The organism is Acinetobacter sp. UBA801 (genome assembly GCA_002296655.1).
Classification (GTDB): Bacteria; Pseudomonadota; Gammaproteobacteria; order Pseudomonadales; family Moraxellaceae; genus Acinetobacter.
Genome location: DBIN01000053.1, coordinates 1 through 50,564, shown reverse-complemented (window position 1 = coordinate 50,564; position 50,564 = coordinate 1). Strand labels below are relative to the sequence as shown.

General features: G+C 40.9%; 49 protein-coding genes. 28 read left to right on the top strand and 21 right to left on the bottom strand.

Features of this window, described 5'->3' with window-relative positions; all coding sequences use genetic code 11:
- Positions 1-242: 242 nt before the first annotated feature.
- From B2W49_RS10920 to acnD, 3 genes are all read right to left on the bottom strand, one after another.
- Positions 243-668: a C39 family peptidase gene (locus tag B2W49_RS10920; protein ID WP_291341233.1), complete on the bottom strand. Its 426-nt coding sequence runs from the start codon at positions 666-668 to the stop codon at positions 243-245.
- Positions 669-1,111: 443 nt separating this feature from the next.
- The gene (locus tag B2W49_RS10915; RefSeq protein ID WP_291341231.1) at positions 1,112-1,546 is read right to left on the bottom strand and encodes a hypothetical protein; all 435 of its coding nucleotides are present in this window, start codon (positions 1,544-1,546) and stop codon (positions 1,112-1,114) included.
- Positions 1,547-1,678: 132 nt separating this feature from the next.
- Positions 1,679-4,285 carry a Fe/S-dependent 2-methylisocitrate dehydratase AcnD gene (gene acnD / locus B2W49_RS10910; protein ID WP_291341229.1) on the bottom strand — a complete coding sequence of 869 codons (2,607 nt, stop codon included), beginning with the start codon at positions 4,283-4,285 and terminating at the stop codon, positions 1,679-1,681.
- Between the two features lie 256 nt (positions 4,286-4,541).
- On the opposite strand from acnD, the gene B2W49_RS10905 reads away from it, so the two are divergent.
- Positions 4,542-5,264: a YgfZ/GcvT domain-containing protein gene (locus B2W49_RS10905; protein ID WP_291341227.1), complete on the top strand. Its 723-nt coding sequence runs from the start codon at positions 4,542-4,544 to the stop codon at positions 5,262-5,264.
- 184 nt (positions 5,265-5,448) lie between these two features.
- Positions 5,449-6,255, top strand: a complete 807-nt coding sequence (locus tag B2W49_RS10900) for a tetratricopeptide repeat protein (RefSeq protein WP_291341225.1) — start codon at positions 5,449-5,451, stop codon at positions 6,253-6,255.
- A 99-nt stretch (positions 6,256-6,354) separates the two neighbouring features.
- On the opposite strand, the gene B2W49_RS10895 is transcribed toward B2W49_RS10900, so the two are convergent.
- Positions 6,355-7,287 (bottom strand): AEC family transporter, encoded by a 933-nt coding sequence (locus B2W49_RS10895; RefSeq protein ID WP_291341223.1) that lies wholly within the window; start codon positions 7,285-7,287, stop codon positions 6,355-6,357.
- Between the two features lie 121 nt (positions 7,288-7,408).
- Complete coding sequence (locus B2W49_RS10890; protein ID WP_291341221.1) at positions 7,409-8,545, bottom strand: NADH:flavin oxidoreductase/NADH oxidase; 1,137 nt, start codon at positions 8,543-8,545, stop codon at positions 7,409-7,411.
- A gap of 303 nt (positions 8,546-8,848) precedes the next feature.
- Between B2W49_RS10890 and mutM the strand changes: the two genes are divergently transcribed.
- The 3 genes from mutM to B2W49_RS10875 all read left to right on the top strand — a co-directional run bounded on the left by mutM (position 8,849) and on the right by B2W49_RS10875 (position 10,518).
- A complete protein-coding gene (mutM, locus tag B2W49_RS10885) occupies positions 8,849-9,709 on the top strand; it encodes a bifunctional DNA-formamidopyrimidine glycosylase/DNA-(apurinic or apyrimidinic site) lyase (RefSeq protein WP_291341219.1) in 861 nt (286 codons plus the stop codon).
- Positions 9,706-9,984: a peptidylprolyl isomerase gene (locus tag B2W49_RS10880; RefSeq protein WP_004972420.1), complete on the top strand. Its 279-nt coding sequence runs from the start codon at positions 9,706-9,708 to the stop codon at positions 9,982-9,984. The genes mutM and B2W49_RS10880 overlap by 4 nt, the downstream gene beginning before the upstream one ends.
- Before the next feature lie 276 nt (positions 9,985-10,260).
- Complete coding sequence (locus tag B2W49_RS10875; RefSeq protein ID WP_291341217.1) at positions 10,261-10,518, top strand: hypothetical protein; 258 nt, start codon at positions 10,261-10,263, stop codon at positions 10,516-10,518.
- A 74-nt stretch (positions 10,519-10,592) separates the two neighbouring features.
- On the opposite strand, the gene mscL is transcribed toward B2W49_RS10875, so the two are convergent.
- Complete coding sequence (mscL, locus tag B2W49_RS10870) at positions 10,593-11,027, bottom strand: large conductance mechanosensitive channel protein MscL (protein WP_178867335.1); 435 nt, start codon at positions 11,025-11,027, stop codon at positions 10,593-10,595.
- Between the two features lie 200 nt (positions 11,028-11,227).
- Positions 11,228-13,066, bottom strand: a complete 1,839-nt coding sequence (typA, locus tag B2W49_RS10865; protein WP_291341215.1) for a translational GTPase TypA — start codon at positions 13,064-13,066, stop codon at positions 11,228-11,230.
- A 173-nt stretch (positions 13,067-13,239) separates the two neighbouring features.
- Here typA and B2W49_RS10860 point away from each other — a divergent pair, with 173 nt between their 5' ends.
- From B2W49_RS10860 to B2W49_RS10850, 3 genes are all read left to right on the top strand, one after another.
- Positions 13,240-14,610 (top strand): uracil-xanthine permease family protein, encoded by a 1,371-nt coding sequence (locus B2W49_RS10860; protein ID WP_291341214.1) that lies wholly within the window; start codon positions 13,240-13,242, stop codon positions 14,608-14,610.
- A 63-nt stretch (positions 14,611-14,673) separates the two neighbouring features.
- Positions 14,674-15,708, top strand: coding sequence for a methyltransferase (locus tag B2W49_RS10855; protein ID WP_291341212.1), 1,035 nt, complete (start codon positions 14,674-14,676; stop codon positions 15,706-15,708).
- Positions 15,708-17,171 (top strand): amino acid permease, encoded by a 1,464-nt coding sequence (locus tag B2W49_RS10850; RefSeq protein ID WP_291341210.1) that lies wholly within the window; start codon positions 15,708-15,710, stop codon positions 17,169-17,171. Before B2W49_RS10855 ends, B2W49_RS10850 begins: the two co-directional genes overlap by 1 nt.
- A 498-nt stretch (positions 17,172-17,669) precedes the next feature.
- Here the strand turns inward: B2W49_RS10850 and omp38 are convergent, their stop codons facing one another.
- Positions 17,670-18,695, bottom strand: a complete 1,026-nt coding sequence (gene omp38, locus B2W49_RS10845; protein ID WP_291341208.1) for an outer membrane protein Omp38 — start codon at positions 18,693-18,695, stop codon at positions 17,670-17,672.
- A 376-nt stretch (positions 18,696-19,071) separates the two neighbouring features.
- Between omp38 and B2W49_RS10840 the strand changes: the two genes are divergently transcribed.
- Both B2W49_RS10840 and B2W49_RS10835 read left to right on the top strand, forming a co-directional pair.
- Positions 19,072-19,590, top strand: a complete 519-nt coding sequence (locus B2W49_RS10840; protein WP_151836340.1) for a GspH/FimT family pseudopilin — start codon at positions 19,072-19,074, stop codon at positions 19,588-19,590.
- Positions 19,591-19,717: 127 nt separating this feature from the next.
- Positions 19,718-20,893 (top strand): thiolase family protein, encoded by a 1,176-nt coding sequence (locus tag B2W49_RS10835; protein ID WP_291341205.1) that lies wholly within the window; start codon positions 19,718-19,720, stop codon positions 20,891-20,893.
- A 130-nt stretch (positions 20,894-21,023) separates the two neighbouring features.
- On the opposite strand, the gene B2W49_RS10830 is transcribed toward B2W49_RS10835, so the two are convergent.
- The 4 genes from B2W49_RS10830 to B2W49_RS10815 form a co-directional block, all read right to left on the bottom strand.
- Positions 21,024-22,010 carry a diaminopimelate dehydrogenase gene (locus B2W49_RS10830; protein ID WP_291341203.1) on the bottom strand — a complete coding sequence of 329 codons (987 nt, stop codon included), beginning with the start codon at positions 22,008-22,010 and terminating at the stop codon, positions 21,024-21,026.
- Positions 22,011-22,317: 307 nt separating this feature from the next.
- Complete coding sequence (locus tag B2W49_RS10825) at positions 22,318-22,803, bottom strand: DUF934 domain-containing protein (RefSeq protein ID WP_291341201.1); 486 nt, start codon at positions 22,801-22,803, stop codon at positions 22,318-22,320.
- The gene (locus B2W49_RS10820) at positions 22,796-24,439 is read right to left on the bottom strand and encodes a nitrite/sulfite reductase (protein WP_291341199.1); all 1,644 of its coding nucleotides are present in this window, start codon (positions 24,437-24,439) and stop codon (positions 22,796-22,798) included. The genes B2W49_RS10825 and B2W49_RS10820 overlap by 8 nt, the downstream gene beginning before the upstream one ends.
- Positions 24,440-24,682: 243 nt before the next feature.
- Positions 24,683-25,837 (bottom strand): CaiB/BaiF CoA transferase family protein, encoded by a 1,155-nt coding sequence (locus B2W49_RS10815; RefSeq protein ID WP_291341197.1) that lies wholly within the window; start codon positions 25,835-25,837, stop codon positions 24,683-24,685.
- 210 nt (positions 25,838-26,047) lie between these two features.
- Here B2W49_RS10815 and B2W49_RS10810 point away from each other — a divergent pair, with 210 nt between their 5' ends.
- The 4 genes from B2W49_RS10810 to B2W49_RS10795 all read left to right on the top strand — a co-directional run bounded on the left by B2W49_RS10810 (position 26,048) and on the right by B2W49_RS10795 (position 31,128).
- A complete protein-coding gene (locus B2W49_RS10810) occupies positions 26,048-27,058 on the top strand; it encodes an AraC family transcriptional regulator (RefSeq protein WP_291341195.1) in 1,011 nt (336 codons plus the stop codon).
- A gap of 221 nt (positions 27,059-27,279) precedes the next feature.
- Positions 27,280-28,485, top strand: coding sequence for an acetyl-CoA C-acetyltransferase (locus tag B2W49_RS10805; RefSeq protein ID WP_291341193.1), 1,206 nt, complete (start codon positions 27,280-27,282; stop codon positions 28,483-28,485).
- A 10-nt stretch (positions 28,486-28,495) separates the two neighbouring features.
- Positions 28,496-30,631, top strand: coding sequence for a 3-hydroxyacyl-CoA dehydrogenase NAD-binding domain-containing protein (locus tag B2W49_RS10800; RefSeq protein WP_291341191.1), 2,136 nt, complete (start codon positions 28,496-28,498; stop codon positions 30,629-30,631).
- Between the two features lie 161 nt (positions 30,632-30,792).
- Positions 30,793-31,128, top strand: a complete 336-nt coding sequence (locus tag B2W49_RS10795) for a hypothetical protein (protein ID WP_291341189.1) — start codon at positions 30,793-30,795, stop codon at positions 31,126-31,128.
- A 37-nt stretch (positions 31,129-31,165) separates the two neighbouring features.
- Here the strand turns inward: B2W49_RS10795 and B2W49_RS10790 are convergent, their stop codons facing one another.
- The 4 genes from B2W49_RS10790 to B2W49_RS10775 form a co-directional block, all read right to left on the bottom strand.
- Positions 31,166-31,513, bottom strand: coding sequence for a hypothetical protein (locus B2W49_RS10790; RefSeq protein ID WP_242911919.1), 348 nt, complete (start codon positions 31,511-31,513; stop codon positions 31,166-31,168).
- 174 nt (positions 31,514-31,687) lie between these two features.
- On the bottom strand, positions 31,688-31,882 hold the full coding sequence (locus B2W49_RS10785) for a hypothetical protein (RefSeq protein ID WP_291341184.1): 195 nt from the start codon (positions 31,880-31,882) through the stop codon (positions 31,688-31,690).
- A gap of 5 nt (positions 31,883-31,887) precedes the next feature.
- Positions 31,888-32,316, bottom strand: coding sequence for a GNAT family N-acetyltransferase (locus B2W49_RS10780; RefSeq protein ID WP_291341182.1), 429 nt, complete (start codon positions 32,314-32,316; stop codon positions 31,888-31,890).
- A 23-nt stretch (positions 32,317-32,339) separates the two neighbouring features.
- Positions 32,340-33,560, bottom strand: a complete 1,221-nt coding sequence (locus B2W49_RS10775) for a class I SAM-dependent methyltransferase (RefSeq protein ID WP_291341180.1) — start codon at positions 33,558-33,560, stop codon at positions 32,340-32,342.
- A gap of 107 nt (positions 33,561-33,667) precedes the next feature.
- On the opposite strand from B2W49_RS10775, the gene trhA reads away from it, so the two are divergent.
- Positions 33,668-34,315, top strand: a complete 648-nt coding sequence (trhA, locus tag B2W49_RS10770) for a PAQR family membrane homeostasis protein TrhA (RefSeq protein WP_291341178.1) — start codon at positions 33,668-33,670, stop codon at positions 34,313-34,315.
- A gap of 188 nt (positions 34,316-34,503) precedes the next feature.
- The gene (locus B2W49_RS10765) at positions 34,504-35,817 is read left to right on the top strand and encodes an MFS transporter (RefSeq protein WP_291341176.1); all 1,314 of its coding nucleotides are present in this window, start codon (positions 34,504-34,506) and stop codon (positions 35,815-35,817) included.
- Positions 35,818-35,883: 66 nt separating this feature from the next.
- Here B2W49_RS10765 and B2W49_RS10760 read toward each other — a convergent pair whose 3' ends face one another.
- Entirely contained in the window at positions 35,884-36,894 is a 1,011-nt protein-coding gene (locus tag B2W49_RS10760) for a metallophosphoesterase (RefSeq protein WP_291341174.1), read from the bottom strand.
- 176 nt (positions 36,895-37,070) lie between these two features.
- Here B2W49_RS10760 and B2W49_RS10755 point away from each other — a divergent pair, with 176 nt between their 5' ends.
- A complete protein-coding gene (locus tag B2W49_RS10755) occupies positions 37,071-38,681 on the top strand; it encodes a phospholipase D family protein (RefSeq protein ID WP_291341173.1) in 1,611 nt (536 codons plus the stop codon).
- A 97-nt stretch (positions 38,682-38,778) separates the two neighbouring features.
- Here B2W49_RS10755 and B2W49_RS10750 read toward each other — a convergent pair whose 3' ends face one another.
- Positions 38,779-39,597 carry a lysophospholipid acyltransferase family protein gene (locus B2W49_RS10750; protein ID WP_070153822.1) on the bottom strand — a complete coding sequence of 273 codons (819 nt, stop codon included), beginning with the start codon at positions 39,595-39,597 and terminating at the stop codon, positions 38,779-38,781.
- A gap of 442 nt (positions 39,598-40,039) precedes the next feature.
- Between B2W49_RS10750 and hflX the strand changes: the two genes are divergently transcribed.
- From hflX to B2W49_RS10720, 6 genes are all read left to right on the top strand, one after another.
- Positions 40,040-41,380 carry a ribosome rescue GTPase HflX gene (hflX, locus tag B2W49_RS10745; protein WP_291341169.1) on the top strand — a complete coding sequence of 447 codons (1,341 nt, stop codon included), beginning with the start codon at positions 40,040-40,042 and terminating at the stop codon, positions 41,378-41,380.
- A 34-nt stretch (positions 41,381-41,414) separates the two neighbouring features.
- The gene (locus tag B2W49_RS10740) at positions 41,415-41,786 is read left to right on the top strand and encodes a hypothetical protein (protein WP_291341166.1); all 372 of its coding nucleotides are present in this window, start codon (positions 41,415-41,417) and stop codon (positions 41,784-41,786) included.
- A gap of 10 nt (positions 41,787-41,796) precedes the next feature.
- On the top strand, positions 41,797-42,471 hold the full coding sequence (locus B2W49_RS10735) for an LrgB family protein (RefSeq protein ID WP_291341165.1): 675 nt from the start codon (positions 41,797-41,799) through the stop codon (positions 42,469-42,471).
- Positions 42,472-42,557: 86 nt separating this feature from the next.
- Complete coding sequence (locus B2W49_RS10730; RefSeq protein WP_291341164.1) at positions 42,558-43,004, top strand: DUF2147 domain-containing protein; 447 nt, start codon at positions 42,558-42,560, stop codon at positions 43,002-43,004.
- A gap of 178 nt (positions 43,005-43,182) precedes the next feature.
- Complete coding sequence (locus B2W49_RS10725) at positions 43,183-43,626, top strand: DUF2147 domain-containing protein (RefSeq protein ID WP_291341162.1); 444 nt, start codon at positions 43,183-43,185, stop codon at positions 43,624-43,626.
- 108 nt (positions 43,627-43,734) lie between these two features.
- Positions 43,735-44,187 (top strand): DUF2147 domain-containing protein, encoded by a 453-nt coding sequence (locus tag B2W49_RS10720; protein WP_104988247.1) that lies wholly within the window; start codon positions 43,735-43,737, stop codon positions 44,185-44,187.
- An 83-nt stretch (positions 44,188-44,270) separates the two neighbouring features.
- On the opposite strand, the gene B2W49_RS10715 is transcribed toward B2W49_RS10720, so the two are convergent.
- The 3 genes from B2W49_RS10715 to pdxA are packed head-to-tail and all read right to left on the bottom strand — an operon-like array spanning position 44,271 to position 46,919.
- Positions 44,271-45,119 (bottom strand): symmetrical bis(5'-nucleosyl)-tetraphosphatase, encoded by an 849-nt coding sequence (locus B2W49_RS10715; protein WP_291341159.1) that lies wholly within the window; start codon positions 45,117-45,119, stop codon positions 44,271-44,273.
- On the bottom strand, positions 45,119-45,931 hold the full coding sequence (gene rsmA, locus B2W49_RS10710) for a 16S rRNA (adenine(1518)-N(6)/adenine(1519)-N(6))-dimethyltransferase RsmA (protein WP_291341157.1): 813 nt from the start codon (positions 45,929-45,931) through the stop codon (positions 45,119-45,121). The genes B2W49_RS10715 and rsmA overlap by 1 nt, the downstream gene beginning before the upstream one ends.
- Before the next feature lie 19 nt (positions 45,932-45,950).
- Positions 45,951-46,919, bottom strand: coding sequence for a 4-hydroxythreonine-4-phosphate dehydrogenase PdxA (gene pdxA / locus B2W49_RS10705; protein WP_291341155.1), 969 nt, complete (start codon positions 46,917-46,919; stop codon positions 45,951-45,953).
- Positions 46,920-47,633: 714 nt separating this feature from the next.
- On the opposite strand from pdxA, the gene rplM reads away from it, so the two are divergent.
- From rplM to B2W49_RS10680, 5 genes are all read left to right on the top strand, one after another.
- A complete protein-coding gene (rplM, locus tag B2W49_RS10700; RefSeq protein ID WP_004909012.1) occupies positions 47,634-48,062 on the top strand; it encodes a 50S ribosomal protein L13 in 429 nt (142 codons plus the stop codon).
- 12 nt (positions 48,063-48,074) lie between these two features.
- Positions 48,075-48,461: a 30S ribosomal protein S9 gene (gene rpsI, locus B2W49_RS10695; RefSeq protein ID WP_004972483.1), complete on the top strand. Its 387-nt coding sequence runs from the start codon at positions 48,075-48,077 to the stop codon at positions 48,459-48,461.
- A gap of 246 nt (positions 48,462-48,707) precedes the next feature.
- Entirely contained in the window at positions 48,708-49,361 is a 654-nt protein-coding gene (locus B2W49_RS10690; RefSeq protein ID WP_291341146.1) for a glutathione S-transferase N-terminal domain-containing protein, read from the top strand.
- 10 nt (positions 49,362-49,371) lie between these two features.
- Positions 49,372-49,800 carry a ClpXP protease specificity-enhancing factor gene (locus B2W49_RS10685; protein ID WP_291341144.1) on the top strand — a complete coding sequence of 143 codons (429 nt, stop codon included), beginning with the start codon at positions 49,372-49,374 and terminating at the stop codon, positions 49,798-49,800.
- Between the two features lie 16 nt (positions 49,801-49,816).
- A complete protein-coding gene (locus B2W49_RS10680) occupies positions 49,817-50,467 on the top strand; it encodes a hypothetical protein (protein WP_291341142.1) in 651 nt (216 codons plus the stop codon).
- Positions 50,468-50,564: the final 97 nt, after the last annotated feature.

The window sequence follows — 50,564 nt, the reverse complement described above, 5'->3', positions numbered from 1 at the left end:
TGTTTACTTTTTAATGACAACTTATTTAAAGGATTTATTATCACCAATAATGCACTCAGCAATCTCTCTTAAGTTTCTGCTTTTAAATTTCATATTCTTATTTTTCGTAAAGGCTATTTGCGTTTAATTTAATATATGCATTGAGACCGTTTCCAAATTTAGCTAGCTGCTTCATATGTTCAACCTTATCTATACCTGCACTTCGATAACTATAAGTATAAATTTTAGCTGTACCACTAAATTTAACCCTTATTATTGTTATTAATGCCTGAAATAACGGTAAAATGATCATTTTTTCTATGTTTGATATAAGCAATGACTGGGATTTTCAACTTCTCTAATGTGTCTAGTGATACAGCATAACCTTTTGCTTGAAAACCTAATTTATTTAATGCTTTCTGCATATCGTCAAAGGATGCCATAAGGTCACCCTTATCCATGATTTTTAAAACTTCTTCTTCAGTTACTTTTTGGTTGTAATAACCATTAAGAAGGGTTGCAATCGATGCAGCACCGCAAGAAAAATCAAGATCTTGTTTTACGATATTATGATCACGGATTTGTTTCCATGATTTTACTTTAATCTCGTTGTGGTAGTGATTGAAGTAAATGGGATTTGCATGAGTGAATTGTGTCATTAATATTAGGCTAATGAAAAGCTTATTCATAAATAATTCTTAGTAAGTATGTTGTATTTCATATATATTCCTATTTTTTATGATCAAAAACATATAGAATTAGTATCATAAATGAAAAAAATATACATACTATTAAAGAAAGAGCCATACTATCTATGAATACAAATGAAATTTTTTTAATAAAAGCATTTAACTCAAGTGGAATCCTATTATTCTTATAGTCTATGAACGTGAGAGCTAAAAAGCTTATAATAGTAAATAATATAAAAGAATATATGGCAGCAAAAGTTTTATTCTTATTTTTAATTTTCTCCAGTATTTTACCAATAATAAAAAATCCAATAATTGTACAGATAACAGCATTCAGTGTTAATGATAGTAAACCATTTACTTCCATAGAATTCCTTAGTTTTCATATCCAGAATTAATTAAAATTTAATTAATTCTGGATGCTAGATTGGAATATAATAGGTTTATCTAAATCTATTATATGTTTGATTAGCTGTAAAGCTGACACCAGTTCCTGTTACTTTGATACCAATTCCTACGGGGTTTGTCCATGTTCGTTGCATATTTTTTACTGTGTTTGCAACGAATCCTCTATTTGCAAAAGTCATTTGTCCCCAATTTTGTGTAATTCCTGTACTGCGTAATGCAGCTCCACCTACCCCACTAGTTAGAGCTCCAACTCCTGTAGAAAAAGCAGCATTTGACCAAGACCAAGAATTTGAATAATTATTAACAAAGTTAGTGCATACAAAACAACCTGAAGCAGTATAGGCATTATATCCATTTGAAAGACTATAACTACCAAAACCTATTCCAGCTCCTATAGCAAAGTTTGCAACAGCCCCTTGAGTATCTTTCATTTCTTGATTAGAAAGTTCAGTCGCTTGAAAGTATCCCAAATTTCATATCCAACTACACCTGAATCACCATCTAAATCCAAATATCTTTCCATATCCATACAAAAAAAATAAAGCCATATATGAAATATGGCTTTATAAAATTATTTCAAGTGTTAAAAAGAATTATTTTAACTACGCCACATTCCCTTCCAAGAAGTCCTGCGCAAAGCGTTGCAATACACCGCCCGCTTCATACACAGACACTTCCTCTTCAGTATCTAAACGACAGGTTACAGGCACTTCAATCGTTTGGTTTTTACCATCATCCGTTGAACGCTCAATCACCAAAGTCAAAGTTGAACGTGGTGCAATGTTACCAATCACGCTATAAAGTTCCGTACCATCCAAACCTAAAGTTTTACGGTTTACACCCGCTTTAAACTCAAGAGGCAATACGCCCATACCCACCAAGTTGGTACGGTGAATACGCTCAAAACCTTCAGCCACAATTGCTTCCACACCCGCAAGACGCACACCTTTTGCAGCCCAGTCACGGCTTGAACCCTGACCATAATCCGCACCCGCAATAATAATTAACGGCTGCTTGCGGTTCATATAAGTTTCAATCGCTTCCCACATACGCATTACTTCGCCTTCTGGCTCAACACGCGCTTTAGAACCTTGCTTAATTGTGCCGTCTGAACGTACCACCATTTCATTAAACAATTTCGGATTCGCCAAAGTTGCACGTTGTGCAGTGAGATGATCACCTCGGTGCGTTGCATAAGAGTTGAAATCTTCTTCTGGCAAGCCCATTTTTGCCAAATATTCCCCTGCTGCCGAATCTAAAATAATCGCATTCGATGGAGATAAATGGTCTGTGGTGATGTTATCGCCCAAAATTGCCAACGGACGCATATTGGCCAATGTACGTGGAGCCGCCAATGCACCTTCCCAGTATGGCGGACGGCGGATATAAGTACTTTGTGGACGCCAGTCGTAGAGTGGACTTTCAGATTTTTCTGACTCACCCAAGTCAAACATTGGAATATACACTTGGCGGAATTGTTCAGGTTTAACCGATGCTTTCACCAAAGCATCAATTTCTGCATCAGATGGCCAAATATCTTTTAAGTAAATTGGGTTACCATTTTGATCTGTACCCAAAGCATCCTTTTCGATGTCAAACCGAATAGTGCCCGCAATCGCATAAGCCACAACCAATGGTGGAGATGCCAAGAAAGCTTGTTTTGCATACGGATGGATACGACCATCAAAGTTACGGTTACCCGAAAGTACCGCAGTCGCATATAAGTCACGATCAATAATTTCTTGCTGAATGGCTGGATCTAATGCACCAGACATACCGTTACAGGTGGTACATGCATAAGCCACAATACCAAAACCAAGTTTTTCTAAGTCTTTCAGTACGCCTGCTTCTTCCAAATACAATGCAGCCGCTTTAGAACCTGGTGCAAATGATGATTTCACCCAAGGTTTACGCAGCAAACCCAATTCATTGGCTTTACGTGCCAACAAACCTGCTGCTACAGTATTACGCGGGTTTGAGGTATTGGTACAAGAAGTAATTGCCGCGATGATGATGGCGCCATCTGGCATTAAACCATCGCTACGTTGTTCTACCACACCCGCAATGCCTTTTTCTTTCAGGTCAGATGTTGAAACACGTGCATGCGGATTCGATGGGCCTGCAATGTTACGCGTTACTGTTGAAAGGTCAAAACGTAACACACGTGGATACTCTGCCTGAGTCATTTCAGATGCCCAAAGACCAATTTCTTTAGCATAAGTTTCAACCAGTTTTACCTGATCTGCTTCACGACCTGTTAAGGTTAAATAGTCGATGGTGTTTTGATCGATATAGAACATGGCAGCGGTTGCACCATATTCAGGTGTCATGTTGGAAATCGTGGCACGATCACCCACCGACATGCTATCTGCGCCTTCACCAAAGAATTCTAAATAAGCACCGACGACACGCTCTTTACGCAAAAACTCGGTTAAAGCCAACACGATGTCTGTTGCAGTAATCCCTGCTTGACGCTGACCAACCAACTCAACACCAATAATATCGGGCAGACGCATCCAAGAAGCACGACCCAACATCACATTTTCAGCTTCAAGACCGCCTACCCCCACAGAAATGACACCCAAAGCATCGGTATGTGGTGTATGTGAGTCTGTACCAACACAAGTATCTGGGAATGCAATGCCTTCACGGTTTTGAATCACTGGGGACATTTTTTCTAGATTGATCTGGTGCATGATGCCGTTGCCCGCAGGAATCACATCAACATTTTCAAACGCAGTTTTAGTCCATTCAATAAAGTGGAAACGGTCTTCATTACGACGATCTTCCACTTCACGGTTTTTACGGAAAGCATCTGGGTCAAAACCGCCATATTCCACCGCTAAAGAGTGATCGACAATTAACTGGGTAGGTACGACAGGATTCACTTTAGAAGGGTCGCCACCCTGTTCGGCAATCGCATCACGCAAGCCTGCCAAATCCACCAATGCAGTTTGACCTAAAATGTCGTGACACACTACACGCGCTGGATACCACGGAAAATCATGCTCTTGTTTACGCTCAATCAATTGTTTTAAAGATTGTTCTAAAATTGCAGGATCACAACGGCGCACTAACTGTTCTGCAAGTACTTTTGAGGTATAAGGAAGTTTGGCATAAGCGCCTGGCTGGATCTCTTCAACGGCTTGTCGGACGTCATAAAAATCGAGCTGAGTGCCTTGCAGTGGTTTGCGGTAGTTGTTATTCATCTGGTATTCGCCCTTACTCTATTGTTCTCAACATCTTATGGGATGATTATTTTCCCTGGTCGAAAGCATTGTACGCCGCCAAAAACCTATTTCCCAAATCTTATATATTTCATATACTTAAATACAAAAACAGGGGTTTTGGAAACATTTAATTACATTTTGAGTAAAATTCTTGCCCTAAAAATGCTTTTTTGTGAAAAATAGCGCAAAATTGACCTCATTCTTTAGTCTTAGATTTTATTGTGAAAGGTTATTCATGCGCGATTTAGCTTTCTGTGCTTTAAGTTTAAACGGTGTTGATGCACAAAAATTTCTGCAAGGTCAGGTGACCGTCAATGTCGAAACCTTAGCTGAAAATACAACGTGTTATACTGCAATTTGCAGTTTAAAAGGACGCGTTCAGTTTGGTTTATGGCTTAAAAAAAACTCGTCTGAAAGTTTTGAAATAATCAGCACTGCCGACCAAGCCGAAGATTTAGCCAAACACATTAAAAAGTTTGGCGCATTTTCAAAAATGCAGCTTGAAACCATCGGTACGGTTTACCCAACCATTCAGGGCAATCACACTGAATTTTCAACTGAAGTCACCGATTTAAACGCATGGCAGCTACAAGCGATTGACACAGGTCAAGCGTGGATTCAAGCCTCAACAGCAGAAGTGTTTCAGCCACAGGAATTGCGTTTGCATCAACGAGATGGCGTGCATTACGACAAAGGCTGTTATTTGGGTCAGGAAGTGGTGGCACGTTTATGGTTTAAAGCCAAACCGAAACGCTGGTTGCATTTAATTCAAGGTTCAGGCGAAGTCCCTGCACCTGCCGCCAAACTGAATAATGATGTAGAAGTGGTAAATAGCATAGCAACTGCAGATGGTTTTAAAGCGTTAGTGGTTGCTAAACCAAGTGCTTTGCAAGAATTATCTGTACAAGTGTTAGATTTACCTGAACATTTAAATGGCGATGTCGCCCGCCCGCAATAGACTTAAAAAAATTGGTTATATCACGAGGGAATCACAAGATTCCCTCGTTCTTTTCTGTGATTTGAATAATTCACAGTTTTTATATTTACATTCACACTTTTCAACTTATGATGAATGCACCACTGCAAAACAAAAGTACATCAATGGAGTGATGTGCAAAAGAGAACAAGGTAAAACTCAAATGATGAAAAAACTACTCATTGCGGGCGCAATCGTCCTATCTAGCAGCATCAGCATGGCAAATAGCAACATTCCAACCGATCCTGCTTTTGCCAAGATTGAACAATTAATGCAAGCCAACAAGATTAAAGATGCCTTTCTGGAATTAGAAAAACTTGCCAAAGCAGACAATGCACAAGCCATGTATAACTTAGGCTATTTGACGCAAACAGGACAAGGCACAGCAAAAAATGAAAAGAAAGCCATTCAGTTGTATGAGCAATCTGCCCAAAAAGGCTACCCTGTTGCAAGTTATGTTTTAGGTAAAAACTATCTTACTGGCGCACTGGGTTTAAAACAGGATGCTGCCAAAGCCAAACAATATTTACAAACTGCATCCAATCAGGGTTTTAATGATGCTACAGTAGATTTAGCAGTTTTATATTTCTCAGAAAATACGGCGGCATCTGACCAAAAAGGTTTAAAGCTATTACAACCCTTAATTGCCAAAGATTATTATCAAGCCATACATGCAAAAGCCTTGTATGATATTAGCACAGGCTTTAAAAATAAAGATGAAGCACCCATTAAGCAAGGGTTGCAAAGCATTCAAAACTTGGCCCAAAAGGGCTATATTCCTGCACTAATGGCAGTAGGCAATATGTTTGTGAATGGTAATATCGTGCCGCAAAACTTGCCTGAAGCGAAAAAGATTTTTGCCTCACTGGCACAGGAAAATGTACCCCAAGCCCAAGAATCATTAGCTGTGGTTGAAAAAATGATGGCAGATCAAGCCAAAGCTTCCAACAAGGCAACCGCTAAGAAAAGTTAAGATAGTTTCTTTATAAAAGCTATTAATCAGAGAAATTTTAAAAAAAGTCTGTATCAGCGTAATACAGACTTTTTGTGATTTGAGCACTTCAAACCAAAATTATAAATATTTACCCGATTGTGTCAATAAAATCGCCACCATCACAAAACCCAATATTGTACTCAACACTAAGGGGACTAATGCTTTTTCATCCAAACCGTAGTGCTGCCCGAAAATACCAAAAGCAATTGGCATGGGTAAAGCTGCCAGTAAAGTCCCGACAAACAACATTTCTCGGTTCACATCTAATGCCCATAAAATCCCAAAGATCGTGAGTGGCATCAGCAATACTTTGAATACGACCAAAACAATACTTTGCAAATTGACCGACTTGATTTGCATACCGACCAAACTTCCACCAATAACAAATAAAGCCAAAGGTGAAGCAGTTTTTCCCAACATTTCTAGAATTTGTGAGATAGATTGTGGCAGTTTTAAGTTGATGAACACACACAACATGCCCAATAAAATAGATAAAATGACTGGATTTTTCAGTAAGCGCTGCACAGTTTCGGCATACACTTGCCAACCTGATTTCGCTGAAGATTGCAGTCCACGTTCTGCCAAAATTAGCATCAATGCCACAATAATTAAATTTTCGACAATTAAAGTTAAAGACAAATAAATTGCGGATTGACTGCCAATCAACAAAGTTAAAATAGCAGTGCCAATAAATCCTGTATTTGACATTGATGCACCCATCGCCAGAACACTAGCATGAGTCAAACTTGAATTAAAATAATGCCGATACAATAAAAAAGCACAAATAAACAGCAAAATAGAACCGCCGCCGTAGCCTAAAAAGTAAGCAGGACTCCAAATTTCTGCCAAACTCTTACTGGCCAAGGCCTGCAATAAAAATGCAGGCAAGGCGACTTTCATAACAAACTGCCCTAGAACCTGAATTGCGTTTGCGTCTATAAACTGGCTTCTGACGGCAAAATATCCCAACAGCACCACTGCACAAATGGGAAATAAAATACTCAGTAACACCCTGACATCCTTTTTCAGTGTTGCCCATAATCGACATGGTTTTTACTGATTTAGCTTACACCGAAGCTCCCGATAAAGCACGGAAAAATAGTGTAAGTTTCACTTATTTTAAAGAGAAATATCAGGAACCTACATTCATATCTGCGGGTTTAAACGGCGCAAATAAACTACGGAACCCATGCGGCTGACATCGTAAATATTGCGGGGCAATTTCAATTTTTTCGCCCAATTCTGCCGCAGCATGCCATGGCCAACGTGGGTCATATAAAATGGCACGTGCTATCGCAATTGCATCGGCCTGTTGATATTGCAAAATACCTTCTGCCTGCATCGGTTCAGTAATCAAACCCACCGCAATTACAGGAATTTTTACAGCTTGCTTAATTGCATGAGCAAATGGCGTTTGATAACCCGCATGCACATCAATTTTTTGATCGACATGCAAACCGCCGCTCGACACGTGAATATAAACCGCACCTAAATGCTCTAGTGCCTTTGCCAAACCCACTGCAGATTCCAGACTCCAGCCATCTGCATCATCCATCCAGTCTGTTGCAGAAATTCGCACGCCAATTGGATAGCCTTTTGGTACAGCATTTTGAATGGCTTGAAATACTTCCAATGTAAGGCGAATACGATTTTCCAAACTGCCGCCATATTCATCTTGGCGGTGATTAGACAGGGGTGACATAAATTGATGCAGTAAATAGCCATGCGCGGCATGAATTTCGATTAAGTCAAAACCTGCATCCACCGCTCTTACTGCGGCGCTGGCAAAGTCTGCAATCACCTGTTGAATTTCATCTTGCGTTAAAGCATGCGGTGGATGTTCGTGCGATTGAAATGGCAACTCACTGGCCGATACCGTCTGCCAGCCATGTTCTTCATTCGGTGCAAACTGTCCTTTGCCCTGCCACGGTTTATCGGTTGAAGCTTTACGTCCCGCATGTGCCAACTGCACAGCAAATGGCATAGGCGATAAACTTTTAACTTTATGCAATAGCGCTTTCATCTGCGCACGCTGCATGTCATTCCATAAGCCTAAATCTGCATAACTAATACGTCCTTCTGCCTGCACTGCCGTGGCTTCTACAATACACATCCCTGCGCCCGACAAGGCATAATTTGCCCATTGCTGCTCATGCCAATAACTCAACTCACCTTGTTCGTTGGCAGAATATTGACACATCGGGGCGATAACAATTTTGTTGGCAAGTTGCAGTGATCCAAATTGAATCGGCTGAAAAAGTAATGTCACGCTGCATGCCCTCATACTGTGCGATTCACCAAAAGCGAATCATTAAATAAAAAAGAAGTAATCACTCGGAATCTGCCATCTGTTTTAGATGGTTTTTTCTATAATAAATGTTCAAAAATGATTTATTTATAACGTGTTGTATGGTTTTTGCAAAGCCTGCTTTTACTTTTCACAGAATAATTTTGCGATCGCACACTATGGCTTGTATTCTATGGCTTGCATTCTATGGATAATGCCCAATATTAAGCGCATTGCTTTTTGCCCTTGACTGCTTAATTTCTACAAGCGGATTGAATTTGTACCATGCCTGAATTACCAGAAGTTGAAACTACCAAAACCAGTTTATTGCCGCTGCTAGATCAAAAAGTCCTGAATGTAGAAGTACGTCAAGCCAGTTTACGCTGGCCAATTTCAGAAAACCTGCATAAACTCACAGGACAAAAACTACTGCAATTGACCCGCAGATCCAAATACATTCTCGCGCAATTTGAACAGGACAGCATGTTGTGGCATTTAGGCATGTCGGGCAGTTTTCGTCTTTGCGATGCGCACGAAGATTTACGCAAACACGACCATCTGATTATTCAGTTTGAAGATATGCAATTGCGCTACCACGACCCACGTCGTTTTGGCTGTATTTTATGGCTCAATGAAAGCTCGCAACACAAACTGATTGATCCACTTGGCCCTGAGCCATTGAGTGATGCCTTTAACCCCGACTATCTTGCACAGAAGCTCAAAAATAAAAATGTTGGCATCAAAGTTGCAATTATGGATAACCATGTCGTGGTGGGTGTGGGCAATATTTATGCCACGGAAAGTCTGTTTAATTTAGGTATTCACCCTGCACAACCTGCATCATCTCTCAGTTTGGAACAGATTGAAAAACTGGTGCTTGAAATCAAGCGCATTTTAAAACAAGCGATTGATTTAGGGGGTTCGACCTTGCGTGATTACAGCAATGCGATGGGCGAAAATGGCTATTTCCAGCAAACCTTGTTGGCGTATGGACGTGCAGGTGAAATGTGCGTGAATTGTGAAACCACTCTAGAAAATTTAAAACTGGGCCAACGTGCCTCGGTATTTTGTCCTGAATGTCAGCCTTTGAAAAAAGTACTCACTGCGACCAAAGCTGCAACAAGCAAACGAGGTAAGAAAGTATGAGAACCGCTATTGTGCGTCATATCTTAGTGAAAGATAAAGAAACCTGTGAACAACTGAAAAAGCGGATTCAATCAGGTGCTGATTTTGCCAAAATTGCCAAACAATTTTCGACCTGCCCTTCAGGAAAAAAAGGTGGGGAATTGGGTGAGGTCAAAAAAGGACAATTGGTACCCGTGATTGATAAATTAGTGTTTACCGCAGCAGAACGCGTACTACACGGACCTGTAAAAAGTCAGTTTGGTTTTCATTTGGTAGAAGTAAAGTTTCGGATGTGATTTATAATGTTTGCAGAAAACCCTATACGATTTAAAAAAATTGATTATCTAGAACTAAACCCTAAGGCTAAAGAAAATTATAACTTCCATCAAATGGCAGCAATACTTTCTAATTATGGCTATAATTAGACCTCTTGCGAAAGTATAGTTTTATCTAATTTTTGAATTGGCTAAAACCTTATAAAATATAGCTTTTGACTGCTTAAAATTTGACTAACGCAAGAAGTCTATTGTATTTGGCTTAATGATGATTGGAACGGTGCAGATTGTATTGCTATGCATATTGATGGTGTTTCTGATATCAAAATTCAACTTAAAGGTAATATATCTTTTGATAAAAAATATTGTGGAAAAAACCTCTATATTGCATTTTTTGAAGATAAACAGCTTTTCATCTATCCACATGACATCGTGTTAAGTCAAGTTGAGGATATTATATCTGATAAAAAATGGTTACAGCAAGGCTCATACTTTCAAACTAAGATTACTAAAAGATTCAAAGAAATTATCGAACCTTATAAAATCCAGAAATAATCTTAATTCAACTAAAACTCTACCCAAACAAAACGGCGCATAAAGCGCCGTTTGTTTTGATTGCGTATTAAAAATTATTGACGTTTTTTCAATTCATCACGAATTTCACGTAGCAATTCGATATCTTCTGGCGTTGCTGCTGGTTCTGGCGCTGCTTCTTCTTGTTTACGGCGCATACGATTAATCATTTTCACCATTAAGAACACCACCCATGCCAAAATAATGAAGTTAATTAAAATCGTAAGGAAGTTACCATAGGTCAGGACGTTTACACCTGCTTTGGTTAACTCATCTAAAGACTGTAAATTGTTTGGGTTATCGCCCAAAACAAAGAACTTTTGTGTGAAATCCACACCACCGCCAGTGATCACAGTAATCAATGGCATGATGATATCTTTCACTAATGAGTCAACAATTTTACCAAATGCCCCACCAATAATCACACCGACAGCCAAGTCGATCATATTACCTTTTACCGCAAACTCGCGGAACTCTTGAATAATACTCATTTAAATCTCCAGTTTTTTTTGACTTTAATTTATGTGACGAAGTATACATTAATTTTATAGCTTCATTTCCACGTAATTTACTCGGAAATCATCTGTTTTTATACATAGGCTTGCTAATTTTAAACAAAAAAATGCCATCAATAAATTGATGGCATTTTTAAATGGCGCTGCCCCGCATGGGGTAACCTCATTTTTAAAACTTATTTACCAGAACGGTTACGTTTACGTTCGTTTTCAGTCAAATAGCGCTTACGGATACGGATTGACTTTGGCGTTACTTCAACCAACTCATCATCTTCAATAAATTCAAGCGCTTGTTCAAGCGTGAATTCAATTGCAGGTACCAGTGTCAACGCATCATCAGTACCAGAAGCACGTACGTTTGTTAACTGTTTCGCTTTGGTTGGGTTAACCACCATATCGTCTGAACGAGAGTTAATACCGATAATCATACCTTCATAAACTTCTAACTGTGGTTTCGCGAATAGACGACCACGGTCTTGAAGTGTGAACAGTGCATAGCCCAGGCAAGTACCTTGAACCATAGAAATCAGTACACCGTTTTGACGTTTCGCAACAGTACCTTGCTTCATTGGACCGTAGTGCGAGAAGCTAGACGTCATGATGCCTGTACCAGAAGTCATGGTCAGGAATTCAGAACGGAAACCAATCAAGCCACGTGAAGGCACAGTTGCTTCAATACGGATACGGCCTTTACCGTCAACTTCCATATTGGTCATTTCGCCTTTACGGTGACCCATTTGTTCCATTACAGCGCCTTGGTGCTGTTCTTCAACGTCAAAAGTCACGTTTTCGTATGGCTCTTGTTTTTCACCATCAATTTCTTTGATGATTACTTGCGGACGCGATACCCCCATTTCGAAGCCTTCACGACGCATGTTTTCAATAAGAACTGAAAGGTGAAGTTCACCACGACCAGATACTTTGAAACGGTCTGGACTGTCAGTATCTTCAACACGTAATGCTACGTTGTGAATCAATTCGCGGTCTAGACGTTCACGGATATTACGTGAAGTTACGAACTTACCTTCTTTACCCGCAAAAGGTGAGTTATTTACCTGGAATGTCATCGATACTGTAGGTTCATCTACAGACAATGGTGGTAAAGCTTCAACATTTTTCGGATCACAAATGGTGTCAGAAATGTTGAGTGCATCGATACCCGTTACACAAACGATATCGCCTGCAGAAGCTTCTTCAACGTCAACGCGATCTAGACCATGATAACCCATGATTTTTAAGATACGGCCGTTACGTGTTTTGCCATCTTTATCGATTACAGTTACTTGTGTGTTTAATTTCACTGAACCACGCTGGATGCGACCAATACCGATAACGCCTACGAAGCTGTTATAGTCAAGTGAAGATACTTGCATTTGGAATGGACCGTCAACGTCAACCGCTGGTGGTTCAACGATGTCTACGATCGTTTGGAACAACGGAGTCATATCTTCAGCAAGTTCTTCTGGAGAAGGACCAGCAACACCACGAAGGCCTGAAGCATAAACAACTGGGAAGTCTAACTGTTCGTCAGAAGCACCCAAGTTATCGAACAAATCAAATACTTGGTCAATTACCCAGTCTGGACGCGCGCTTGGCTTGTCGACTTTGTTAATAATCACGATTGGTTTCAAACCACGTGCGAACGCTTTTTGCGTTACGAAACGAGTTTGTGGCATTGGGCCTTCTTGTGAGTCTACAAGAAGAAGTACGCAGTCAACCATCGACATTACACGTTCAACTTCACCACCGAAGTCGGCGTGTCCCGGGGTGTCCACAATGTTAATGCGGTATTCAGTATCAGTACGTTTGTCTAACCATTTGATTGCAGTGTTTTTTGCAAGAATGGTAATACCACGTTCACTTTCAATAGCGCCTGAATCCATGACACGCTCAATCTCGCCCGCTCGTTCACCGAGTGCGCCCGATTGTTGTAAAAGTTTATCCACAAGAGTTGTTTTACCGTGGTCAACGTGCGCAATAATTGCGATGTTGCGGAGAGTTTTAATATCTGACATTTAAATTCAATACGCTATAAATTTGAGGGCAAATTATACAGAAAAATACTAAAGTTTTATAGTGACACTTTATTGACACACACATTTTTTTTTGATGAGTGGCGTGCTTTGGGTTTTGTAATGCTGTGTAACTCGATTAGAATAGCGCCACTTTTGCAATTTCTTTACGACATATGTCTGATTTTAACCAATCTCCCTCCCCAAAAGCCCAACTTGATCTGGTCTATGGTCTGAATGAGCGTCCAAAACCACTTATCGCTTTTTTAGCCGCTTTTCAGCATTTACTGGCAATTATTGTTCCAATTGTGACCCCTGGCTTATTGATTTGCTTGGCTTTAGGTGTTTCCAAACAAGATACCAACATGATCTTATCAATGTCTTTGGTCATTTCAGGTTTTGCAACTTTTTTACAATGTAAAAAAGTCGGCCCTTTTGGTGCTGGTTTGCTCATTGTGCAAGGCACCAGTTTTAACTTTATTGGCCCGATTATTGGTATTGGCTCTGCCATGGTCGCCGCAGGCACACCGGTTGAATCGGTCATGGCAGCAATTTTTGGTGTCGTGATTGCTGGTTCATTTATTGAAATGGGTGTGTCCCAAATTTTGCCGTGGGTCAAAAAACTGATTACCCCACTGGTCACAGGCATTGTGGTTCTTCTCATTGGGTTGACCTTAATTAAAGAAGGCTTAATTAGTATGGGCGGTGGCTATCAAGCCATGAGCAATAATACCTTTGCCAATACTGACAACCTGATTATGTCGTGCACAGTCTTGGCAATTATTATTATTTTAAACCGTATCAATATTACCTGGATTAAAAGCTCTGCCATTTTAATTGCCTTGGTGATTGGTTATGCAATGGCAGGCATCATGGGTTATCTCGATTTTTCAGGTCTGAAAGATGCTCCACTGGTACAAGTTCCGACACCGATGCATTTTGGACTAGATTTCTCTTGGAGTTTATTCATTCCTTTGACATTTATTTATTTGGTAACGTCACTGGAAGCAATTGGTGATATTACCGCGACATCCAAACTTTCCAATCAACCTGTCGATGGCCCACAGTGGATGCAACGTATTAAAGGTGGTGTATTGGTGAATGGTGCCAACTCATTCTTGGCAGGTATTTTCAATACTTTCCCAAGTTCGGTATTTGCCCAAAACAATGGCGTGATTCAACTCACAGGTGTTGCTAGCCGTTATGTTGGCATCTGGATTGCAGCCCTCCTCATCATTTTAGGTCTATTCCCTGCGGTCGCAGGTGTGATTCAGGCTGTGCCTCAAGCCGTACTAGGTGGTGCTGTGATGGTGATGTTTGGTGCCGTTGCCGCTTCAGGGATCAATATTCTTTCAGGTGTCGTTTTAGATCGTCGTGCCTTGCTGATTATCGCAATTTCCTTGGGCTTAGGCTTAGGTGTTGCACAAGTGCCACAAATTCTGGAACACTTACCTGAATTATTCCGTAATATTTTCAGTTCAGGCGTTGCAACAGGCGGTATTGCAGCACTTATTTTAAACATTGTGCTTCCTGAAACTAAAAAGTAATTACATGTCCAAAAAACACTGTCTGAAATGAACTTAGACAGTGTTTTTCTATTGGAGAGAACCATGACCCCCCAAAGCGAAGTTTTACTCAGACAATATGACTATTTGTCTGGTCGTGTTCTACTGATCAATGCCCCAACCGATCAACTCCTCGCAGAATTGGGTGACTCAATCCAAGCCTCTGTCTGGACATGGAATTTCAACGACTATCAATACTTTCAAAATCAACAAGCGCAAGTGCATTTTGGTGCAGAGTTTCCTGCTGCCGAGTTTGATCAAGCAGTTATTTTCGTACCCAAATCCAAAGAATTACTGAATTATTTAATTCATAATGTTGCGGCCCAACTCAAAGTGGGCAGTAGCATATTTTTGGTGGGCGAAAAGAAAGCTGGAATTGAGCGAGCTGCAAAGCAATTACAACCTTATGGCAAAACACTCAAGCTAGATAGCGCACGCCACTGCCAACTTTGGCAACTGATTTTAGACTGCAAGGTTCAAAATAAGGCCTTAGCAGATTGGGCGCAAAACTATACCGTTGCTACACCTAAAGGTGATTTACAGATTTGTGCATTGCCGGGTGTATTTAGCCAAAAACACTTGGATGTTGGCACTGCCGTGTTATTACCTTATTTAAATCAGGTGACTGCTGGAAAAATTGCAGATTTTGGCTGTGGCGCGGGTGTGATCAGTGCTTACTTAGCCAAACTTAATCCTGAAAATCGTATTTTTGCTTTAGATGTCGATGCCTTTGCTTTAGCCTCAACGCAAATGACGTTTGAAAAAAATCAGCTCAACCCACAACAGCTTGAAATTAAAGCCGTGACAGGCATTGAGGATGCACCGTTATTTTTGCATGCCATCGTGAGTAATCCCCCGTTCCATCAAGGCATTCAAACACATTACGATGCGAGTGAAAATCTGTGTAAAACTTCACGTCGTCACCTGAAGTCGGGTGGTGAACTTTGGATTGTGGCTAATCGTTTTTTGAATTATCCACTCTTAATTGAACAAAGTTTCGGTCAATGCACAATCAAGGCAGATCAACAAGGCTTTAAAGTACTGTTTGCCAGTACACAAAAAAATACGAAGGACGCATGATGAGCGAAACTCAAAACAATCGACAGTTACAGCGTAAGCTCGGTGCGCGTCACTTAAACATGATCGCCATTGGTGGCTCAATTGGTACAGGTTTATTCCTTGCTTCAGGGGCCACCATTGCCAACGCAGGTCCTGGTGGCGCCTTGCTTGCGTATGCCCTCATTGGTGTAATGATTTATTTTTTGATGACCAGTTTAGGGGAACTTGCCACCCACAATCCAACGTCTGGGGCTTTCTTTACCTATGGCACTAAATATGTCGAAGGTGGTTTTGGTTTTGCACTCGGCTGGAACTATTGGTACAACTGGGCCATTACCGTGGCATTTGAATTGGTGGCTGTACAATTCATTATGAAATTCTGGTTTCCCGAGATTCCTGGTTTCTATTGGAGTGCGTTATTTCTAGCGGTTGTATTTGGAATTAATGCATTAACCGTAAAAGGATTTGGTGAATCAGAATTTTTCTTCTCGCTGGTCAAAGTCCTTGCAATTGTAGCGTTCATCATCATTGGTTTATTTATGATTATCAAAATCATGCTGACTCCAAATGTTGCTACTTTTGCCAATTGGAGCAAAGGTGAAGCGCCATTTGTAGGTGGATTATCTGCCTTAATTGGTGTAGCGATGATTGCAGGATTCTCTTTCCAAGGCACCGAAATGGTCGGAGTTGCAGCGGGCGAATCTAAAAATCCCAAAAAGACCATTCCAATTGCAATTAAACAAATTTTCTGGCGCATCTTATTATTTTATATCGTCTGTATTTTCATCATCGGCACACTCATTGCCTACGATGACCCTCGTTTACTCCAAGCAGCAGCGACTGATAATATCGCCCTTTCTCCTTTTACTTTACTGTATGAACAGGCAGGTTTTGCTTTTGCAGCAAGTGTTATGAATGCAGTGATTTTAACGGCTATTTTATCTGCTGGTAACTCAGGCATGTATTCCTCTACCCGTATGCTATTTGATATGGCACGCAAAGGTAGCGCACCAAAAGCTTTTGCACGACTGGATGCACGTGGCGTACCCATGAATGCACTTTATGCTACTACCGCAATTGCCGCACTGTGCTTTTTAACCACTTTTATTGGTGAAGAACAAGTATTTAACTGGCTACTGAATATGTCAGGTATGTGTGGCTTTATTGTCTGGCTTGGTATTGCTGTATCACATTATCGTTTTCGTAAAGGCTATTTGGCACAAGGCTACCAACTGCATGATTTAGCCTATCGTGCTAAATTCTTTCCATTTGCCCCGTGGTTTGCCTTTATCCTATGTGCGATTGTGGTCTTAGGTCAAAACTACCAAGCGGTGCTTGATGGTGAATGGTTAGCGGTATTATCAACTTATATTGGGATTTTTTTATTTTTAGCCATTTGGTTAGGTTATAAATGGAAGCACAAAACCAAACTGATTGCATATCAGGATATGGATGTGAAACCACTACACCCTGATCATGACTAAAAAATTTCTTCTTCTATTCACTTCATTTAAGAAGCTAAGGTTCAAAAAAACAGCCAACATTTGGCTGTTTTTTAGGGTAAATTTAAACCAAATTCGATTTACAACATATTTTGTTATCAATATTACGGTGAGAGATCACGCCACAAACTGCTCAATGTTGATTTTATAATCGCTAAACAACGACTTGATCGACTGATAGACATTCAGTACATATATCTTGTTTCAAAATTTGATCTGGGGCACCGCTTTGGAGTTTTTAAATGAATTGACGATAAACTTGATATAAAAATTCGGCTTAGTTTACAATTCAACAAACCGAAATATTAAGCACCATCAGCCTCTACTTTATTTACTCATTATTCTAATAATCATACTTTTACAATATTTTTTAAACGTATTGAATGTAAATCATTTCAGGCACTTTCTAATCCAGACACCTCATAAAAGAGAAGCATAAAAAAACGACTCCGAAGAGTCGTTTTTTCAACTTAACTCAAATTATTGAGCTTGTTGTTCAACAGTCACTGTACGGCTGCCAGTGATCGTCGCGAATACACGACGGTTCATAGCACGACCTTCTTTAGTGTTGTTGTCAGCAATCGGTTGATCCCAAGCGAAACCTTGAGTAGACAAACGAGCTGGATCTACATTGTATTCATTTACAAGTGAAGATTTAACAGAGTTCGCACGCGCTAAAGATAAACGTTCGTTCAATGCACGTGGACCAGTGTTGTCAGTGTGACCTTCGATGCGAGCAGTAGCGTTTGGATATTCAACTAACTTCTCTGCAACTTTAGCGATTTCTGGCTTGTACTGATCTTTGATGTTTGATTTGTTCGTATCAAAGAACACACGAAGTTCCATATTCAGGTCTTCAGTCAACTCTTGTGGAGCTGGTTGAACTGGAGCAACGGTTTCAACTGGAGCAACTTCTACTACAGGAGCAGCTGGCTTCAAGTGACCACCAAGAACGACGTTAAGACCAGCTAAAGCTGTGTAGTTCCAGAATTTTTCGTCAAAGTGGTAAGTACCACGTGCTTCAGTACGAAGAGATAACGCATCGTTCAAACGGAAGAACGCACCAACACCAGCGTTACCTAAAGTACCTTCAATATCTTCACCAGCAATAGAGCCTTCAGGCGAATATTTATAGTGACCTGCACCTAAAAGTACGTATGGCTTGATTTTGCTGTCATAGTTTTTAGTGATTAGATCAGAAGTTGCATAGAAGTTTCCTGCAATGTTCTGAGCTTTATATTCAGCACCCGCACCTAAACCTTCAACATCACCTTTAACTTGGCTATATTCAGCTTCAAAACCTAACCAAGGAGTAAGTTCAACACCAAGTGCTGCACCAACAAATAAATCGTCCTGTAATTCTGGACCATCTGTTAGTTTGTCATTGTTGTGTTGAGTATCTTGCCAAGTATAACCAAGCATTAAAGGAGTAATAGTTACGCCCGCGTTTGCAGCAGCTAAAGGAGCAGCTACGAGCATTGCTAATGCAATACGACTCATTTTCATGGATTTATCCTCCAGAGATAACAATTGTTGTTCAAGCTCAAGCTTAAATTTTCGACTACCCTGAGATAGGCTTTCTTATACCCCAGTATTATTTTTAAGCTAGTCACTTTGAATCATACAAACACTTTATTACTTTTCCAAGTGCTTGATAATTTTAATCAAGTAAATTATTGACAAAATTACTTACAATTTCCGTTGTAATTCGGTAACTTTCTACTCAATTTTTTGTGGCGAATAGCCTATCTTTCTTGCTGTTTATTTTAACACTTTCTAGAGAAGTTGTTTAGTAATTATTATACACAGCAGATAAAGCACTATAAAACAACAAATTACTCAAATTAATCATAAAAAACACAACAATAACAGGTAAAGACTTATGTCGAATGTAAGAAAAAACGGCTTCACACTGTTTGAATTGATCGTCACGTTAGCAATTAGTGCGATTTTAGTCATGATTGCCCTGCCACATTTTCATCAGCTGATGGCAGAACAAGAACTCAAACGAATTCAGTATTCATTACAGTCCAGCCTGAAAATAGCACGCTCTCATGCCTTCACCCATCACAGCAATGTGGTGATTTGTCCTACACAAAACTTTGTTCAATGTAGCAAGCAAAACTGGAATACTGGTTTTTTGATTTTTATGGATCGTAATCGAAACCGCCAAATTGACGACAGTGAATACATTCTTTATACAGAAAAAACTGCACTTAAATACGGAACCTTGGATTGGCGTGGAACTTTAAACATTCCTAGTGTGACTTTTAATGCACAACAAGGTTTGCCGATCGGCTCAAATGGTAGCTTCTTTTACTGTTCCACTCACCTTACAAGCAAGCGCTTAGTACTCAGTAAAATGGGGCAAACCCGAGCTGAAGACATCAATATATGTTAACTCAGCAGTCTAAACGATCTTTACATTGTCACTTTATTCTTATCTTTTTTTGCCTATACTGCAGAAGTGATCTATTCCTGCTTGGAATTCAATCTAGACAAAAGCACATATAAATTGGGAGAATAAAATGACGGATATCGTGATTGTGAATGGCGCTCGTACTGCTATGGGTGGTTTTCAGGGCAGTTTAGCCACACTAAGCGCACCTGAATTGGGTGCAGCAAGTATTCAAGCCGCTATTCAACGTGCAGGTCTGCAACCCACAGATATTGAAGAAGTCATTATGGGTTGTGTTTTGCCTGCAGGCTTAAAACAAGGTCCTGCACGTCAAGCCATGCGTCAAGCTGGTTTGCCAGATTCAACAGGTGCAGTGACCATCAATAAACTGTGTGGTTCGGGCATGAAAGCCGTCATGCAAGCTGCTGATGCAATTAAAGCAGGTTCTGCTTCCATCATTGTTGCAGGTGGGATGGAGTCGATGAGCAATGCACCATACATCCTGACCAAAGCACGTGCGGGTTACCGCATGGGACACGGTGAAGTGAAAGATCACATGTTCTTAGATGGCTTAGAAGATGCAGAAACAGGACGTTTAATGGGTTCATTCGCGCAGGATATGGCCAATAGTAAAGGTTACACGCGTCAACAAATGGATGATTTTGCGATTCGCTCTCTCAAACGCGCACAAACTGCCGTAAATGAAGGCTACTTTGCCGATGAAATTGTGCCTGTAAATATTTCAACACGTAAAGGTGATGTGGTTGTCGATAAAGATGAACAACCATTTAATGCCAATATTGAAAAAATTCCAACTCTTCGTCCTGCTTTTGCCAAAGATGGTACGATTACCGCGGCCAATGCCAGCTCAATTTCAGATGGCGCTTCGGCTTTAGTCCTGACGTCTGCAGAAAATGCAGCAAACAAAGGTTTACAGCCATTGGCGAAAATTGTGGCTTATGCCACCAATTCACAACATCCATCAGAATTCACTATTGCCCCTGTTGCTGCAATTCAAAAAGTATTGGATAAAGCGGGTTGGCAAGTTGCAGATGTAGATTTATGGGAAATCAATGAAGCTTTTGCTATGGTCACCATGTGCCCAATAGATGAATTCAAGCTTGATCCTGAAAAAGTGAATATCAATGGTGGTGCATGTGCGCTTGGACATCCTGTGGGTTCTACAGGTTCACGTATTATCCTGACTTTAATTCATGCGCTTAAACGTACAGGTGGCAAACGTGGCGTGGCCGCTCTCTGTATTGGCGGTGGTGAAGCAACTGCAGTCGCGATTGAATTGCTTTAATGCCTTACTAGCCCTATCCCATAAAACCGCATTGCGGCAGATTGAATAAAATCAATTTCTAACTGTTTTTTATTCAAAAAGTAAAAAGACGAATCATTGATTCGTCTTTTTACTTTTTACCTTAAAAAGTTTAGAGCATTTCTGCACGTAACTGCACAGGTGATTTCATTGACAATAATCCTGGCGCAACATCGTAAGCAGTTTTTGCACCATATTGCTGCATTTGGTTCAAACGATAACAAGCACGTGCATAAGCAACCAAAATACTCGCGGTAAATTCAGGATTGCTGTCTAACTTCAATGAAAACTCAAGCACTTGTTTTTGTTCATCGCTGGTATTTCCACTGCGAATGACAAAACCACCATGTGGCATGCGTTGGTGATCTTTAGCTAAAGTCGCTTCATCAATGAAATTTACGGTTGTGTTGTAGTCAGCAAAATAATCTGGCATGGTCACAATCGCTTGCTCTACCGCAGCAGCATCGGCACCTTCTGCAAGTACGACATAACATTCACGAGTATGTTTATCTTTGGTGCTTAGCACAGGGCGCGCACCGCTACGTACTTGCTCAATCGCATCATTAGATGGAATGGTATATTGCACACCTGCTTTTACACCCTCTACACGACGAATGGCATCTGAGTGTCCCTGACTTAAACCTTTACCCCAAAATGTATAAGTTTCGCCATCGGGTAATAACGCTTCACCAAATAAACGATTGATAGAGAACATGCCTGGATCCCAACCAATTGAGATGAGTGCAGTTTTCTTGTTCGCAGTCGCTGGTGCATCTACAGATGCATAATATTCACGAATACGTGCATGCGTATCGAAACTATCGACAATATTAAATTGGCTCGCCAATACAGGGCCTTGTTGTGGCAAATCGTCTTTTGAACCACCACATAAAATCAGTACGTCAATTTTGTCTTGAAAATCTGACAGTGAATCCATGTGAAACACTGCTGTTTCAGCAAAACAGGGTGAAATACTTTCAGGCGCACGTCGGGTAAAAATACCCACCAATTGTAAATCTGGGTTTTTCTGAATCGCCGTTTCAACGCCACGACCTAAATTGCCATAACCAGCAATACCAATACGGATAGAATTTTGCATAAAGACAAATCACTTCATTATGAAAAAATTGAACAATAAATTAGAGGATAATCACATCAAATTATCGTCTTGATTGATTTTTGATACTGTAAAAATAATGCCTACATAAGACTACGATGCTTCGTCAGTGTACTTATACTACAGCACTTTGCTGCAAATTAAATCATTAAAAAGTGCGATAAAACAAACCGTTTGATCATTTTAAGGCAAACAAAAAGCCTGCGTGTGGCAGGCTGTTTGTAAATCTGTGAACCGCGATATTTCAATGAAATCTATCTATATTTAGATAAAACCCATCATCAATATCTTATGCACCAGTTTGATAATTTGGTTTTGGCACAGCGGTAGACGCTTGATAAGGATGGGTAAAATCCGCCAAACCTGCCGCAGCTTCTTGTACGTCTTTACCTTCTTTGATCACGAAAGTATCGAAACCTGCACGCATCATATAGTTCAAGACATCTTTAAATACATCACCGACTGCACGAAGTTCGCCCTGAAAGCCTTGACGGCGTAACAATGCCGCAAATGAATAACCACGGCCATCGTTAAAACCTGCGAATTCAATGAAAATCGCATCTAGTTCCGCCAATGGAAATTCATGGTTTTCAGGCGAAGTATCTACCGTTAGATACAAAGCTTTTTTACCTGAAATTTGTACCAACAGATCAAGCTGTTCAACGCTAAGCACCACATCACCTTGCGGTAATGCTGCATCTTCAGCAATCACTTGATAAGTATTGTCTGAAATCGTGCCATCTTTCGCGAGCACAGGGAGTGCAGTATTAAGCATAAGCGCGCTCCTTAAATGGTTGAATGCCGACACGGCGATAAGTATCGATGAAGTCTTCACCTTCACTACGCAAATCTAAGTAGGTATTTAAAATTTCTTCCACGACATCTGGAATCACTTCGGCAGCAAAAGATGGTCCTAAAATATCACCAATTGAAGCATCATGGTCTGCATGCCCACCTAAAGTGATTTGGTAAAATTCAGCGCCTTTTTTATCAACACCTAAAATCCCGATATTACCAACGTGGTGGTGACCACAAGCATTCATACAACCTGAAATATTCAAATCCAGTTTGCCAAGATTATAAATGGTATCCAAATCATCAAAACGGCGTGAAATAGCTTCTGAAATTGGAATAGATTTAGCGTTGGCAAGTGAACAGAAATCGCCACCCGGACAGCAAATAATATCGGTAATAAAGCCAATATGTGCGCGCGCCAAGTTGTTAGCATCTAGCACTTGCCACAATGCAAATAAATCTTTTTGTGGCACATCGACCAAGGCAATATTTTGTTCATGCGTGGTACGCAATTCACCAAAGGTATATTGATCGGCTAAATCTGCAATCAGATTCATTTCTTCGCTCGTCATGTCACCTGGTGCAACACCTGCACGTTTCAATGAAATGGTGACAATACGGTAGCCTTGTACTTTGTGCGCATTGGTGTTGATGTTGAACCATTGTTTGAATTTTGGATACTGTGCAAACAGCGCACTAAAATCTTCATCGGCATAGTTTTGATAAGCAAATGGCGTGAAGTTTTCATCCATTTTTTTCAAAGTTTCAGCATCAATTTTTAAGGTTTTCACCGTGTGTGCAAATTCAGCTTCAACTTTTTCTGCAAACACTGCTGGAGTTAAGGCTTTTACCAAAATTTTGATACGTGCTTTATATTTATTGTCGCGACGACCATGCAAATTATAGACACGTAAAATGGCTTCTAAGTAAGCAATCAAATCTTCACGTGGCAAGAACTCACGAATAATGCTACCAATAATTGGAGTACGACCTAAGCCTCCACCAACTTTGATTTTATAGCCAATTTCGCCTGCTTCATTTTTAACAATATAGACGCCAATGTCATGAAACGCAGTCGCAGCACGGTCAATTTCTTCCAGTGCAGACACAGCAATTTTAAACTTACGTGGCAAGAATGCAAATTCTGGGTGGAAAGTCGACCACTGACGAATTAATTCACAAGTTGGACGTGGATCGGCAATTTCGCCCGCCACGACACCTGCATACTGGTCTGTGGTGGTATTACGAATACAGTTACCCGAGGTCTGAATTGCATGCATTTGTACGGTTGCAAGCTCTGCCAGCATGTCAGGCACATTTTCCAGTGCAGGCCAGTTAAACTGAATATTTTGACGTGTTGATACGTGCGCATAGCCACGGTCATAGTCTTTGGCAAGCTGCGCCACTTTGCGCAATTGCTTAGAGTTCATCAGACCGTAAGGCACCGCAATACGCAACATTGGCGCATAGCGTTGTACATACAAACCATTTTGCAGACGCAATGGACGATATTCATCCTCAGTCAATTTGCCTGCTAAATAACGTTCCGTTTGGTCGCGGAACTGTGCAACACGTTCATTAATCAGTTGCTGATCGAAATCAGTATATAAATACATGGCGTACAGCTAGTCATTTCTATTATCACGGCTTACAGCATAGCGAGATTCAACCTATCAACAAAATGTGTTTTTTACATATTTATTAGCGATTTTATTGATAAGACATTGCAACATCACAACCTGTAAGCCTTTGCCAAAATTTTCAGCTTTTTTATAAAGCTATCACAAAATAATGCATCCTTTAGCACTTTTTCTGCTAAAGCATCTATTCGAACTTTTATTTATGACTTGTATCTTAGACTAGCCTCCAGCTTTATCCTGATTTTTAGTCTGAGATGACCACTGCCCTGCACCCAAAGCCTGCCCGATATAATCGTAACGCATTTGAGAACGTGAAAATTTAATTGGACACGCCAACTGAGTTTCAGTTTTTGTAGCATTCTGCTGAATAGGAACTTCTACTGTCCAACCGCGTTGCTGTGCCAAAGGTGAATGTAAAGCTTCATCTAAAGTGAATACAGGTTCAACGCAGACATCATGTTGCGCAAATACCTGCTGCCATGTGGCAAAACTTTGTGTTTTGATTTTATCTTGAATAGCGTGTTTAACTTGCAAGCAAACTTGCGGATCTAAAGATGCACCTTTTTCCAAAAGTATTGGCAAATTTAAAATCTGTGCCAAACCCTGCATAAACTGCGGTTCTAAACTACCGACTGAAAGATAACGACCATCTGCAGTTTCATAATAGTCATAATAGGTGCCGCCATTTAAGTAAGATTGTTCGGCATATTGAGGCACCTGTGCCGCCAAGACGGCAGAAGCTGCCATATTATTTAATGTAGCTGCACAATCAGTCATCGAAATATCAATATATTGCCCTAAACCACTGCGCTGACGTTCAATCACCGCACTTAAAATGGCCACCAAGGCATGCAATGAGCCACCTGCAACATCAGCCACTTGAATTCCTAACGGCGGTGGCCCACCCGCTTGCCGCCCACTATGTCCAGCAATGCCAGACAAAGCTAAATAGTTGATGTCATGTCCTGCCCGTTGTTGATAATCACCTGTTTGTCCATAACCTGTGATGGAACAATAGATCAGTCGCGGATTAATTTTTGCCAAGCTAGCATAGTCCAGTCCTAAACGCTGCATCACCCCTGGTCTAAACTGTTCGAGTATAATATCGAAATCAGTAATTTTCTCGTGAATAAGGTGAATACTTTCCGGAGATTTTAAATCCAAAGTAATTGACTGTTTATTACGATTCAAATAACTATGCGAAGTCGCCTGTCCATTGGCATAGGGCGGAAATAAACGAATTAAGTCAGGTCGGGTTGCCGATTCAATGTGAATAACCTCTGCACCCATATCAGCCAAATATAAACTTGCAAAAGGACCTGGCAACAAGGTGGAAAAATCTAAAACTTTTAAACCGCTTAGTGCATGTGTCATTATGGTGATTACTCTATTTTTTCTGATTTTCCGTTTATCTTATAAACACTAAAACTGTAACACAATGTCATCTTCAGCCATTTACCTTGATCATTTCGGCAATTTATTATGTAAAATAAGTAAAATTGGTATTGTAAATTGCCAATTTCAATTTTTTAGCGTCATTTAGGTCAAGCTTACGTGAATACAAAAGAGACTGAAGGATTTAACATGAGCAGAGATACCATTAGTATCCATTTTGTAAATGCAGCGCTCACGGGTGTTAAGCGACTCGGCATGGATGTCGAAACCTTATTATCTCATGTCGGTATTGAGGCAGAACTTCTGCGCCAACCGAAAGCACGTATTTCACCTGAACAATATACTCGCTTTATTAAAATGTTGTGGATGGTGACCCAAGACGAACACGTGGGTTTTGATTCTCAGCCACGTCGTTTGGGTACATTCGCGATCATGTGCCAATTGGTAATTCACGCCAAAACATTGGGCGATGCCTTAGAACTCTCTTCGCAATTCTATAAGCTGTTTGGTGATGATTGGTCAGTTACCTTAGAACGTGATAAACACGAAGCGCGTTTGGTGCCATCTATTCCACAAGCCATGGATCCTGATCACTTTATTACTGAAAGTATGTTGATGATTTGGCACGGCTTGGCCTCTTGGCTAATTGAACGTCGCCTGCCTTTAGAGCGTGTGCATTTTGGCTATCCTCGTCCTGCACATGCAGACGAATACGATGCGCTATTCTTTGCACCTGTGATGCAGTTCGAAATGCCACGCACCGAAATTACCTTTGCTGCCGACTATCTGGATTTACCAATTCGTCAAACCCAAGAAACTTTAGACGAATTCTTAAAAACAGCACCTGCACAATTGTTGGTGAAATTTAAAAACACCAATTCTTTAACTTCACGTATTCGTGATGTCTTAAAGAGCCAGATTGGCGAAGAGATGCCAACCTTGAATGATGTTGCATCCATGCTGTACCTGTCGCCACAAACCTTGCGTCGTCGTTTGGCTGCAGAAGGTAAAAGCTATCAAGGGGTGAAAGATGCCTTGCGTCGTGATGCTGCGATTCATTTGCTACTCAATCCTGAGCTAACCCTTGAAGATGTAGCGCAACAAGTTGGCTTTAGTGAAACCAGTACCTTCCACCGTGCTTTCAAAAAGTGGACTGGCGTCACCCCTGGTTTATATCGTCAGTTGCATGGTTATCATTAATTTAGAATCGACAATTCACAATAACTCGTAATTCCAGTTAATCGCCCTTGTACACTACAAGGGCTTTTTTTATCGCTAAATTTTATCTTTCTTGGAATTGCTAGGTCATCTCGATTAGCAAAAAACCTCACTGACCTGAACCGTTCTTGTCATTGCACTTCACTATTTTCTGTTTACACTCAAAAGCAATCACTAAGAAAACTATCGACAAAGGATTGATTATGAGCGAGGCCTACATCATTGATGCCATTCGCACTCCGCGCGGCAAAGGAAAAAAAGATGGCGCATTACACGAAGTTAAACCCATTCGCTTACTCACGACCTTATTAAATGAATTGCAACAACGATACAATCTAGATACTTCACAAGTAGACGACATTGTTTTGGGTTGTGTCACACCAATTGGTGATCAGGGCGCAGATATTGCCAAAACCGCAGCAATTGCCGCAGGTTGGGACAATGATGTTGCAGGGGTACAAATCAATCGCTTTTGTGCCTCAGGTTTAGAAGCCGTGAACCTCGCAGCGCAAAAAGTCCGTTCAGGTTGGGAAGATTTAATCGTTGCGGGCGGTGTGGAGTCTATGTCACGTGTGGCAATGGGTTCCGATGGTGGTGCTTGGGCATTTGACCCTGAAACCAATATGGCTTGTGACTTTATTCCACAAGGTATTGGTGCCGACTTAATTGCCACACTCGATGGTTATAGCCGTGCCGAGGTTGATCAATTTGCAGCAGCATCACAGCACAAAGCCGCAGCAGCACAAGCACAGGGATATTTCGAGCGCTCGATTGTACCTGTCAAAGATCAGGCAGGCGTAGTGATTTTGGCACAAGATGAATTTATCAAACCACAAACCACGGCTGAAAGTTTGGCACAGCTTAAACCAAGTTTCGCAATGATGGGACAAATGGGATTCGATGCCATCGCCTTGCAAAAATATCCTGAAGCAGGACAAGTCAATCATGTGCATCATGCAGGCAATTCATCGGGTATTGTTGATGGTGCGGCGTTGGTCTTGATTGCATCTGAACAAGCCGTACAACAACACAATCTAAAACCACGTGCCAAAGTGCTTGCTACCGCACTGGTTGGCACAGACCCTACGATTATGCTCACAGGGCCCGCACCTGCAGCGCGTAAAGCCTTAACCAAAGCAGGATTAAGGATTGAAGATATTGATCTGTTTGAAGTCAATGAAGCTTTTGCAGCCGTGGTTCTGCGGTTTATTAGCGAGCTTCAGGTTGACCCTGCCAAAGTTAATGTGAATGGTGGTGCGATTGCCTTAGGTCATCCACTTGGCGCGACAGGTGCCATGATTTTAGGCACTTTACTGGACGAGCTAGAGCGACAAGATAAAAAACGCGGCATGGCTACGTTATGTGTAGGCGGTGGAATGGGAATTGCCACCATTATTGAGCGAATATAGGGAGTATAAAATGAGCGCCATTCACTATCAAAAAAATGCCGATAACATTGTAATTCTAACCTTTGACTCGCCAAATCAATCTGCTAACACCATGAATGCTGACTTTAGAGATGCATTAGCGCAAGTGGTGCAAAAGTTACAAGCAGACGAACAGGTGGCGGGGATTATTTTTGCCTCTGCAAAAAAAACTTTTTTTGCAGGCGGTGACTTAGATGAGTTAATTCAAGTACAGTCTGAACATGCCAGCTCATTTTTTCAGATGATTGAACACCTAAAAGCACAGCTGCGTTATATTGAAACTCGTGGCATTCCTGTAGTAGCTACCTTAAATGGCACGGCACTTGGTGGCGGATGGGAACTTGCGCTGTGCTGTCATCATCGTATTGCGATTCGTGATGCAAAAACCAAGTTTGGTTTACCCGAAGTAACGCTAGGCTTATTGCCTGGTGGTGGGGGTATTGTACGGATGGTAAGGTTATTGGGTTTGCAAACTGCCCTACCGCTGTTGATGGAAGGTAAACAGTTGAATGTGGAAAAAGCACAACGTTTAGGTTTAATACATGATCTTGCTGAAAATGAAGCAGAATTACTTAGCAAAGCCCAAGACTGGATTCTTGCTCACCCGCAATCACAACAAGTATTTGATGTCAAAGGCTATAAAATCCCTGGGGGAACACCATCCACGCCTGCTGTCGCACAAATGCTTTCGATTGCTCCTGCCATGCTACGCGACAAAACCAAAGGCTGTTACCCTGCGCCAGAAGCAATTTTGAGCGCAGCAGTAGAAGGTGCGCAGGTTGATGTCGATACAGCCTTACGCATTGAATCCCGCTATTTTACCCAGCTCGCAACAGGTCAAATTTCTAAAAATATGATTGGCACCTTTTGGCATGGGCTGAATGCGATTAAATCGGGCTCTAGCCGTCCGCAAGGCATTGCAACGAATCAAACCCAAAAAGTTGGCATTTTAGGTGCAGGCATGATGGGTGCAGGTATTGCTTATGCCACAGCAAGCAAAGGGATTACGGTTGTTCTTAAAGATGTATCCATCGAACACGCTGAAAAAGGCAAAGCTTACAGTCAAAAAATACTAGATAAACAAGTATCGCAAGGTCGTATAAGTGCAGAGCGAGCAGCACAAGTCTTAGCCAATATTCATCCAACTGCACAGGCTGCCGATTTACAAGGCTGTGATTTGATTATTGAGGCGGTATTTGAAAATCCCGTACTCAAGGCACAAGTCACACAAGAAGCCGAAGTTTTTCTGGCAGAACAAGGTGTGATGGCATCCAATACCTCAACTTTGCCAATAAGCGGGCTTGCCCAAGCTGCGCAAGATCAACAGCGTTTTATTGGACTGCATTTCTTTAGTCCTGTCGATAAAATGCCGTTGGTCGAAATCATTAAAGGAAAAAATACCTCTGCCGATACTTTGGCAAAAGCTTATGATTTTGTGCAATACATTGGTAAAACACCGATTGTGGTCAATGACAGCCGCGGCTTTTTTACCAGTCGGGTGTTTGGCACTTTTGTACAGGAAGGCTTGCGCATACTAGCAGAAGGCGTACATCCTGCCAAAATTGAAATGGCTGCTTTAAAAGCAGGCATGCCTGTTGGCCCACTTGCCATTCAGGATGAAGTATCTTTAACCTTATCTGAAAACGTGGCACAGGAAGCCCGTAATGCGTTGCAAGCCGAAGGGAAAGACCTACCAATGTCGAGTGCAGATGAAGTCATTCAAACCATGATTCATCAATTCTCGCGTAAAGGCAAAGCTGCAGGTGCAGGCTTTTATGACTATCCTGAACAGGGTAAAAAACAGCTTTGGTCGGGGTTAAGCCACTGGTATCAAAATACCGAAATCGCTGAACAAGAGATGATTGACCGTTTCTTATTTGTGCAAGCACTGGACAGCTTACGATGCTTGGAAGAAGGTGTTTTAGAATCTGTCATTGATGCCAATGTGGGTTCAATTTTTGGCATTGGTTTTCCTGCATGGACAGGCGGTGCTTTGCAGTTTCTAAATCAATATGGTTTAACACAGGCTTTAGCACGGGCACAGCAACTTGCAGCAGAATATGGCGAACGCTTTACCCCACCTAAAATCTTGCAAGACCGTGTTGCCGCAGGTGCAGCAAGCATTTAAATCTAACTTTTAATTTAAAGAGGGATACATCATCCCTCTTTTTATTTGCTTAAAATTATAATAAATATCCCTGCATGAATAGAATTTAATCCGTTTTTTATGCATTTTATGTTATAAAGTTACATAATTTTAAGATTTAGATTCAAATTGGGTAGATGCACATGACCGAACGCCTTACTCCTGAAAAATCACCTTGGGGTTGGAAAGCACTCTTTATTTTCTGTATTTTGGGTGGTATTTTCATGTTTATTTTCTGGTTAGCGGTTACAAATGAACCTGACTACATGCCTAGCCAGCAACAAAAGCAAAATACCCAACAACATGCGTTTAAAAATGCACCAGCCATGTCACAAGAAGCGATTGCAAAGGCACAAGCTGACCGTGAAGCTCGAGAAGCATTAAAAGCTGCACCTACAGCAGACGCACATGCTATGACTGAAACTGAACATGCTGCTATGCCTGAAAGCCATGAGCAAGCACCTGCACATGGGCACTAATTAAATACCATTTGAAAATAGACTCTACTCTTAGGGTCTATTTTTCAAACTTGGGTGCTAGATCAAAATATAGTGGTAAATGATCACTCAAACTTAGCCAAGGTGTCTGATCTCCCACCTGCATGCTAGCTTGATCTATTTTCCAAAATTGCTCAGAAGCAAACATATAATCAATATGATATGCCTTCGCTAAATTTCGCTGTAAAAAGAATGTTGCTTGACTTTCCTGCCCTTGTTTCTCATTAGAAATGTGATGGTAAAGACTCTTTATTTTTAGATCATTAAATATACGTATGACATCGGAGTGATTCCACCACCGATCCCAAACATCCCACTGTGAGTTGCTGTTAAAATCTCCACCAATAATGAGCGGAATATTTTGCATTTTTAGTTGATGTAACTGTAAATATTTCCAAATTTGACCAATATATGCAAAAGTTGGAGAGTTTGCATGTTTTGCCCATACAGCAAGGAGCGTAAAGGATTGATTAACTTGAATAGGTAAAAATAGTTCTAGTTTGTTGTCTTGCCAATCTAATACTTCTAGTGATAAAACATCTTATGTAAAAATACCTATGCCTTTATTCTTATTATTTCCTTTCCAAACAAAATTAGAAAAATATTGTCGATAAATTTTCTTTGCTTGTTCCGTATGCTCACATTCCTGAATAATATAAATATCGGCATCAAATTGAAGAATAGGCTCAATTTTATTTCTAAAAGCACCATTACAATTCCATGTCACAATCTTCATTGTATTCAACTTTCAAACACTAAACGCATGTCTACATGCGCAATACCACAATCTAAATACGATTCACCCTCCACCTGAAAACCCAAGCTTTGATAAAACGGAATCGCGTGTTCCTGCGCAGACAACTTGACCCACGGACGTTGCTGCTGCTTTGCCATCTGAATAATATGCTGCATTAGAACACGTCCCACACCTAAACCACGCTGTGACTTCAGTACCGCGACCCGCCCAATACTGTGATTTTCCAATAAGCGTGCTGTTGCAATCGCCTGCTTTCCTATATAAACCACAAAATGCAGGGCAACTGCATCTTGTGCATCCCACTCATCTTCAGGCGCAATTCGCTGTTCCAGAATAAAGACTTGCTCACGAATAGATTTAGCCTCTGCGGCAAACTGCGCCCAAGTGCCCGATTGAATTTCATAATCTTGCATCTTTTTATCCTGTTCCATCTTGCTTAGCACTTAGAACCAATGCCCTGCTGATCCCACTGATCATTCAACAATAACTCCAAAGAGTGTTTTTGAATACCGTACATGGTTTTTAAATCACGAATTTGCGCCAAAACGGTCTGATCAGGTTCACTCCAATTTTGACGTTTGGTTGCCAAAATCATTTTGTTTTTACTGGTGTGTTCTAAAGCGACAAACTCAAAAACTTTGGTGTCATAACCATAGGCTTTGAGCAATAAAGCGCGGATGGTATCGGTTAACATTTCCGCCTGCTGTCCTGCATGAATGCCAAATTGTAGCATCGGTTGCAACACGCTTGGGCTTTGTAATTGCGGACGTAACTCTTTATGACAACACGGCGCGCACATAATCATTTGTGCATTCAGGCGAATACCCGTATGAATTGCAAAATCAGTGGCGACATCACAGGCATGCAAAGCAATCATCACATCTAAATGTTCAGGCTGATAGGTGCGTACATCGCCCTGAAAAAAGTCTAACTGCTGAAAGTCTGAAGCACTGGCCACCGACTGACAAAACTCAACCATTTTCGGGTTCAGTTCCACCCCAGTCACAAAAGGAAGAAATTGCTGCTTTTGCAAATAGTCATATAACGCAAAAGTTAAATAGCCTTTGCCTGAGCCAAAATCCACCACGCGTAACGTATTTTCCGAAATTTTGATTTGCGCCAAAGCCCCCGAAAAAATTTCAATGAATTTATTAATCTGTTTCCATTTACGCGCCATGCTCGGAATAATTTGCGCTTTGGCATCGCTAATACCCAAGTGTTGTAAAAATGGGCTGGAGTGATCAACATAACGCTGCTTTTCTCGGTCATGTCCTTGCGGTTCTTTCGATTTCGCGCTAGTCGGTACAGTTTTACTGATGCTGAGCATGGCTTTCTTCTTGTTCTTTTTTAGCTGAATTTCCTGATCATTCGTAAATAGATTGGCCTGTTTACAATCTGCCAATAAGTGACTCAATTGCATCTGCGCTTCTGCCAAAGGATAGTTTTTGGTGATATCCTGCGTTTTATGGCGATACAAACAATTTAAAACGGCATCTTGATTCAGCTGAATCACCCGCAAAGTGATTTTTTCTAAGTGTTCTAGTTCACCTTTATATTGACTCAGCACCACACGATCAAGCTTTTGTGTATCAATGGCTTGCTGAAAAGCCTCTAAGAATTGTTGTTCCTGCACAGAGGGAGAAGCCAAAGTCGACATAATAAAAACCTGGAAAAATTACAATTCAAGTTTAATTGTTATTACCCTAAAAGCAAAATTGAATTACGATACAGTTGTATAATTAAAGAAGTTAAAGCAGATTCGCCATGAAATTAAACGCCCCTTTAGTGTCTGATTATGACCTGCAAGAAGAACGGATTAACTATCTGAGTCATGGCGTTGGTGCGGTTTTGGCATTTATTGCAGGTATTCTTTTAATCATTAAAGGTGCGTATTTAAGCACAGGGCAATGGCTAGGTTTGTGGGCCTATGCATTAAGCATGGTACTGCTTTTTTCTGCTTCAATGCTGTACCACATGGCAACGGCAGCAGACCGTCGTTATTTTTATAAAAAGCTAGATCACACCGCAATTTATTATTTAATAGCAGGTACTTATACCCCGTTTCTATCCATCGCGATTCCTACGCAAAAAGCACAATATTTGTTAATTGCCTTATGGATAATTGCCTTGATTGGCACCCTCTTTAAACTGGTATTCATCAACCGTTTTCATAAAATTTCGTTAATTGCCTACTTGGTGATGGGTTGGTTAGCCGTTCTGGTCATAGACGATATGCAATCCTATTTAAGCAGCCAAGCCCTGACCTTTTTGCTGATTGGCGGGATTGCCTACACCGTGGGTGCATTGTTTTATGCCTTAAAACGCGTAAGATATACCCACGCAATTTGGCATGTATTTGTCCTCATTGGTGCAGGCGCACACTTTCTGGCAATTTATCTGTATGTGATTTAATCATGCTGAATCTCGTTCATGCCTTACACATGAAACGGTTAGACTTTGACGATATTCATGGATATAGTTTTGTGACCAACTTCTTGTCCAAAAAAGCATAACCACAAGAAGTATTGACTATTTTTCTGCCCGTGCAGTCTGTGCCAAATTGCACTTTCATTTAAAATTCACTTTACATAAGGTCCTGTATGGCATCTTCATCTACTGCTGCCGCTGAACAGCCGACTCAAAATTCTAAATTTCGAGTACTGACTGCAAGCTTGGTCGGTACCACCATCGAGTTTTTTGACTTTTATATCTACGCCACTGCGGCAGTCATTATTTTTCCGTATCTGTTCTTTCCGACCAGTACTGACCCAATGACGGCAACCATTCAGTCACTGGCCACCTTTGCAATTGCCTTTATCGCCCGTCCTATTGGTGCAGCCCTGTTTGGACATTTGGGAGATCGGATTGGGCGCAAAGCCACTTTGGTCGCGGCATTATTGACCATGGGGATTTCTACAGTCTGTATTGGTTTACTGCCAACGTATGCACAAATTGGCATTGTCGCACCCATATTATTGGCACTGTGTCGTTTAGGACAAGGTTTAGGCTTAGGCGGCGAATGGTCAGGTGCGGTACTGTTAGCCACAGAAAATGCCCCTGAAGGTAAACGTGCTTGGTATGGCATGTTCCCACAATTGGGCGCACCGATTGGTTTTATTCTTGCCACAGGTTCATTCCTCATTTTAGGTGCGCTGATGTCTGAGCAGGACTTTATGACATGGGGCTGGCGCATCCCGTTTATTTCCAGTGCCTTATTGGTGATTGTCGGTTTATGGATTCGCTTAAAACTGCATGAAACCCCGGCCTTTCAAAAAGTGTTGAATAAGCAAAAAGAAGTCAATGTGCCATTTATTCAAGTCTTTAAAAAACACGCTAAAATGTTAGTGCTAGGTACAATTGCTGCAATTTGTACCTTTGTGGTGTTTTATCTGACCACGGTATTTGCCTTGCAATGGGGCACCAAACAACTGGGCTATTCACGTGAAGAGTTTTTAAAACTTCAACTTTTAGCCACATTGTGTTTTGCCGCTTTTATTCCCCTCTCAGCCGTTTTAGCCGAAAAATTTGGACGTAAAACCACGTCTATTGCGGTGTGTATCATCTCTGCAATTTTTGGCTTATTCTTTGCAGATATGCTTGCTTCAGGCAGCACGTGGATTGTTTTTATGTTCCTGTGTATTGGCTTGGCGATTATGGGGCTTACTTACGGGCCAATTGGTACAGTCTTGTCTGAAATTTTTCCAACATCTGTACGCTATACAGGCTCGGCACTTACATTTAACTTGGCGGGTATTTTTGGCGCATCGTTTGCCCCACTGATTGCTACCAAACTCGCCACCACTTATGGCTTGGCTGCAGTTGGCTATTATTTAAGTGCCGCATCCATCTTGTCTTTAATCGCATTCTTAATGATTCGAGAAACCAAGCATGATGATGTGAATAACCAAATTTAAGCGTAAATATTGCATCAAAAAAACCAGCCGAGGCTGGTTTTTTCAAATGAATGATAATCACAATACTTACAATAATTCAATCATATCAATCGTGGGTGGCACACCAAAACGAAAAGGAACACCCACCATTCCTGTGCCCACAGTCACAAACACGTCGGCATGATCATGGCGATATAAGCCTTTTTTATGCCCTAAAATGGATACTTTTTTCATCACATAATCGGTCAACCATGGCAGCTCAACCTGCCCACCATGAGTATGTCCTGCCAACATCAACGGGCGTGTTGGCAATTTTGGCACCATATCGACTGTATCGGGGTTGTGTGATAACAACACCCACGGCTTGTCCTGAGGTAAATCAGGCATATAGCGCATATCGGTTTTACCTGCCCATAAATCGCCAATACCGAGCAAACGAAACTCATCAAATTCGACAATTCTGCCTTCAATATCAATTACATTATTTTGTTCTAAAGCCGTTTTTAACAGCTCCTGAATGGGCGGGCCTGGATACTGTTCATCATGATTGCCATTTACCGAATATACAGGCGCACAAATTTCTTTTAAAACTGTCAATTCTTCGACCAATTTATTTTCAGGCTCATAAGTCCAGTCGCCTGCCACAACCACAATATCAGGGTTTTGCAAATTGAGTTTCTTCACAATTTGCTTTAATTGACGCTCATGTCCAGAAAATAAACCAATATGTAAATCTGCAATTAAAGCAATTTTGACGGGCTTGGATAAACGGCGATCTGGATGAATTTGATATTGAGTAGTTTTAACTTGAATCAAATGCGGCTCAATAAAACGTGCATAACTCAACACTGCGCTGACTAAAAATACAAAAATTGCTTCGTGGATGGAATAATAGCCCTGAACACCCGCATAAACACTAAAAAAAACTAAAGGCGGCAACAGGTAAGACAAATAAAATGCCAGTAAATGCACAAAGGCCTTAAACGGGTGAATGGTTTCTGTATTGGCCTGACTGCGCCATGCTTGCGAAACTGCCCACAACGCCAAAATCGCCATACCAATATAGAAATACAACACGACTGAATCGTTATTCCACATATTTATTCTCTATTACTTCACACTTCTGCCATTCAATGCTGCGCTAAACCCAAATGTCCCATTTAGCCCCTGCACGTCATATATCTGTATTGTCATATTTATCTTTTCATAGCTGACAATTATACTCAAACCCTATTTTTAACTTATTTGCTCCCCGTGCTAAAAAGGAATTTAATTTGGCAAATCGCAGCTCATCCGCCCCATTTCAAAATATTCGGCACAACCTTTTATGGCTGAGTTGCGCCTTCGTTTTGACACTCTCAGGCTGTAGCACGCTGCCCAAACAGATTGAACATCCGATTCAAATGGCGTTTGAAACCCCAACCGATCAAACCAGTTTGGCTAAAATCGTACTGCCGCTCCGCGAAAAATATCCGCAGCTTACGGGTTATCATGTCCTATATGATCCGCTCGAAGCCCTAGCAGCACGTATCTATCTGATTAATAAAGCAGAAAAATCTTTAGATTTACAATATTATATTTGGGATAACGATAAAATTGGCGCGCTTGCGCTACATGCCATTATTCGTGCGGCTGATCGTGGCGTGAAAGTCCGCTTATTGGTAGATGATAACAATGCCAAAAAAATGGAAGGCATTTATCTCGCGCTCGATCAACATGTCAATATCGACATCAAACTATATAATCCATATCGCTTTCGACATTATCGTGCCATGGACATGATTTTGGATTTGAAACGTATTAATCGTCGTATGCACAACAAAAGCTTTATTGCCGATAACCAAATTTCTCTGATTGGTGGGCGCAATATGAGCAATCAATACTATAACGTCAGCGACAATTATCAATTTTCTGATGTCGATGTGATGTTAGTCGGCTCAGCTTCGGATGAAATCATTCACTCTTTTGATGAATACTGGAATGATGACTATGCTTATTCAGTCAAGCAACTGGTCAATCCACGACATTACACCTTGCGTTATGAAAGCTTAAAACAGCAATTAGAACAGCACGATCAAGAAGCCACCGTACAAAATTATTTAGATTTGGTGACTCGTTCTAAAGCGATTGAACAGTGGATGACGCATAGTATTAAGTTCGATTGGGTCAGTGCTGAAGTGGTCAAAGATGCGCCGAGTAAAATTAAAGACCGCGCCTCAAAAGAGGAACATCTCAACTTTCAACTGCTGACGCATTTAGAAAAGCCAAGTAGTAGTGTCGATATTATTTCTGCTTATTTTGTCCCTGAACAATCAGGGGCAGAAAAACTAAAAAACTTAGCGAATGATGGCATCCAGGTACGCGTACTGACCAACTCCTTTAAAGCCAACGATGTCCCAGTAGTACATGCTTTTTATGCAAAATATCGGGAAGATTTATTGGCAAATAACGTGCAGCTCTATGAGTTTTTGGCACAACCTGAAATGGAAAACCTAAATACACATACGCAAGAAATTTCCAAAAAAGCCAAAGTCAGTATGAAAGGTTTAAGCCGTTCTAGTTTACATGCCAAGCTCATGGCGCTGGATGAAAAACAGGTGTTTATTGGTTCATTTAATTTTGATCCGCGCTCGGCATATTTAAACACTGAAATTGGAGTAATTTTAAATAGTCCGCCATTGGCTCGTGCAGTTCACCAGACCATGGATGTCAATTTGTCTAAATATGCTTATAAACTGGTTTTGGATGCGCAGCAAAACATTCAATGGCACATGAAAAATCCACAAGGTGAAACTCAAATTCTAAAAAAAGAACCAGGGATGAGATGGTATCAACGTGCAGCTATGAAAATTACTTCATGGCTGCCAATCGAAGGTTTTATGTAGTAACGAAATATTTAAGCTGTTGGATGATGACCATTTTTTTAGAGCAACATGATTTGCTTAGGCTATGTTTAGCAAATAAAACACGCCTAAGCTTGTTTTATGATGTCAGCGTTTGTGGTTTTAATACCTGACGATGCAATTCAGCCAAACCTTCTGTCATGCGTTCCTGTACCACAGCAGTTAAAGATTCAATATCGTGCCCTTCAACCGCAATTGCAGGCAAAGCCATTAAATGCGCTGTCACTTTCGGCATTTCCAAAACATCTTTCACATGATCAACAAAAGTCATGTCATTAATAAACGGCGCAACGGTATCTAACTCACCTTGCTGATTCACATAGCAAATCAGACAAATTTGCACAGGTCGTTTCGCTTCAATCGCCGCCCCTAAAATACGACCATGCACTTTTTTAATTTTGCTTCCATCTGACGTAGTCGCTTCAGGAAAAAACAATACGGGAATATCTTGTTTTAGAAATTGCGTGATTTGTTCACGAATTTTGACTGAATCGCCAGAGCCACGCTTAATAAATAGCGTCCCACCGCCTTTGGCTAACTTACCCAATAACGGCCATTTTTCAATTTCAGCTTTGGCCAGAAAAAATACCCGCGCACTAGAACCCAATACTGCCACATCTAACCATGAAATATGATTACTGACCCATAGTGCGGGGTCATGCGGAATTTCACCATGAATTTGCACTTCAATATTAAAAACTTTGCACAATTGACGGCAAAAATATTGTACATAGCGCGTATTATTCGGGTTGTTGGTGTCTTTATACAATTGATGACGATAGACCAAATAAAACCCTTCACCAATCGCGCCAGCCGTTGCCAGAACTTTTTTACTATACAAAGCAAGCTTTGCCAAACCATGAATTGGAGATGTGTGAGTTTCAACAGCTGGGTTCATAGGGTCATCACTAATTGTTAAACGCAAAACAACGTATAAAGGTCTAAATTTTGCTCATTCTATACTGTTCAATCTGAACTTGCATTGATAATAACTTGCATTGATAAGAAAAACCGAAACCCGCATGCAAACATGCGACTTTTCGAAAATTAGCGCTCTTTCAGAAATCAAAAAATAATCATGAGAAATAAGTTAAGTGGATATTAAAAGTCCTTTCTTCCTGTGGGAGATGGTAAAGATGAAGGGCTGAATTATGGATTTAAAGCGGTCTTTAAGAATTCTAATCTGAATAAACAAATTCTATATTTGGATCATCCTCACATTTGAGTTTATACACACTGAAATGGCAATAAATCAAGGTGCAGGAAAACTCCAATCATCTAATTCCCTGCACAGGCATTTTTTCTACTAGAATAAAGCTTTAGCATGGAGATTGCGCTGAGTGGAAAATTTTGTGCCACATCAAAATGGCGAGCGTGTTGTACTGGTCAGTGTCGCTGTCCAAATTTTAGAAGACCTCGATGCCGAAGAGTTTCAGCTCTTGGCGGAATCTGCAGGTGCAGAAGTTTTACAACACGTCCACACTCAACGTAGCAAACCCGATGCCAAACTCTTTATTGGCTCAGGCAAAGCCGATGAAATTGCTACATTGGTCAAAGAACACGCAGCCAATTTGGTCATTTTTGATCATGCGCTCAGTCCTGCACAGGCACGTAATTTAGAAAAAGTGATGCAATGCCGCGTGGTGGATCGTACCGAACTTATTTTAGATATTTTTGCTCAACGCGCCCGCACTTACGAAGGTAAATTACAGGTCGAATTGGCACAATTACAGCATTTATCTTCACGTTTAGTGCGTAGTCGTAGCAACTTAGACAGTCAAAAAGGTGGTATTGGCTTACGTGGCCCTGGGGAAACCTTGCTGGAAACCGACCGACGCTTATTGCGTATTCGCATGGGACAACTCAAAACCAAACTCGATAAAGTTCGTCAAACGCGTGCGCAAGGTCGTGTGGCACGACAAAAAGCCGCCATTCCTACCGTTTCATTAGTCGGTTATACCAACGCTGGTAAATCGACCTTATTTAACATTCTGGCGCAAAGCAATGTTTATGCTGCAGACCAACTGTTTGCTACGCTTGACCCCACTTTGCGGCGTTTAGAATGGGATGGTATTGGACGTCTGGTATTGGCAGATACAGTCGGCTTTGTAAGAAACCTGTCCCACGCTTTGGTTGAATCATTTAAAGCAACTTTGGAAGAAACTTTAGAAGCCAGTTTATTGCTGCATGTGATTGATTCAAGCAGCCCAGATGTGTTGGAACAAATTGAAGCAGTCGAAGGTGTGCTGAAAGAAATTGGTGCAGATGTACCCATTTTGCGGGTTTACAATAAAATTGATGTTTCAGGCGAAACAGCCAAAATTATCTATGACAAACCACATCAACCCGACCGTGTCTATGTGTCAGCACATTCAGGGCAAGGTTTAGACTTGTTAAAGCAAGCCGTACATGAATGTTTAATGGGACAAATTCAAAAGTTTGATCTAAAATTACAACCTGCTTATGGCAAACTGCGCAATCAACTGTATGCGCTCAATGTCATTCAGGCAGAACATTACGATGATGATGGTCAATTACATCTACAAGTCAGAATGGCACCACATAAACTGGAACAACTGATCAAACAGGCGCATTTACCAATAGACGAAATTTTAGGTGCGCAGGCAGAACAATTTAAACGTCTACTTAAAGCATTTGAAATTGATGATCAAATCGGTTAAAACGTGATAAGTAAAATTTTAACGAAAGATCAAAATGAGCAGGATAAAACATATCGATTGGCCAGCATGGATCGGCACACTCCTTTTGATTATTGTGTTTCGTGAAGCCTCTGTGTGGATCATGACTCAATTTAATCACCCAGAATTAGGCAATTTAGTCGGTTTGCTCAGTCTGCTAGCAGTATTATTTACATGGCGCAAACTCAGTAAAATTCCCGCTCGTCTAGTCGACACCAATAACAAAATTATGAAAGAAAGTGCCTTTGCCTTTTTACCCATCAGTGCGGGTTCATTAATTATGCTCACGCACATGGGCAAACAAATTCCAATCTTCTTGATTGTATTGTGCATCAGTACACTAATCCCACTTTGGCTGTATGCCAAAATGGCAAAACGCTGGCTTTAGGAGATTAAAAATGCTGTCTATTCTATATGGTTTTTTAATCACCCTTGTTGCGTATTTATTGGCAAAACCTTGCAACCAAAAAGTCCCGCAAATCCCCGTCATTGTCTTTGGCATGTGTTTTGTGTTGCTACTGTTGTATTTTTTCGGGATTCCATACGAAACTTACGTCGCACAAACTAATCCTTTGTTTAATCAATTATTGGGTTATGTGACAGTTGCACTCGCCATTCCTCTAGCAGCGATGCGTTATGATGATTTACCCCTCAAAGCAATTTTAGGTATTTTGCTCTTTGCCAGTTTTAGTGCTGTGGCACTACCAATGGGGCTTGCTTATGCGCTACACATGTCCAATGCCGATATTATGGCATTTGCCACCCGTGCAGTGACCACGCCGATTGCGATTAATATCGCAACCTTATTAGAAGCACCGATTCAATTGGTAATATTAATTGTAATTTTATCGGGTGTCGTTGGTGCTGCTCTGTCACCGCTTATTTTAAAACATATCAATGATGAACGTGCTTCTGGCTTGGCACTTGGCTTAGCTGCACATGCCATTGGTACTGCCCAAGCCTGGCAACGTGGGAGTGTTGCAGGACGCTATGCTGCCTTTGGAATGGCAGTTAATGCGGTTTTCACCGCAGTTTGGCTGCCAACATTTATACTGTATTTGCAAAGAATGTGACTGAGCAATCACTTTTTCACATTGTGACAATTTCACTTTCTATTTATTATGAAATATCCAGTTTGCGAAATGAAGGAACATTGAACATGGTCAAGATGAAACTCACCGTTGCTTTAATCTGCTCAGCGTTAGGTAGTTTTGCGCTGGCCCAAGATATTACAGGAACTTGGAAAAACATTGACGATAAGACGGGTTCATCTAAAGCAATTTTAGAAATTCGTCAGGAAGCCAATGGCACCTATACAGCTAAAATTGTCAAAGTTACCCCTCGTCCTGGCTATACTCCTAAAGATACCTGTATCAACTGTCCTGCACCTTATACTAACCAACCTATTTTAGGCATGGATGTACTCAAAGGCTTAAAACATACAGGTGGCACGAACTACTCTGGTGGAAAAATCATTGACCCATTAAGCGGCAATATTTACAGCACCAAAGCCAAATTAAGCAGCAACGGTAAGCGTTTGACCATGCGCGGTTATGTCGGTGTGTCAGCTTTAGGACGCAGCCAAACTTGGATTAAAAGCGAATAATTAATCACTTTACTTTTCACTTAAAATGCCACACGTTCGTGGCATTTTTTATTGCTTTTCCAACATTTTAGTTGCAACTTTAAGATTCACTTTCTCTCAAACCGCTTGACTCCTACCACAACTCGCTTTATATCTTAAATTAACCTCTGTGATCAATTTTGGCAAATAAAGGAATGATATGAAGAAAAATGTATGGATGGGTGTATTTGCAAGCTTAATATTCAGTGGCTCAGCGTTTGCTGCAGACCTAACGGGTATCTGGCAAAGTATTGATGACAAAACAGGCTCACCCAAAGCACTGATTGAAATTACTCAGGCTGAAAATGGCAGCTTTACTGGTAAAATTATCAAAGTCACACCAAGACCAGGCTATACCCCAAAAACCATGTGTGTCAATTGTCCTGCGCCTTATACCAACAAACCTTTGGTGGGGTTGGAAATTATTCATGGCTTAAAGCATGTGGAAAATAACAACTATGCAGATGGACGTATTTTAGATCCACTTACAGGCAAAATGTATAGCCTGAAAGGTCGTTTAGCGTCTAACAATAAACGTCTCACTTTACGTGGTTACGTCGGAATTTCAGCCATTGGTCGGACACAAACGTGGATTCGTCAATAAAATCTAACTCAAAGTGCCGCATCGGTCATTTTTTCAAGATCCTCAGGGCTTTGTTCAAGCCCTATTCAGAGATTAGACTAGCCGCAAAGACCGAGTAAGGGAAATAAAATGATTCAAAAATTGGCTTTAGGAATAGCCGTCATCTTCGGCAGCCTTAGCACTTTGGCGATGGCACAAGATTTAACGGGCACTTGGCAACAAATTGATGATAAAACAGGCTCACCCAAAGCTGTCATCGAAATTCGTAAAGAAGCCAATCAAACCTATACGGGTAAAATTATTAAAGTAACTCCACGTCCAGGTTATACCCCACGTGAACTCTGTAATAAATGCCCAGCGCCCTATACTAACCAACCTATTTTAGGGATGGACATTTTAAAAGGCTTACAACAAGTCAAAGACAGCAATAATTACGAAAAAGGACGCGTAATTGATCCATTGGCAGGTCGTATTTACGATGCAAAAATTCGCCTCAACTCGACAGGTAAGCGCTTGACTTTGCGCGCTTATATGGGGGTATCTACACTAGGTCGCAGCCAAACTTGGATTCGGATTCAATAAAATTCAAGATAAAAATAGCCACTTTAATAGGTGGCTGTTTTCATTTCGAGATCACATTTTCAAATTATAAAGATAAAGTATTGTTACCATTCTGCCAGCGGATTATCCACTGCAAACAATTGCTGATCTTCCAAACGATACGCCATGAGCTGATTGCCCCACACACAACCGCCATCCACATTTTGAATATTGTCGGCTACCCTTTTCCCTTGCAATGCCGCCCAATGACCAAATACGATTTGATGTGTTTGCGCAGCTAAAGATGGATATTCAAACCACGGTTTAAAACCTTCTGGCATCGGGTCATCTAAGGCATCTTTAAAGCTGAACTCCAAACCACCCTGCAAATTGGCTAAACGCATACGGGTCAAATAATTGGTAATACAACGTAAACGCGCATGTCCCGTTAAATCATCCGACCAAACTGTAGGTTCAGCCCCATACATTTCCTTTAAAAATGCATCCACCACCTCAAAGTCATCATGCCCAATCACCGCCTCAACCTCTTTTGCCAAAGCTGCGGTTTGTTCCGCATCCCAAATATGTGGAATGCCTGCATGAGTTAAAATGGTGTTTGCATTCGGGAAAAGACACAAAGGTTGTTTTCGTAACCAGTCAATCAACTCATCACTATCAATTGCATCAATCACATCAAGCGTGTTGTCTTGCGCTTTGATTTTCTTTAAGCCACGTGCGCCTGCCAACAAGGTTAAATCGTGATTGCCTAACACCGTTGCCGCAACGCCACGATCCACCAGTTTTTTAATAAAACGCAAAGCACCTACCGAGTTTTCACCCCGCGCCACCAAGTCGCCTGCAAACCAAATAAAATCTTGATCGGGATCGAACTGTATTTCTTTTAATAACAGTTTCAAGGCTTCAAAGCAGCCCTGAACATCACCAATGACATAGTTGTATCGAATTGCTGCCATTAATTCACCATCTGATCTGCCAATGCGACAAATGCACTCAAGCTTAAAGTTTCAGGACGAGCCATTGGGTCTACCCCTGCACGTTCAAATGCATCTTCAGCCAACATGCCTTTTAAGCTATTGCGCAATGTTTTACGACGCTGGGTAAAGACATGCGACACCAAACGTGCCAATGCTTTTTCATCTTTGGCAATAATTGGTTTGGTTGCATAGGGTTCTAAGCGAAATACCGCAGAAGTCACTTTAGGCGGTGGGTTAAATGCACCAGGTGGCACTTCAAACAAGAAAGTTGGCTTACAGTAATATTGCATCATCACCGATAAACGCCCATATTCTTTGGTATTGGGTTCAGCTGTGATGCGATCTACCACTTCTTTTTGCAGCATAAAGTGCATGTCTTTAACTTTGTCACCAAACTCTAAGAGATGAAACAAAAGCGGCGTCGAAATGTTATACGGCAAGTTTCCAACCACACGTAAAGGACGGCCTTCAGCAAATAATTCACTAAAATCGTATTTCAGCGCATCACTTTCTACAATGGTTAAACGCTCAGGATGTGGCACACGTCCTGGTAAACCTGCAGCCAAATCACGGTCTAACTCCACCACAGTCAAAGCATCACACTCACCAATTAAAGGCGAGGTCAATGCCGCTAAACCAGGTCCAATCTCGACAATATTATCGCCTGGACGCGGGTTCACTGAGCGAACAATTTTGGCAATCACACCTTGATCATGCAAAAAGTTTTGACCAAAGCGTTTACGAGCCTGATGCCCTTCTTCCTTTGGGTTTAGGGCATTAATTTGATACATAAAGATTTCCAAGCTGAAATTATGAACGTGCTAAATCCAGCGCTAAATCGACAGCAACATGCAAGCTAGAACTTTTCGCAAGTCCTGTACCTGCGAGGGAGAGCGCTGTGCCGTGATCGACTGAAGTGCGAATAAACGGTAAGCCTAAAGTAATATTAATTGCTTCACCAAAGCCCTGAGATTTTAACACAGGTAAACCCTGATCGTGATACATCGCTAAAACTGCATCGGCATCTTTTAAATTTTCTGGGGTAAACAACGTATCTGCAGGCAAACTTAAACTAATATTTTCACCGCGATTACGGTAATTTTGCAGCACAGGATTAATCACCTCAATTTCTTCCATGCCTAAATAACCATCTTCGCCCGCATGCGGGTTCAAACCACAGACCAATACTTTAGGATGTTCAATTTTAAATTTGCTTTTGAGATCGTACAGCAAAATATCAATCACCTGCTGCAAACGGGTTTTGCTAATCGCATCTGCGACTGCACGTAACGGTAAATGCGTTGTTACGAGGGCAACACGTAGCGTTTTAGTCGCCAACATCATCACCACACGTTCTACACCTGCAAACTCCTGATAATATTCAGTATGTCCACTAAACGAAATGCCCGCTTCATTAATAATCGATTTTTGCACTGGCGCTGTCGCAACACCGAAACTTTTACCCGTCATGGCATACGATGCAGAACGATGTAATTGCTCTAACACATAAGATGCATTTTGTGCATTTAAATGCCCTAATTCAACATCTACAGCCAAAGGTACATGCTCAACATATAACTGTCCAAGCGCTGCAGGCTGTTGCTGACCTGAATATTCAATCAATTCGACTTTTTGGTTTAGAATTTCGGCACGTTGTTCTAATAATTGATGATCAGCCAATACCACAATTGGACGTTCATCTTGTCGATCTGCCAGACTAAGGCAAATATCAGGTCCAATACCTGCAGGTTCACCACTGGTGACATATAAAGGTCGCATAAAATGCTCAATCCAAATTTATCTAAGGATGCTTAAAGTATAACGCCAACTTAGATGATTGTTTTATTCCAGTCCAAGATAAATCGAGAGTGAAATCCCTTGCACATACGCCCATTCAGAAATAGCGATCACAGCAACAGCGAATAGCAACCCATCATCAATTTTTTTGTGATTATTAACACCATCCGATATTGGGTGTCTGCTAAGCACAACAATATGATTCCGTCTCCGCTATAACATAAAAATGGGAAGAATGTTAAATGGATGACATTGAATACAGCTATTGTATGCTAAACACATCCACACCATATACAGCACCTAATCGTAGCAAAATCAACGTGTAGACACTGAGCAATGCAATAAAACATCCCGCAATAATTTTAATGCGTTTAGAAATAGTTAAATCAACTCATTGATGTATTTCTGAGTGCGAATCTGGTGACATCCTTTCTCCCATTCTTGTTTTAATATTGAATGCTAGAAATTTTAGTTTGAAGCCTGTACAAGGTGATTTAAAACCGCATAAATCTGGGCTTTTTAATCTTGAATCTGCAAAATTAATTCAACTTTTCTTTTACAGCCAAGATTGGTAAAATATAGCGCTTAAAATGTGAATTCTCCATTGTAGTTCCACCCATTCTCAGGTAGAATTCGGACTCCTTTTTGTTTGGACAGCTTCCATAGTCCAAACCAACTATAATAGGTAGTGGTTTAATGAAAACTCTCAGCGCTAAGCCAGCTGAAGTTCAACACGACTGGTACGTTGTTGATGCTTCTGGCAAAACTCTAGGTCGCCTTGCGACAGAAATCGCACGTCGTTTACGCGGTAAGCACAAGACTTCTTATACTCCTCACGTTGACACTGGCGACTACATCGTTGTCATCAATGCTGAGCAAGTTCAAGTGACGGGTAACAAATCACTTGACAAGAAATACTATCGCCACACTGGTTTCCCTGGTGGTATCCGTGAAACTAATTTTGAGAAATTAGTTGCTCACAAACCAGAAGAAATCTTCCAACGTGCAGTAAAAGGCATGTTGCCAAAAGGTCCTCTTGGTTATGCTATGATCAAGAAAATGAAAGTGTACGCTGGTGCTGAGCATCCTCACACAGCTCAACAGCCACAAGTTTTGGACATCTAAGGGATACAGCACATGGCTACTAACTATGGTACAGGTCGCCGTAAGACCGCAACTGCACGTGTTTTCTTATCAGCTGGTACAGGTAAACTCGTAATTAACAACCGTACTCTTGAGCAATATTTCGGCCGTGAAACTGCTCGTATGATCGTACGTCAACCATTAGAGCTTCTTGAAGCTACTGAAAAATATGACCTTTACATCACTGTTGCTGGTGGTGGTATTGGTGGTCAAGCTGGTGCAATCCGTCACGGTATTACTCGTGCATTGATCGCATCTGACGACACTTTAAAACCTGCTCTTCGTCAAGCTGGTTTCGTTACTCGTGACGCTCGTGAAGTTGAACGTAAGAAACTTGGTTTACGTAAAGCTCGTAAACGTCCACAATTCTCTAAACGTTAATTCGTTTACCGAATCGGACACAAAAAGCCTTGGATTTTCCAAGGCTTTTTTATGCAAATCGACTAGCTGAGCATTTTAAGCCTCATAGACAATTCAGATTCACACATCCCAAAACCGAAATTAATTACAGCACAAAAACTGAAAAATCGATCAACAAATATCTCATACACTTTTATCAGCTTTGCTGGGTGATTTTAGTGACTAAGTTTAGTATCCTATTCTATTCATTTGGTTTTATTTCGGATTATGTCAGTCGAGAACGCACCCTTACAAGGCATTACCCTCTATAGTCATGCGGACGACTTTCGCTCTCATTGGATTCGTTACGTTCTTGCCGAAAAACAAATCAAATATCAACTGATTTTAGTCGATTATGAAGATGAAGACTTTGCAAGCCTAAATCCGTATAATCAACTTCCAATGCTGCTAGAAAATGATTTAAAACTCTTTAATACTGCGATTATTTCAGAATATCTGGATGATCGTTATCGACAAAATAAACTCTATGCCGACGCACCTATGCCACGAGCAGAACAACGTCAATATATTTGGCGTTTTGAGCAAGACTGGTTCAAACTTGCCGATCAGATGCTACGTCATCCTGACAGCTTAGATCATACAGCACAGCGCGCAGCACAAAAAAAATTACGTGATACACTCATTTCACTAACGCCATTATTTCAGCATTATCCTTATTTCATGTCGGAAAATTTCAGCATTTTAGATTGCATGCTGGCACCCTTATTTATACGGCTAAAAGCCATGGGTATAGAATTACCCAAACAACACTGTCGTCCGTTTTTCCTGTATTGTCAGCGGGTTTTTTCACGCCCCACTTTTACACAAGCAATGACTTTACAAGAAAAAAATCACTATCAAGAATTTTTAATTCATACCTAAAGAGCATATTATGTCTGAATCTGAAATCAATTTAAGTCCAACCCGTCCTTATTTAGCCCGCGCAATTTATGAATGGATTTGTGATAACCAACTCACACCACATTTATTGGTCGATGCCACACAGCCGAATACGCTTGTTCCTGAACAATTTATTCAAGATGGTCAAATTGTCCTAAATATCGTTCCACATGCAGTACATGCCTTACACATGAGCAATGATGCTATCACCTTCTCTGCACGCTTTGGTGGCGTATCACGCGACTTATATGTACCTATGAATGCCGTTTTGGGTATCTATGCAAGAGAGAATGGACAAGGCTTATTCTTTGATCCAAGTGAGTATGCACATATCCAAAATGATCAAGATACTTTAGAATCAAAGACTGAAGATAAAACCGAACAAACTAAGAAAAAACCAAGCCTTAGATTATTAGATTAAAACAATGGAGTAGTGAATGGCTTTTGATTTAGTACAATATTTTGCAGCGCAGATTAAACTTCAAAGGCCCTCGCTTTTGAAACGATATAATGCTGTTGATCGCGACCAATATATTCAAGAAATCAATGCGCTGAGCTTAGGTAAACTGGTCAGTTTGTGGCGAGAAGACAACCAAAAACTTTATCAAGAAATTGATCATCAAGATGAATTATATATTCAGGAAATTGCACGTCGACTCACCACATCTCCACACAATCAGTCGCCTCTCTCCAAAACTGAGCTTGAACAGAATATTAGCGAAGTTTTAGCCTTACAACTTACTGAACTCAAACAGTTAGATCAAACGGGTAATTTTGGTAATAAAGGTTTAGGTGAATTATTGCTAGGTCAAATTGAACATTTATCTGGTCAGGCAGATGATTGGGTTTGGTCAACAAACGATCTAATAGAGTTAAAAGGTTCTAAACCAATTCCTCAAGAAGAGCTATCATTAGAGGCATCAATGAAGGAGTTTAATCAAATGGTTCAACAACATACCCACGATGATCATCAAAATATTGAGCCTGCAGAAGCAATTGTACCCACTTGGTCTAAAGTACTAGAACCTATCGTTGCAATTGCAATTTTGGCAATTCTATGGTGTTCCGTTACACAATTATTCGCTTAAATAAATCTTCTATCTATGCCCCAATAAAACCATTTTCTGATGGTTTTATTTTTTGGTGTTCTTTATTTTTAATATTCTAGGACTTACGCACTATCAT

Excerpts from the sequence above, each read along its gene's own strand:
- B2W49_RS10920 (WP_291341233.1), bottom strand. The coding sequence starts at position 668 with ATGAATAAGCTTTTCATTAGCCTAATATTAATGACACAATTCACTCAT.
- acnD (WP_291341229.1), bottom strand. The coding sequence starts at position 4,285 with ATGAATAACAACTACCGCAAACCACTGCAAGGCACTCAGCTCGATTTT.
- B2W49_RS10905 (WP_291341227.1), top strand. The coding sequence starts at position 4,542 with ATGCGCGATTTAGCTTTCTGTGCTTTAAGTTTAAACGGTGTTGATGCA.
- B2W49_RS10900 (WP_291341225.1), top strand. The coding sequence starts at position 5,449 with ATGAAAAAACTACTCATTGCGGGCGCAATCGTCCTATCTAGCAGCATC.
- mutM (WP_291341219.1), top strand. The coding sequence starts at position 8,849 with ATGCCTGAATTACCAGAAGTTGAAACTACCAAAACCAGTTTATTGCCG.
- B2W49_RS10880 (WP_004972420.1), top strand. The coding sequence starts at position 9,706 with ATGAGAACCGCTATTGTGCGTCATATCTTAGTGAAAGATAAAGAAACC.
- B2W49_RS10875 (WP_291341217.1), top strand. The coding sequence starts at position 10,261 with ATGCATATTGATGGTGTTTCTGATATCAAAATTCAACTTAAAGGTAAT.
- mscL (WP_178867335.1), bottom strand. The coding sequence starts at position 11,027 with ATGAGTATTATTCAAGAGTTCCGCGAGTTTGCGGTAAAAGGTAATATG.
- typA (WP_291341215.1), bottom strand. The coding sequence starts at position 13,066 with ATGTCAGATATTAAAACTCTCCGCAACATCGCAATTATTGCGCACGTT.
- B2W49_RS10860 (WP_291341214.1), top strand. The coding sequence starts at position 13,240 with ATGTCTGATTTTAACCAATCTCCCTCCCCAAAAGCCCAACTTGATCTG.
- B2W49_RS10855 (WP_291341212.1), top strand. The coding sequence starts at position 14,674 with ATGACCCCCCAAAGCGAAGTTTTACTCAGACAATATGACTATTTGTCT.
- B2W49_RS10850 (WP_291341210.1), top strand. The coding sequence starts at position 15,708 with ATGAGCGAAACTCAAAACAATCGACAGTTACAGCGTAAGCTCGGTGCG.
- omp38 (WP_291341208.1), bottom strand. The coding sequence starts at position 18,695 with ATGAAAATGAGTCGTATTGCATTAGCAATGCTCGTAGCTGCTCCTTTA.
- B2W49_RS10840 (WP_151836340.1), top strand. The coding sequence starts at position 19,072 with ATGTCGAATGTAAGAAAAAACGGCTTCACACTGTTTGAATTGATCGTC.
- B2W49_RS10835 (WP_291341205.1), top strand. The coding sequence starts at position 19,718 with ATGACGGATATCGTGATTGTGAATGGCGCTCGTACTGCTATGGGTGGT.
- B2W49_RS10830 (WP_291341203.1), bottom strand. The coding sequence starts at position 22,010 with ATGCAAAATTCTATCCGTATTGGTATTGCTGGTTATGGCAATTTAGGT.
- B2W49_RS10825 (WP_291341201.1), bottom strand. The coding sequence starts at position 22,803 with ATGCTTAATACTGCACTCCCTGTGCTCGCGAAAGATGGCACGATTTCA.
- B2W49_RS10820 (WP_291341199.1), bottom strand. The coding sequence starts at position 24,439 with ATGTATTTATATACTGATTTCGATCAGCAACTGATTAATGAACGTGTT.
- B2W49_RS10815 (WP_291341197.1), bottom strand. The coding sequence starts at position 25,837 with ATGACACATGCACTAAGCGGTTTAAAAGTTTTAGATTTTTCCACCTTG.
- B2W49_RS10810 (WP_291341195.1), top strand. The coding sequence starts at position 26,048 with ATGAGCAGAGATACCATTAGTATCCATTTTGTAAATGCAGCGCTCACG.
- B2W49_RS10805 (WP_291341193.1), top strand. The coding sequence starts at position 27,280 with ATGAGCGAGGCCTACATCATTGATGCCATTCGCACTCCGCGCGGCAAA.
- B2W49_RS10800 (WP_291341191.1), top strand. The coding sequence starts at position 28,496 with ATGAGCGCCATTCACTATCAAAAAAATGCCGATAACATTGTAATTCTA.
- B2W49_RS10795 (WP_291341189.1), top strand. The coding sequence starts at position 30,793 with ATGACCGAACGCCTTACTCCTGAAAAATCACCTTGGGGTTGGAAAGCA.
- B2W49_RS10790 (WP_242911919.1), bottom strand. The coding sequence starts at position 31,513 with ATGCAAAATATTCCGCTCATTATTGGTGGAGATTTTAACAGCAACTCA.
- B2W49_RS10785 (WP_291341184.1), bottom strand. The coding sequence starts at position 31,882 with ATGAAGATTGTGACATGGAATTGTAATGGTGCTTTTAGAAATAAAATT.
- B2W49_RS10780 (WP_291341182.1), bottom strand. The coding sequence starts at position 32,316 with ATGCAAGATTATGAAATTCAATCGGGCACTTGGGCGCAGTTTGCCGCA.
- B2W49_RS10775 (WP_291341180.1), bottom strand. The coding sequence starts at position 33,560 with ATGTCGACTTTGGCTTCTCCCTCTGTGCAGGAACAACAATTCTTAGAG.
- trhA (WP_291341178.1), top strand. The coding sequence starts at position 33,668 with ATGAAATTAAACGCCCCTTTAGTGTCTGATTATGACCTGCAAGAAGAA.
- B2W49_RS10765 (WP_291341176.1), top strand. The coding sequence starts at position 34,504 with ATGGCATCTTCATCTACTGCTGCCGCTGAACAGCCGACTCAAAATTCT.
- B2W49_RS10760 (WP_291341174.1), bottom strand. The coding sequence starts at position 36,894 with ATGTGGAATAACGATTCAGTCGTGTTGTATTTCTATATTGGTATGGCG.
- B2W49_RS10750 (WP_070153822.1), bottom strand. The coding sequence starts at position 39,597 with ATGAACCCAGCTGTTGAAACTCACACATCTCCAATTCATGGTTTGGCA.
- B2W49_RS10740 (WP_291341166.1), top strand. The coding sequence starts at position 41,415 with ATGAGCAGGATAAAACATATCGATTGGCCAGCATGGATCGGCACACTC.
- B2W49_RS10735 (WP_291341165.1), top strand. The coding sequence starts at position 41,797 with ATGCTGTCTATTCTATATGGTTTTTTAATCACCCTTGTTGCGTATTTA.
- B2W49_RS10730 (WP_291341164.1), top strand. The coding sequence starts at position 42,558 with ATGGTCAAGATGAAACTCACCGTTGCTTTAATCTGCTCAGCGTTAGGT.
- B2W49_RS10725 (WP_291341162.1), top strand. The coding sequence starts at position 43,183 with ATGAAGAAAAATGTATGGATGGGTGTATTTGCAAGCTTAATATTCAGT.
- B2W49_RS10720 (WP_104988247.1), top strand. The coding sequence starts at position 43,735 with ATGATTCAAAAATTGGCTTTAGGAATAGCCGTCATCTTCGGCAGCCTT.
- B2W49_RS10715 (WP_291341159.1), bottom strand. The coding sequence starts at position 45,119 with ATGGCAGCAATTCGATACAACTATGTCATTGGTGATGTTCAGGGCTGC.
- rsmA (WP_291341157.1), bottom strand. The coding sequence starts at position 45,931 with ATGTATCAAATTAATGCCCTAAACCCAAAGGAAGAAGGGCATCAGGCT.
- pdxA (WP_291341155.1), bottom strand. The coding sequence starts at position 46,919 with ATGCGACCTTTATATGTCACCAGTGGTGAACCTGCAGGTATTGGACCT.
- rplM (WP_004909012.1), top strand. The coding sequence starts at position 47,634 with ATGAAAACTCTCAGCGCTAAGCCAGCTGAAGTTCAACACGACTGGTAC.
- rpsI (WP_004972483.1), top strand. The coding sequence starts at position 48,075 with ATGGCTACTAACTATGGTACAGGTCGCCGTAAGACCGCAACTGCACGT.
- B2W49_RS10690 (WP_291341146.1), top strand. The coding sequence starts at position 48,708 with ATGTCAGTCGAGAACGCACCCTTACAAGGCATTACCCTCTATAGTCAT.
- B2W49_RS10685 (WP_291341144.1), top strand. The coding sequence starts at position 49,372 with ATGTCTGAATCTGAAATCAATTTAAGTCCAACCCGTCCTTATTTAGCC.
- B2W49_RS10680 (WP_291341142.1), top strand. The coding sequence starts at position 49,817 with ATGGCTTTTGATTTAGTACAATATTTTGCAGCGCAGATTAAACTTCAA.